Genomic DNA, 57120 nt, shown 5'->3' with positions numbered 1-57120 from the left:
TCGAGGCGCACGTCGCGCCAGCGGCCCTGCGCGACGAGCACCCCGACGTCGGCGCCGCGCACCCCCGCCTCCTCGAGCAGCGCGGGGCGGAGCGTGCGGCCGTCCGGCTCCGTCAGCCGGTACCCGAACGTCTCCACGCGGTGGCGCAGCGGCTCGACGCGCAGACCCGGCGCGACCTCGCCCGCGGCGCCGTGCGGGTGCAGCCGGACGTCCACGCCCGGACGTGCGAGCGCCACGAGCGCGCGCACCACGGGGTCCGCCGACGCCGGGTAGTGCACCGGGACGGGGTCCGCGACACCGTCCAGCGACATGCGCGACAGGATGCCGGGCAGACCGAACGTGTGGTCGCCGTGCGCGTGCGTCAGGCAGATGCGTGTGACCGCCGACGACGCGACCCCCGCCAGGAGCAGCTGGCGCTGCGTCCCCTCGCCCGGGTCGAACAGGATGCCCTGGTCGTCCCACCGCAGCAGGTAGCCGTTGTGGTTGCGCGTGCGCGTCGGCGCCTGCGACGCGGTCCCCAGGACGACGAGCTCGCGCACCGCACCCTCCTTCGAGTCGGGCCCCGCCGCCGGGACGACGAACGGGCCCCGGAAGACCGGGGCCCGTTCGCGTCGCTCCTCGGCACCTGCATGCCGTCGGGCGTGACGTCGCGTGCGTCAGGCGACGCGACCGCCCGGGTTCTCCTCGTCGCCGATCTTGTGCACGACGATCGAGTTCGTCGAGCCGACGACGCCGACCGGCGCACCCGAGACCACGACGACGTAGTCGCCGACCTCGGCGAGGCCGTTCGCCCGCAGCGTCTGGTCGACCTGCGCGACCATGTGGTCCGTGCTCTCGACCGTGGGCACCTGGTACGTCTGCGTGCCCCAGCTCAGGGACAGCACGTTGCGCACCGACTCGACCGGCGTGAAGGCCAGCAGCGGGATCGACGACCGCAGGCGCGACATGCGGCGCGCCGAGTCACCGGACTGCGTGAACGTCACGAGGTACTTCACGCCCAGCGTCTCGCCGATCTCGGCAGCCGCGCGGGTGATCGCGCCACCGCGCGTGTGCGGGGTCGAGCCGAGGGGGGCGATGCGCTCCCGACCGAGCTCCTCGGTCGCCTCGATGATCCGGGCCATCGTGCGGACCGTCTCGATCGGGTAGTCGCCGACGCTCGTCTCGCCCGAGAGCATGACCGCGTCCGCACCGTCGAGCACCGCGTTCGCGCAGTCCGAGGTCTCGGCGCGCGTCGGGCGGGGGTTCGTCGTCATGGACTCGAGGACCTGCGTCGCGACGATGACCGGCTTCGCGTTCCGGCGGGCCAGCTCGACCGCGCGCTTCTGCACGAGCGGCACCTGCTCGAGCGGCAGCTCGACGCCCAGGTCGCCGCGGGCGACCATGATGCCGTCGAACGCGGCGACGATCTCGGCCAGGTTGTCGACGGCCTGCGGCTTCTCGATCTTGGCGACGACCGGGACGACCCGGCCCTCCTCCTCCATGATCCGGCGGACGTCGTCGTAGTCCGCGGCGTTGCGCACGAAGGACAGCGCGATGATGTCGGCGCCGATCTGGATCGCCCAGCGCAGGTCGGCCTCGTCCTTGTCGCTCATCGCGGGGACGGACACCGCGACGCCCGGCAGGTTCAGCCCCTTGTTGTTCGAGACGGGGCCGGGGACCTCGACGCGCGTGATGACGTCGTTGCCCTCGACCGCCGTGACGCGGACGAGCACCTTGCCGTCGTCGATGAGGATCGGGTCGCCGGGCGAGACGTCGCCGACGAGGCCCTTGAACGTCGTCGAGACGCGCTCCTTGGTGCCCTCGATGTCGTCCGTCGTGATCGTGAACACGTCGCCCACGGCGAGGTCGTGGCGACCCTCGACGAACCGGCCGAGGCGGATCTTCGGACCCTGGAGGTCGACGAGGACCGCGACTGAGCGGCCCGACGCCTTCGACGCCGCGCGCACGTTGTCGTAGACCTTCTTGTGCGCCTCGGTGTCGCCGTGGCTGCGGTTGATCCGTGCGACGTCCATCCCGGCGTCGACGAGGGCCTGGATCTGCTCGGCGGACTCCGTCGCAGGTCCGATGGTGCAGACGATCTTTGCTCTACGCATGGCTCGAGCCTATGCCTTCCTGGTGGGCGTGGTCGGACCAACGTCCCGGTGGAGGCACTGGCGCCGACCGGTACAACGTGGCGGTCCTGGTGGGGTCAGGGGCGCAGCGCCACGGTGCTGGCCGTGACCGGGGAGGGCAGCTCGGTGCCGCCCGAGAGGTAGGTGTCGACGGCGGCCGCGGCAGCACGGCCCTCCGCGATCGCCCACACGACGAGAGACTGCCCGCGACCGGCGTCGCCCGCGACGAACACGCCGGGGACGGTCGTGGAGAAGTCGTCCGACCGGGTGACCAGGCCGCGTGCGGTGAGCTCGACGCCCAGCTGCTCGGTGAGCGGCGCGGTCTCCGGGCCGGTGAAGCCCATCGCGACGAGCACGAGGTCGGCCGGGATCTCCCGCTCGGTGCCGGGCGTCGGGACGCGACGACCGTCGGGGAGGTACTCGGTGGTCGCGAGACGCAGGCGTGCGACGCTGCCGTCCTCGCCCGGGAGGAACTCGACGGTCGACGCGAGGTAGTCGCGCTCGCCGCCCTCCTCGTGCGACGACGACACCTCGAAGAGGATCGGGTCGGTCGGCCACGGCTGGTGCGCGGGGCGCTCCTCGGGCGGGCGCTTGCCGATCGCGAGCGTCGTGACGGACGCCGCCCCCTGGCGCAGCGCGGTGCCGAGGCAGTCGGAGCCGGTGTCGCCGCCGCCGATGATGACGACGTGCTTGCCGGTCGCGGTGATCTGGTCGGGCACCTCGCGGCCGGCGGCGACGGCGTTGGCCTGGTGCAGGAAGTCCATCGCGACGTGCACGCCGCCGAGCTCCTTGCCCGGCACCTGCAGCTCGCGCGGGACGGTCGCGCCGGTCGCGATGACGATCGCGTCGTAGCGGGCCTGCAGCTGCTCCCACGTGATGTCGCGGCCGATCTCGACGCCCGGGCGGAACCGGGTGCCCTCGGCCTCCATCTGCGCGAGGCGGCGGTCGATGTGGACCTTCTCGAGCTTGAAGTCGGGCACGCCGTAGCGCAGCAGGCCGCCGACCGCGTCGTCCCGCTCGTACACGGCGACCGTGTGGCCGGCGCGCGTGAGCTGCTGGGCGGCCGCGAGCCCGGCGGGCCCGGAGCCGACGACCGCGACGGTGTGCCCGGTGAGGCGCTGCGGCACCTGCGGCGTCACGTACCCGCGGTCGAACGCCTCGTCGATGATCGAGACCTCGACGTTCTTGATCGTCACCGGCGGCTGGTTGATGCCGAGCACGCAGCTCGACTCGCACGGCGCCGGGCAGATCCGCCCCGTGAACTCGGGGAAGTTGTTCGTCGCGTGCAGCCGGTCGATCGCGTCCGACCACTGCCCGCGCCACACCAGGTCGTTCCACTCGGGGATGAGGTTCCCGAGCGGGCAGCCGTTGTGGCAGAACGGGATGCCGCAGTCCATGCAGCGGCCCGCCTGCTCCTTGAGGTACGGCTGGCCGTCCTGCCGGTGGGCGTGGACGTCCTTCCAGTCGCGCAGACGCACCTCGACCGGACGGTTGGGCGGGAGCTCGCGCTCCCGCACCTTCAGGAAGCCGCGGGGGTCAGCCACGGGCCACCTCCAGGATCTGGTCCCACACGCCGGGCGCCGCGGGGTCGAGGCCGTCGGCCTCGGCCTGCGCGAGCGCACGACGGACGCGGGCGTACTCGGTGGGCAGGAGGCGCGTGAACCGCGCCCGGGTCGCCGTCGGGTCCTCGAGCAGCTGCGCGGCGACCGGCGAGCCGGTCTCCTCCAGGTGGGTGCGCAGCAGGCCCTCGACGAGCGCGGCGTCCTCGTCGTCGAGGGGGTCGAGGGACAGCTCGCCGGAGCGGACCGCCTCGAGGTTGACGAGCGGCACGTCGAGGTCGAGCACGTACGCCGTGCCGCCCGACATGCCGGCGCCGAGGTTGCGGCCGGTGCGGCCGAGGACCACGACGGTGCCGCCGGTCATGTACTCGAGGCCGTGGTCGCCCACGCCCTCGACGACCAGCGTCGCGCCCGAGTTGCGGACGCCGAACCGCTCGCCGACGCGGCCGCGCAGGAAGACCTGCCCGGACGTCGCGCCGTAGCCGATGACGTTGCCCGCGACCACGTCGTGCTGCGAGAGCACCGCGCTGCGGTCGGGGCGCACGACGATCCGGCCGCCCGACAGGCCCTTCGCGACGTAGTCGTTCGCGTCGCCGAACAGCCGCAGCGTGATGCCGCGGGGCAGGAACGCGCCGAACGACTGACCGGCCGAGCCCGTGACGGTCACGTCGATCGTGTCGTCGGGCAGGCCCGCGCCGCCGTACCGCTTGGTGACCTCGTGGCCGAGCATCGTGCCGACCGTGCGGTTGACGTTGCGGATCGGCAGGGCGATGCGCACGGGCTCCTGGCGCTCGAGCGCGTCGGTCGCGAGCGAGATCAGCTGGTTGTCGAGCGCGCGGTCCAGTCCGTGGTCCTGCGTCGCGGAGTTGTGCAGCGTGGAGCCCGGCAGCGGGTCCGGGACCGCGAGCACCGGCGTCAGGTCGAGGCCCTCGGCCTTCCAGTGGTCGATCGCGGCGCGCGTGTCCAGCAGCTCGACGTGGCCCACGGCCTCCTCGATCGAGCGGAACCCGAGCTGCGCGAGCAGCTCGCGCACCTCCTGCGCGATGAACTCGAAGAACGTGACGACGAACTCGGGCTTGCCGGTGAACCGCGACCGCAGCTCCGGGTTCTGCGTCGCGACGCCGACCGGGCACGTGTCGAGGTGGCAGACGCGCATCATGATGCAGCCCGACACGACGAGCGGCGCGGTCGCGAAGCCGAACTCCTCGGCGCCCAGCAGCGCGCCGATCACGACGTCGCGGCCGGTCTTGAGCTGGCCGTCGACCTGCACGACCACGCGGTCGCGCAGGTTGTTGAGGACGAGCGTCTGCTGGGTCTCGGCGAGGCCGATCTCCCACGGCGTGCCGGCGTGCTTGAGCGACGTCAGCGGGCTCGCACCCGTGCCGCCGTCGTGCCCCGAGATCAGCACGACGTCGGAGTGCGCCTTGGCGACACCCGCGGCGATCGTGCCGACCCCGAACTCGGAGACGAGCTTGGTGTGGATCCGCGCCGACGGGTTCGCGTTCTTCGCGTCGTGGATGAGCTGCGCGAGGTCCTCGATCGAGTAGATGTCGTGGTGCGGCGGCGGCGAGATGAGGCCCACGCCGGGCGTCGAGTGCCGCGTCTTCGCCACCCACGGGTAGACCTTGTGACCGGGCAGCTGACCGCCCTCGCCGGGCTTGGCGCCCTGCGCGAGCTTGATCTGGATGTCGTCCGCGTGCGTAAGGTACTCGCTCGTGACGCCGAACCGGCCGGACGCGATCTGCTTGATCGCCGAGCGCCGCTCGGGGTCGTACAGCCGCTCCGGGTCCTCGCCGCCCTCGCCCGTGTTCGACTTGCCGCCGAGGCGGTTCATCGCGATCGCGAGCGTCTCGTGCGCCTCCGCGGAGATCGAGCCGTACGACATCGCGCCCGTGTTGAACCGCTTGACGATCTCGCTGACGGGCTCGACCTCGTCGACCGGCACCGGCTGGCGCACGCCGTCCTTGAACGCGAGCAGGCCGCGCAGCGTCATGAGCCGCGACGACTGCTCGTCGACGCGGTGCGTGTACTCGCGGAACACGTCCATCTGGCGCGTGCGCGTCGAGTGCTGCAGGCGGAACACCGTCTCGGGGTCGAACAGGTGGTCCTCGCCGTCGCGACGCCACTGGTACTCGCCGCCGACGGCGAGCCGCTGGTGCGGCTGGCGGTTGCCGGACGCGGGGTACGCGTCCTCGTGCCGCGCCGCGACCTCGGCCGCGATGACGTCGAGGCCGATGCCGCCCAGCCGGCTCGTGGTGCCGGTGAAGTACCGGTCGACGAGCGGCTGCGACAGGCCGATGGCCTCGAAGACCTGGGCGCCGCGGTACGACGCGATCGTCGAGATGCCCATCTTCGACATGACCTTGAGGACGCCCTTGCCGAGCGCCTTGATGAGGTTCTTGACCGCCTTGTCGGGCGAGACGCCCGGCAGGTAGCCGTTGCGCGCGAGGTCCTCGACGGACTCCATCGCGAGGTACGGGTTGACCGCGGCCGCGCCGTAGCCGATCAGCAGCGCGACGTGGTGCACCTCGCGCACGTCGCCGGCCTCGACCACGAGCGAGATCTGCGTGCGGGTGTGCCGGCGCAGCGTGTGGTGGTGCACCGCGGACAGCAGCAGCAGCGACGGGATCGGCGCGAGCTCGGCGTCGGAGTTCCGGTCGGACAGCACGAGGAAGCTCACGCCGTCGGCGACCGCGCGGTCGACCTCGGCGAAGATCTCCTCGAGGCGCGACTCGAGAGCCGCTCCCCCGCCCGCCGCCCGGTACAGGCCGCGGATCGTCGTCGCGCGGAAGCCGAGCGACGGCTCCTTCTGGACGTGCACGATCTTCGCGAGCTGGTCGTTGTCGAGGACCGGGAACGGCAGCACGAGCTTGCGGGCGTGGCCCGGGCCGTCCTCGAGCAGGTTCGGCTCGGGACCGATCGCCCCGCCGATCGCCGTGACGAGCTCCTCGCGGATCGCGTCGAGCGGCGGGTTCGTCACCTGCGCGAACATCTGCGTGAAGTAGTCGAACAGCATGCGCGGCCGGTTCGACAGCACCGCGACGGGCGTGTCGGAGCCCATGGCGCCCAGCGGCTCCGCACCCGTCGCCGCCATGGGCGAGAGGAGGATCTTGAGCTCCTCCTCGGTGTAGCCGAACGTGCGCTGCCGACGACGCACCGACGCCGCGGAGTGCGCGACGTGCTCGCGCTCGGGCAGCTGCTGGAGGTACACGGAGTGGTCGCGGACCCACTCGGCGTACGGCCGCTGCGCCGCGAGCTGGGCCTTGATCTCGTCGTCCTCGACGATCCGGCCCTTGCCGGTGTCGACGAGGAACATGCGGCCCGGCTCGAGGCGGCCCTTCGCGACGACCGTCGCCGGGTCGAGGTCGAGCACGCCGGCCTCCGACGCGCACACGACCAGGCCGTCCTCGGTGACCCAGTAGCGGCCGGGGCGCAGGCCGTTGCGGTCCTGCACCGAGCCGATGAGCGTGCCGTCCGTGAACGTCATCGCCGCCGGGCCGTCCCACGGCTCCATGAGCGTCGAGTGGTACTCGTAGAACGCGCGGCGGGCGGGGTCCATCTGGGCGTGGTTCTCCCACGCCTCCGGGATCATCATCATGACCGCGTGCGGCAGCGAGCGGCCGGACAGGTGCAGCAGCTCGAGCACCTCGTCGAAGCTGCCCGAGTCCGAGCCCCCGGGGGTGCAGACGGGCAGCAGGGGCGCGAGGTCGCCGAGCGCCTCGCTCGCGAGGGTGCCCTCGCGCGCGGCCATCCAGTTGCGGTTGCCGCGCACCGTGTTGATCTCGCCGTTGTGCGCGACGAGGCGGAACGGCTGCGCGAGCGGCCAGGACGGGAACGTGTTGGTCGAGAACCGCGAGTGCACGAGCGCGATCTCGGACGCGTAGCGCGGGTCGGACAGGTCGGCGAAGAACGGCTCGAGCTGGCCCGTCGTGAGCATGCCCTTGTACGCGAGCGTGCGCGACGACAGCGACGCGAAGTACAGGCCCAGCTCTCGCTCGGCGCGCTTGCGCAGCCGGTAGGCGCGGCGGTCGAGGTCCAGGCCCGCGAGCTCGCGCGAGGGGTCGGCGACGACGAGCTGCCGGAAGACCGGCATCGACGCGCGCGCCGTGGGACCGACGAGGTCGGCCGTGACGACGACCTCGCGCCAGGCCAGGACGTCGAGCTTCTCCTCGGCGGCGATGGCCTCGACCGCGGCGACGACCGTGCGCTGCTCGGCCTCGTCGACCGGGAGGAACGCCATGCCGATCGCGTAGAACCCGGCGGGCGGGAGCTCGGCGTCGACGACGTCGCGCAGGAACGCGTCGGGGATCTGGGTGAGGATCCCCGCACCGTCGCCGCTGTCCTCCTCGGCGCCCACGGCGCCGCGGTGGTCGAGGTTGAGCAGCGCCGTCAGGCCGGCGTCGACGATGTCGCGACCGGGGGTGCCACGCAGGGTGGCGACGAAGGCGAAGCCGCAGGCGTCGTGCTCGGCGGCGGGGTCGTAGAGACCCTGCTGTGCCGCGCCCGACCGCGTGACGAGCGCGTCAGGGCTCACGTGCGACGTCGACATCTGCACCGTCCTCACGATCCCCGGGGGCCGGGGTTTGTCGAACATGGGGGGAACGCGGGACGTCGTCGGCCCAAACGTGGGGTGACGATACAACCCGGAAACATTGCGAGCCGCATCGCCACTTTGTGAGGTGGGTCACACCCCGCTCGCGGTCAGCGAGCGGCGTCGGACGTGCTCTCCTCGTCGTCCTGCACGGTCGGGGGTGCCAGCAGGAGGGTCGTGTCGCGCCCTGGATGACGGCGCCCGACCACCACGAACGCTACCAGCGCGCCGAGGCCCACGATGATGGACGTCCAGACGTTGACCCGGAGCCCCAGGATCGTGTTCGCCGGGTCGATGCGCACGAGCTCGATCCACAGCCGCCCGGTCGTGTAGATCACGACGTAGAGCCAGAACACGCGGCCGTGACCGAGCTTGAACCGGCGGTCCGCCCAGACCAGCACCGCAGCACCCGCGAGGTTCCAGAGGATCTCGTACAGGAACGTCGGGTGGAACAGCGTGCCGGACTCGAACCCCGCCGGCAGGTGCGCGTCGTCGATCTGCAGGCCCCACGGGAGCGTCGTCGGGCCGCCGAACAGCTCCTGGTTGAACCAGTTGCCGAGCCGGCCGATCGCCTGCGCGACGAGCAGACCGGGCGCGAGCGCGTCGGCGAACGGCGCGAGCCGCACCCCCTGACGGCGGCAGCCGATCCACGCGCCGACCGCGCCGAACGCCACCGCGCCCCAGATCCCGAGGCCGCCCTCCCAGATGAACAGCGCGCGCACCGGGTCGCCGCCCTCGCCGAAGTACGCCTGCGGCGACGTGATGACGTGGTAGATCCGCCCGCCGACGATCCCGAACGGCACCGCCCAGAACGAGATCTCCAGGACGGTGTCCGGGTCGCCCCCGCGCTCGGCCCAGCGGCGCCGCGTGAGCCACAGCGCCGCGACGATGCCCAGCAGGATCGCGATCGCGTACGCGCGGACCGGGAACGGCCCGAGGTGCCAGACGCCCTGCGACGGGCTCGGGATCGACGCGAGGACCGCGGCGCTCACCGCGCGCCCCGCACCGCCGAGCGGACGCCGTCGGCGAGGTCGGCGGTGACCCGCGCGAGCGCGTCGATGCCGCCGGTCGGGTCGCCGGACTCGTGCGCGTCGAGGAGCGGCCGGACCAGCGCCGACCCGACGATGACGCCGTCGGCGTACCGCGCGACCTCGGCCGCCTGCTCGCGGCGCGACACGCCCAGCCCCACGCAGACGCGCTGGGCGCCCGCGGCACGCGTGTCCGCGACGAGCTGCTCGGCCCGCGACCCGACGGTCGCGCGCTCCCCCGTCACGCCCATCGTCGACGCCGCGTACACGAAGCCGCGCGATGCGGCGCTGGTCGACGCGAGCCGCTCGGGCGTCGAGCTCGGCGCGACGAGGAACACGCGGTCCAGGCCGTGCGCGTCCGACGCGGCGACCCAGTCCTGCGCCTCGTCGGGGATGAGGTCCGGCGTGATGAGACCGGCACCGCCGGCCGCGGCGAGGTCGCGCGCGTACGCCTCGACGCCGTAGCGCAGGACGAGGTTCCAGTAGCTCATCACCAGCACCGGCGCGCCGCGGCCCGCGACCTGCTCGACCGCGGCGAGCGTGTCCCGCACGCGCGTGCCGCCGCCGAGCGCGACGTCGACCGCACGCTGGATGACGGGCCCGTCCATCACGGGGTCGGTGTACGGGACGCCGAGCTCGACGACGTCGACGCCCGCGTCGACCATCGCCCGCACCGCGTCGACCGACCCGGGAAGCGTCGGGAAGCCGACAGGCAGGTAGCCGACCAGCGCCGCGCGGCCGGTCGCCCCGCCGTCGCCCGCGCGCAGGGCGTCGAGCCGCTCCCCGGTCGCCGACCGGACGTCCACCGTGCTCACTGGCCCTCCTCGTCGCCCGACCGCGTGCGTCCCCGCCGCGTCGTCCTCGTCGTCCCGTCGCCCCGCGGCGACGTCACAGCTGCTCGTTCTCGTCGGCCAGCACGACCGGCTCGTCCTCGATCAGGCCGAACCAGGCGGCCGCCGTCGCGACGTCCTTGTCCCCGCGACCCGACAGGTTGACGAGCAGCACCGGGTCGTGGCCGTCGTCGCCCCGCCACGTCGCGGCCTCGCGACCGAGCTGGATCGCGCCGGCGAGCGCGTGAGCGGACTCGATCGCGGGGATGATCCCCTCGGTCCGGCACAGCAGGCGGAACGCCTCCATCGCCTCGTCGTCCGTCACGGGCCGGTACTGCGCGCGGCCGATGTCGTGCAGCCACGCGTGCTCAGGGCCCACGCTCGGGTAGTCCAGGCCCGCCGAGACGGAGTGGCTCGGGAGCGTCTGGCCGTCCTCGTCCTGCAGGAGGTAGGACTTCGCGCCGTGCAGGACGCCCGGGAGGCCGCCCGAGAAGCGCGCTGCGTGCCGGCCCGACGAGATGCCCGCGCCGCCGGCCTCGAAGCCGAACAGCCGGACGTCGGCGTCGTCGAGGAACGCGTTGAAGATGCCCATCGCGTTCGACCCGCCGCCGACGCACGCCGCGACGGCGTCGGGCAGGCGACCGATCTCCTCGAGGAGCTGCGCGCGCGCCTCCTCGCCGATGATCTTGTGGAAGTCGCGCACCATCTCGGGGAACGGGTGCGGGCCCGTCACCGTGCCGAGCAGGTAGTGCGTCGTCTCGACGTTCGCGACCCAGTCGCGCAGCGCCTCGTTGATCGCGTCCTTGAGCGTCCGCGACCCGATCGTCACGGGCACGACCGTCGCACCGAGGAGCTCCATGCGCGCGACGTTGAGGGCCTGGCGCTGCGTGTCCTCCTCGCCCATGTAGACGACGCACTCGAGGTCGAGGAGCGCCGCCGCGGTCGCCGTCGCGACGCCGTGCTGGCCCGCGCCCGTCTCCGCGATGACGCGCGTCTTGCCCATGCGCTTCACGAGGAGCGCCTGGCCCAGCACGTTGTTGATCTTGTGCGAGCCGGTGTGGTTGAGGTCCTCGCGCTTGAGGAACACCCGCACGCCCTCGCCGACGTGCCGCGCGAACCGCGGGACCTCCGTCAACGGGCTCGGCCGGCCCGTGTACGTGCGGTGCAGTCGCGCGAGCTCACGCCCGAACGCCGGGTCGGTGAGCGCCTTGTGGTACTCGGTGTCGAGCTCGTCGAGCGCCGCGATCAGTGCCTCGGGGACGTACCGCCCGCCGAAGTCGCCGAAGTACGGCCCGGCGTGCGTCGCGAGCGGACCGCCCGCGGTGTCCAGGTGCAGCGGGGTGTCCGACGGCCCGGCGCCGCGACGTGCGGTCACTGGCGCACCGCCCGCAGCGAGGGGTGCGCGCCCGCGGCGACCAGGTCGGCGACCGACTGGCGGGGGGCGTCGTCGGTGACGAGCGCCTCGCCGACGAGGACGGTGTCCGCCCCGGCCCGCGCGTAGTCCATGACGTCGTGCGGCCCGCGCACGCCGGACTCGGCGATCTTGACCACGTCGGACGGGATCGACGGCGCGACGCGGGAGAACGTCGTCCGGTCCACGTCGAGCGTCTTGAGGTTGCGCGCGTTGACCCCGATCACGCGGGCGCCGGCGTCGACCGCTCGCGCGACCTCCTCGGTGTCGTGCACCTCGACGAGGGCCGTCATGCCGAGCGAGTGCACGCGCTCGACGAGGGACTCGAGCACGGTCTGCTCGAGCGCGGCGACGATGAGCAGGACGAGGTCCGCGCCGTGCGCGCGCGCCTCCCACACCTGGTAGGGGCTGACGACGAAGTCCTTGCGCAGGACCGGGATGTCGACGCGCGCGCGGACGGCGTCGAGGTCCGCGAGCGACCCCTTGAACCGGCGCTCCTCGGTGAGCACCGAGATCGCGGTCGCGCCGCCCTTCTCGTACTCCGCGGCGAGCGCGGCGGGGTCGGTGATCGTGGCGAGCGCACCCTTGCTGGGGCTGGACCGCTTGACCTCGGCGATGACCGTGACCGCGTCCTCGACGCGGAGCCGGCCGACGCACTCGATCGCGGACGGCCGCTTCGCGGCGAGCTCCTTGACGGCGGCGAGCGGCGTCGCCGCCTCCCGGACAGCAAGGTCCTCCTTGACGCCTGCGACGATGTCGTCGAGCACGGTCATCGAAGCCTCACCCCTTCCCCCGGTCGGCCCAGTCCGCTCGCGCCGACGTGGCGGGCGGGTCTGACCTGGCCATGGTACGGGGACCGTCGGGTGACCCCGACCACAGGCCGCTCCGTGGAACGGGCGCCTGACCCGGCGGACCGGTCAGGCGGACGCGGTCGTGAGCAGCATGACGACGACGAAGACCAGGTAGCCGACGACGACCAGCCCCGACCATCCCGTGCCGATCCAGCCGAGCACGACGCCAGCGGTCGCCATGCCCGGGTTGTCCGCCTCGCCGTTGGCGGCCGCCTTCTTGGCGTTGTTGCCGACGACGATCGCGGGGATCCCCGTGAAGAAGCCGCACGAGACGAGACCGAGGATGCCGAGCACGAGCGACCAGACCGCATAGCTGTTCTTGGGAAGGTAGCCGCCGTAGGCCGGGTAGCCGTACGCCTGCGCGGGCGGGTAGCCGCCGGGCACGGGGTGCTGCACGGGCGCGCCGTAGGTCGGTGCCGGCGGGTACGCCGCGCCGGACGGGTACGCCGGGCTCGACGGGTACGCCTCACCGGACGGATACGCCGGGCTCGGCGGGTACGTCTCACCGGACGGGTACGCCGGGCTCGACGGGTACGCCTCGCCCGACGGGTACGCCGGGCCGGACGCGTACGGCTGCACCGCGTCGGGCACGGGAGCGGGCGCGGCACCGCTCGTGCTGCCCGTCTCGGGCTTGCGCCACGGGTCGGGCGCCGGCGTCGCGGGGTCCTGCGGGTCGGTGCTGCTCATCGTCGGGCTCCGGAGGGCTGGCCGTGGCAGGGCCCACGGCGGGCACGGTCACGGGGGCGGCGCGGTCAGGGGGCGAGGTACGGCGCGAGCTGCGGGAGGTTGCGCAGGACGGCGAAGGACACGATCACGGCGAGGAAGGACCACGCCCAGGCCGGGTGCCGGGGCGCCTGCGTGCGGCGCCCGTGCACCGCACGCCATGTCCACACGGCCCACCCGGCGACCGCGAGCGGCAGCAGCACGACGAGCAGCGGGTTCATGCCCCACGCCCCCGCGAGGTCGCCGTGCGTGAGGTCGTGCACCGCCCGCATGCCGCCGCAGCCGGGGCACCACAGCCCCGTCAGCAGGTGCAGGGGGCACGCGCCCCAGCTGCCCGCGACGTGCGGGTCGCGGACGGCGACCGCGACCGTGGCGAGCAGCGTCCCCGCACCGACGAGCAGCGGCGTCCGGGCCAGGCCGGACGCCGCCACGACGTCAGTAGCTCGAGGAGTTGTAGCCGTCGACGAACGCGTCACGGAACTCGGCGTTCGAGAACAGGACGGCGAACAGGATGATGCCGAGGATCGACAGCACGGTGGCGATCCAGCCGAGCACGACACCCGCGGTCGCGAGGCCGCCGTTGTTCGCCTCGCCGCGCTGCACGGCCTTCTTCGCGTTGTTGCCGACGATGATGGCCGGGATGCCCGTCACGAGGCCGCACGAGAGCACGAACGACGCGATGCCGAGGACGAGCGCCCACACGCCGAGGCTGTTCTTCGGGTACGGGGTGCCGTAGGCCTGCTGGCCGCCGTACTGCGGGGCGCCGCCGTACTGCGGGGCCGACGGGTACTGCGGGGCCGACGGGTAGCCCTGCGGCTGGGACGGCTGCGGCGGCGGGGCAGCCGGGTAGCCACCCGCGGGCGGCGGCGGTGCCGCGGGGTAGCCGGGCGCGCCACCCTCGGGCTCGGAGCCCTTCTCGAACGGGTTCTGCGGCTCGTTGGGGGTCGACATCCATCCTCCAGGCGGAGTGGCGACCGGGTCACGGCCGGTCGCAGACGGGGCCCGCGTGCGGCCGCGCGCGGGATCGAGCTGCCCGCGGACGGGCCGGGCGTCAGTGCGCCCCGGGTCGTCCGTCCCGGGACTGCGTGTGCACGCCGCCCTGGCCGTAGCCCATGCCCTGCAGGACCTTGCCGAGCACGACGGCGACGAGGGCGACACCGAGGCCGACCCAGAACAGCCACACGAGCGCGAAGACCACCGCGACGGACATGACGACACCGCCGACGAGGACGCCGTACGTGGTCGTCCAGCCGGCGACCGTCTTGCCGTGGTTGACCGGGGGGGTCGCGGGCGGGAGGTGGACCGTCTCGGTCCGGGTGACGTTCTGCGCGCGGTGCGCGAGGGACTGGTCAGACATCAGGTGGTGCCCTTCGTGCTCGGTTCGCGGCCCACCCTATCGGACCGCACGGCCCTCCGACCTGCGCAGGACGTGCTCACGACCCGCGCACGGCGACCGCAGGACACGGTCAGGTCGGGTCGTCGCCGCGGCTCAGCGCGTCCCACGCGCCGCGCTCGTCGACGGGGCCGCCGCCCGCCCCTGGCGACTCGTGCCGACGGGACGGTCCCTGCCAGGTGCGCGAGGCGCGCACGAGCCAGCCCGCCGCGACCACGACGGCGATCCCGACGGCGACGCTCACCCACGGCCACGCCGTGACGCCCACGTCGCCGACGACCCGGCCGACCCCCGTCTCCTGCGTCACGACTGGCACCGCGGCGCCGTGCGGGTCCGCGAGGACGGCGGCGGTCGCGCCGACGACGACCGCACCGCTGAGCACCGTGACGGCCGCGACGAGCCACCGCCCCACCGGCCCGACGAGCGCGACGGCCGCGGCGGTCGCGAGCAGCACGACCGCGGCGCCGAGCACGGCGGGCGCGACCTGGGTGCCGGTCGCCGGGACGTCGACCGTGCCCCGCAGCGCCGTCACACCGGTCGCGGTGAGCCAGGTCGGGACCGCAGCGCCGGCGGACGCGGCGGCCAGCAGGACGAGCACGCCCGCCGCCCGGCCGCGACCCCGCGAGCGCGCGGCCGCAGGGGCCGGCGCGGTCGTCACTCGGCGACCCGGCGGAGCCGGGACGCGACCTGGACCGCGCGGACCGCGGCGGCCGCCTTGTTGCGCGACTCGGCGTACTCGAGCGCGGGGACCGAGTCGGCGACGATGCCGCCGCCCGCCTGCACGCTCGCGCGACCGTCCCGGATGAGCGCCGTGCGGATCGCGATCGCCATGTCCATGTCGCCCGCGAAGTCGAAGTAGCCGACGGTGCCGCCGTAGATGCCGCGGCGGGCCGGCTCGATCTCGTCGATGAGCGCGATCGCACGGGGCTTGGGCGCGCCCGACAGCGTGCCCGCGGGGAACGTCGCGGTGAGCGTCTGGAGGGCCGTCGCGCCCGTGCGCAGCCGCCCGACGACCGTCGAGCAGATGTGCATGATGTGCGAGTACCGCTTGACCGCCATGAACTCGACGACCTCGACGCTCGAGGGCTCGCAGACCTTGACGAGGTCGTTGCGGGACAGGTCGACGAGCATGATGTGCTCGGCGCGCTCCTTGGGGTCGGCGAGCACCTCGTCCTGGAGCGCGCGGTCCTCCTCGGGCGTCGCGCCGCGTGGGCGGGACCCGGCGATCGGGAACGTCACGACGCGCCCGTCGGTCACCTTGACGAGCGTCTCCGGGCTCGAGCCGACGACCGCGAAGTCGTGCCCGTCCGCGTCCTGGAGCTGCAGGTAGTACATGTACGGGCTCGGGTTGATCGTCCGCAGCACGCGGTAGACGTCGATCGGGTCGGCCGGGCAGTCGAGGTCGAGGCGCTGCGAGAGCACGACCTGGAACACCTCGCCGTCGCGGATGGCCTCCTTGCCGATGCCGACCGCCTGCTCGAACTCCGCGCGCGTCGAGCGGAACTCCAGCTCGGGCTCGGGGACGTCGGCGAGCGCCGCGACGCCCGGCTCCGCCGGGTCCAGCAGCGCGCGCTGCATCGCGTCGAGCCGCGCGACGGCGTCGGCGTGCGCCTCGTCGACGCGCTCGTCGGTGTCGTCGAAGTTGATCGCGTTGGCGACCAGCCACACCGAGCCGTCGTGGTGGTCGACGACCGCGAGGTCGGTCGCGAGCAGCAGCGTGAGCTCGGGGACGCCGAGCTCCTCGGGCGCCTTCGCGGGCAGCGTCGGCTCCCAGTGCCGCACGACGTCCCACCCGAGCGCCCCGACCAGCCCACCGGTCAGCGGCGGCAGGCCGTGGATCGCGGGCGTGCGCAGGACGTCGAGCGTGCGGCCGAGCACGTCGAGCGCGTCGCCCTCCGTCGGGACGCCCACGGGCACGTCGCCGACCCACACGGGCGCGCCGTCGCGGACCGTGAGCGTCGCGCGCGAGCGGACGCCGACGAACGACCAGCGGCTCCACGTGCCGTCGGACTCCGCGGACTCGAGCACGAACGTGCCGGGGCGGCCCGCCGCGAGCGTGCGGTACAGGCCGACGGGCGTGACGTCGTCCGCGAGCAGCCGGCGCACGACGGGGATGACGCGCCGGTCCGCCGCGAGCGCCCGGAACGTGTCGACCGACGGCCACGTGCCGCCCCAGGGGACGTCCGCGGTGACGACGTCGACGGGGACGTGGGCGGCGGGCGCGGTCATGCGTCTCCTTCGGGTGCGGCTGCGTCGGCCGGTGCGGGCACGACGGCGTCGGTGGGTGCGACAGCGGCTGCCACGTCGGGTCGGTGACCGGCGACGACCGCGAGCGGTCCCCCGGCCTCGAAGCACGTGCGGGTGCCGGTGTGACAGGCGGCGCCGACCTGGTCGACCTCGACGAGCAGCGCGTCGCCGTCGCAGTCGAGCGACACGGCCTTGACGTACTGCGCGTGCCCGGACGTGTCGCCCTTGCGCCAGTACTCCTGGCGCGAACGGCTCCAGAACGTCACGCGGCCGGTCGTCAGGGTGCGGTGCAGCGCCTCGTCGTCCATCCAGCCGACCATGAGGACCTCGCGCGTGTCGTGCTGCTGCACGACGGCCGCGACGAGGCCGTGCTCGTCGTGGCGCAGCCGCTGCGCGACCTGCGGGTCGAGGAGGGTGGCGGACGGGTTCTCGCGAGGCACGGACCGATCCTGCCACGGTGGCGCGTCCCGCCAGGGCCGGTGTCCGGGACCGACGTCGGCGGGGGCGTGCGCGCGCCTCGGCGCGGCAGCGCGTCCCGGTCTCCCGCGCCCGCGCGTCGACGGGTCCGGACGCCGCGGGCCGCGGGTGTCAGCGGGTCTGCGCGACCCAGGCGGCGTGCATCGCCGCGTAGGTGCCGCCGGTCGCGACGAGCTCGGCGTGGTGCCCCGTCTCGACGACGCGCCCGGCGTCGACGACGACGACGAGGTCGGCGGCCTCGGCGGTGGACAGCCGGTGCGCGATGGTCAGCGTCGTGCGGCCCGTGCTCAGCTCCTCGAGCGCGCGCACGAGGCGGACCTCGGTGGCGGGGTCGACCGCGCTCGTCGCCTCGTCGAGCAGCAGCACGTCGGGGTCGGCGAGGTAGGCGCGTGCGAGCGCGACGAGCTGGCGCTCCCCCGCGGACAGGGACTCGCCGCGCTGGCCCACGTCGGTGTCGAGCCCGGCGGCGAGCTCGTCGACCCAGGGACCGAGCCCGAGCGCCTCGACGGCGTCGCGCACGCGTGCGTCGGCGGGGTCGGGAGCGGTGCCGTCGGGCGTCCGCAGGCCGTACGCGACGTTCTCGGCGACCGTGCCCTCGAACAGGAAGCCCTCCTGCGGGACGAGCACGACGCGGGCGCGCAGGTCCGTCGCGGGGATGTCCCGCAGGTCGGTGCCGTCGAGCAGCACGCGCCCGTGCTCGGGGTCGACGAGGCGCGCGACGAGCCGGGCGATCGTCGTCTTGCCGGAGCCGGTCGCCCCGACGACGGCCACGGACGCGCCCGCGGGCACCTCCAGGTCGACGTCGTGCAGGACGCGGCGACCCTCGGGGTACGCGAAGGCCACGTCGCGCAGCTCGACCGTCGCGGGACCGCGCGCGCTGGGCACGCCGTCGGGGCCCGGGTCCTGCACCGCGACCGGCGTCTCGAGCACGCCGAGCACGCGCCGCCACCCGGCCACCGCGTTCTGGAGCTCGTTGAGGATCTCGGTCGCCATCTGGACGGGACCCGTGAACAGCTGGACGAGGAACAGGAAGGCGAGCAGGCGACCCACCGAGACGTCGCCGCGGACGCCGAGGAACGTGCCGATGACGACGACGAGCGCGAGGACCACGTTCGACACGAGCACGCCGCTCGAGAAGACGACGGACACGAGGTTCTGCGCGCGCACCATCGCGCTGCGCGTCGCGGCGATCGCGGCGTCGAGGCGGCGCTGGGTGCGGTCGGCGGCGCCGTACGCGCGGATCGTCTCGGCGCCCACGACCGACTCCGACACCGTGCCGAGCATCGCGCCGTACCGCTCGCGGACCGCGGAGTACCGCGCGTTGACCCGACGCTGCAGCGGCGGCAGGACGAGCAGCAGGGGGATGAAGCCGAGCCACACGACGAGCGTGAGCTGCCACGAGTACAGCGCCATGAGGACCGAGGCGGCGACGATCTGCAGCACCGAGACGAGCAGCATGATCCCGCCCCACTGCACGAACAGCGAGATGGTGTCGACGTCGGACGTGACGCGGCTGACGAGCGACCCGCGCCGCTCGGTGTGCTGCGTGAGGACGGACAGGTCGTGCACGTGCCGGAACGCGCGCGTGCGCAGCGCGAGCAGCCCGTCCTCGCTCGACCGGAACAGGCGGACGTTGACGTACGCCGAGCACACCGCGGCAGCGAGGAGCCCGACGGCCGCCGCGCCCGTGAGCGTGAGCACGCGCGGGACGTCCGGTCCGCCGGGCGCGAGGATGCCCGTGTCGACGGTCTGCTGGACCACGAGCGGCACGAGCACCTTGCCGAGCGCGGCCAGCACCGCGAGCAGGAGCGTCACGCGCCACCCGCGCAGCATCTGCGGCGACACCTCGAGGCCGCGGCGCAGGGTCGCGAGGATGCCCAGCGTGCTCGCGGACGCCATCCGGTGGTCGGGCGTGCCCGACGTCGTCGCGCTCATCGGGCGTCCTCCCCGGCCGGCACCGGCTGCGGGTCGTCGTCGAGCTCCTCGACGCCGTCGGCGGCCCGGCGCGCCGACTCCTCCTCGTACGCGGTGGCGAGCGCCCGGTAGCCGTCGTCGCGCGCCAGGAGCTCGACGTGCGAGCCGCGGTCGACCACCCGGCCGGACTCGACGTGCACGACCTCGTCGGCCAGCAGCACGGACGACATCCGGTAGGCGACCAGGAGCACCGTGGGCGACCCCGCGCGGTCGTCGCGCAGGCCGCGCAGGATCGCCTGCTCGACGCGGGGGTCCACCGCGGACGTCGCGTCGTCGAGCACGAGCACGCGTGGATCGCGGACCAGCGCCCGGGCCAGCGCGAGGCGCTGCCGCTGCCCGCCCGAGAGGTTCGCGCCGCGCTCGCCGAGCGGCGCGTCGAGCCCGCCGGGCAGCGCGCGCACGACGTCGTCGACGTGCGCGGCACGCAGCGCCTCCCAGACCGCGTCGTCGGAGGGCGCCTGCGGGTCGTCGGCGTCGGCGAGGGTGACGTTGCCGCGGACGGTGTCCTCGAAGACGAAGGTCGACTGCGACACGAACGCGACGTGCCGCGACAGGTCGGCAGGGACGACGTCGCGCAGGTCCGTGCCGTCGACGTGGACGCTGCCGGTCGTCGGGTCGCTCAGGCGGCCGACGAGGGACACGAGGGTCGACTTCCCCGAGCCCGTCGGCCCGACGACCGCGACGACACGACCGGGGGCGACGTCGAGGTCGACGCCGTGCAGCAGCTCGACGGGACCACGCGGACCGGGGACCGCGAGGCTGACGTCACGGAGCTCGACGCGCGCACCGCCGGGCGGCGGGGTCCATCGCGTGGTCCCGGCGGGCAGCGCACCGCGGGCGTCGACGACGCGCGCGATGCGGTCGTAGCCGACCAGCGCGCGCGGCAGCTCGCCGAGCACCCAGCCGAACGCCCGCACGGGCACCGCCAGCAGCGTGAGCAGGTAGGCCGCCGCGACGACGTCGCCCGTGCCGATCCGTCCGGCCGCGACCTGCACGGCGCCGACGACGAGCACCAGCAGCGTGCCGAGGCTCGGCAGCACGTCGATGACGGGGTCGAAGAACGCGCGGACGACGCCGACCCGGACGTTCGCGTCGCGCAGCTCGCGTGCACGGGCCGCGAACCGCGCGGCCTCGCGCTCCTCCGTGCCGAGGGCCTTCACGAGCAGCGCGCCCTCGAAGCTCTCGTGGGCGACGTCGGCGACCCCGGCGCGCAGCTCCTGGGCGTGGCCGACCGCGGGTGCCATCCGCCGCTGGAACACGAAGTTGGCGACGAGGGCGAGCGGCACGACGACGAGCGCGGCGAGCGCGAGCCACACGTCGGTGCCCAGCAGCCCGACGGCCGCCACCGCGAGCATGACGACGACGCCGAGCGCGAACGGCAGGGGGTTGAACACCCCGGTCGACGCCTCGACGTCGGCGCTCGCGTTCGACAGCAGCTGACCCGTGGGGTGCTGCTTGTGCCACGACATCGGCAGGCGCAGGTACTGCCGGGTGACCCGCGTGCGGTGGTCCGCCTGGATCTGGGCGAACCCCATGCCGGCGAAGATCCGTCGTCCCGCGACCGAGACCGCGAGCGTCACGGCGACGGCCAGCAGCGCCAGGCCGGCGAGCCAGATCCGGTCGCCGGCCTGCGCGGAGCCGGCGAGCGCGGGCACGACGACCTCGTCGGTCACCCACCCGAGCACGCGGCTCACGGCCACGACGGAGACGCCGAAGACCGCCGACGTGCCGATCGCGACCGCGTAGGTCCACGGGTGCGCCGCGATGCCGCGGACCACGATCGTCGCGGCCCGGCGGGGTGCCGAGCCGGTGAGCGTCATCGGTCGCGACGAGGGAGCTCGCGAGCGCACGCGCAGGCCTTTCGGGAGGGGGCGGGAAACCGTCATCCTCTCACGCGGTCGCGACGCGTCGCCCGGCGGACACGGCCGCCCGGACCGCCCGCGCGCCCCCGCGCCGCGGGCTGGTCGTCGCCGCCGTCGTGGCCCGTCTCGTGACGCGGACCAGCGCTCCCACGTGCGACGATGCGGGGATGACGTGGCACGAGGTGGAGCGCGCGCAGCTGGCCGAGGCTCTGCGAGCCGTCCCACCCGACGCGCCCACGCTGTGCGAGGGCTGGCAGGCCCGTCACCTCGCGGCGCACGTGGTCCTGCGCGAGCACTCCCCCGTCGTCGGTGCCGGGATCGCGGTGCCCGCGCTCGCAGGCCGAGCAGAGGCCGCGATCGAGCGGCTCGCCGACGACGCCGCGACCGAGGGCGCGTACCGGGACCTCGTCGCGCGCGTCGCGGCGGAGCCGCCGCGCTGGCACCCGATGTCGTGGGCGGGTGAGCTCGCGAACGTCGTCGAGTACTTCGTCCACACCGAGGACGTCCGGCGCGGCTCCGGTCCGACGCCGCCGCGGGACCTCGACCCAACGCTCGTCGAGGTGCTGTGGAAGCACCTGGGTGGCGCGGGGGGTGCCCGGCTGCACCGGCTCCCGATCGGTGTCGTGCTGGTGCGCGAGGACGGCCCGCGCCGGCAGGTGCGGCGCCCGAAGGACGGCTACGGGACGGTCGTCGTGCGGGGTGCGGTCGGCGAGCTCGTGCTGTTCGCGTTCGGGCGCGGCGCGGCCGCCGACGTGACGGTGCAGGGCGACCCGCAGGACGTCGAGATCCTCACGGACCGCCTGCCGGTCTGAGCCGTCCTCACCGACCGCCTGCCGGTCCGAGCCGTCCTCGTCGACCGCCTGCCGGTCTGACTCGCTGCCTCCCGCGCGCGGCCCGTGGGCCGGGCATCAGCGGACGACGACGCCCGCCGCGCGCAGCGCGTCCTTGACGTCGCGCACGGTCAGCTGGCCGAAGTGGAAGACGCTCGCGGCGAGCACCGCGTCGGCGCCGGCCCTCGCCGCGTCGACGAAGTGCTGCACGGTCCCCGCACCGCCGCTCGCGACGAGCGGGATGCGCACCTCGCGGCGCACGTCGCCGATCATCTCGAGGTCGAAACCGGCCTCCGTGCCGTCGGCGTCCATCGAGTTCAGCAGCACCTCGCCCGCGCCGAGCTCGGCGGCCCGCGCCGCCCACGCGACGGCGTCGAGACCCGTGCCGCGCTTGCCGCCGTGCGTCGTGACCTCGTAGCCGGAGTCGGTGCGCACGTCACCCGTCACGCGGCGCGCGTCGATCGAGATCGTGAGGACCTGGCTGCCGAAGCGGTGCGCGATCTCGGAGATCAGCTCGGGCCGCGCGATCGCGGCGGTGTTCACGCCGACCTTGTCCGCGCCCGCACGCAGCAGGCGGTCGACGTCGTCCGTCGACCGCACGCCCCCGCCCACGGTCAGCGGGACGAAGATCTCCTCGGCCGTGCGGCGGACGACCTCGATCGTGGTGTCGCGGCCCCCCGACGACGCGGACACGTCGAGGAACGTCACCTCGTCGGCGCCCTCGGCGTCGTAGCGGCGCGCGAGCTCGACCGGGTCACCGGCGTCGCGGAGGTTCTCGAAGTTCACGCCCTTGACGACGCGACCCGCGTCGACGTCGAGGCACGGGATGACGCGCAGCGCCACGGTCATCAGGAGCCTCCGTCGGGTGAGCCGGTCGCGAGGATGTCGACGACGAACACGACGGTCTGCCCGGCGAGCTCCTGGCTCTCCGTGACGCCGAGCGCGTACGTCGGGGGGACGACGAGCATGACCTGGCTGCCGACGGGCTGGTCGACGAGCCCTTCCGCCCAGGCCTGCACGTCCTGCAGGCCGAACGACACGGGCAGTCCGTGCGTCCACGTCGAGTCGAACGACTCGCCCGTCGTCCACGCGAAGCCCGTGTACTGCACGGTGATGACGTCGGTCGGGGTGACCTGCGCACCCGCACCGCGCAGCACCTGCTGGACGACGAGCTGGTCGGGCGGCTCCGTGCCGGTCGGGGTGATGGACGGCGCCCCCGACGCGTCGAGCGTGACCGCCGGGAGGTCCGGTCTCGGCGGCATGGGCTCGCCGTCGGCACGCGTCGGCAGCACGTCGAGGACGGTCACCGTCGGGTAGTCGACCGCGCCGGAGCCACGGGGCGGGCTCACCTGGAGCAGGCGTGCCCCGACCTTCTGGCCGCGCAGGGTCTCGTACAGGTCGGTGCCGAGGTCCTCCTCCGTGAGGAGCCGCGGCGTGGGCGTCGTGGAGTAGCTCTCGTCGACGAGCGACGCGTCGCTGCCGTTCTCGAGCCAGAAGTCGATGAGCACGGGCCCGCCCTCGACGAGCTCCGCGCCGGTCCCCGGCCAGATCTCCTCGCGGTACGTCGACGTCACCTCGAGCGGCGTGAGGTACGTGAGCGTCGGCGCCTCGCCCGGCTCCCCCGTGACGGTGATCTCGGGATCCGCGGCCTGCGGCGTCGTGCACCCCGCGAGCAGCGCCAGCGCCACGAGCGCGGCGGCCGCCGTCTCCCGCAGTCGTCGCACGTCGGTCCTTCCTCGTGGTGGGCGCCCCCCCGCCTCGGCGTCCGGTCACGCCCGCGAGGCGCCACCGTACCGGGTCGGTCCGGGGCGGGGCTGCGGGCGACCAGGGGCGGCCGCGACGGGACAACCGGTCGAGGGGCCCGCAGGCACGCACACTGTACGGCGCCCGCCTGGGCGCTACATCGACTCGATGAGGCGGTCCACGCGCTCGTCGACGCTGCGGAACGGGTCCTTGCACAGCACCGTGCGCTGCGCCTGGTCGTTGAGCTTGAGGTGCACCCAGTCGACCGTGTAGTCCCGGCGGGCCTCCTGCGCGGCACGCACGAAGTCGCCGCGCAGCTTGGCGCGGGTCGTCTGCGGGGGCACCGCGGTGGCCTCGAAGATCTCCAGGTCGCTCGTCACGCGCTCGACCAGGCCCTTCGCGGCCAGCAGGTTGTACAGCCCCTCGGTGCGGGAGATGTCGTGGTACGCGAGGTCGAGCCGCTGCACGCGCACGTCGGACAGCTCGAGGTCGTGCTTGGCGCGGTACCGCTCGATGAGCTGGTACTTGATGACCCAGTCGAGCTCGCGCTCCACGAGCGACAGGTCACCCGTGCGCAGCGCGCGCAGCCCGCGCTCCCAGAGGTCGAGGACCTGCTTCGTCTCGGGCGTCGGGCCGCCCTCGGTCGACACGAAGTCCACGACGCGCGTGAGGTACTCCTCCTGCAGGTCGAGCGCCGTGACGGTCCGGCCGTTCGCGAGGACCACCGGGTGCTTGCCGGTGAGGTCGTGGCTGATCTCGCGGATCGCGCGGATCGGGTTCTCGAGCGTCATGTCGCGCATCGGGATGCCGGCCTCGACCATGCGCAGGATGAGGTCCGTCGCCCCGACCTTGAGCATGGTCGTCGTCTCGGACATCGACGAGTCGCCCACGATGACGTGCAGCCGGCGGAAGTGCTCCGCGTCGGCGTGCGGCTCGTCGCGCGTGTTGATGATCGGACGCGACCGCGTGGTCGCGCTCGACACGGCCTCCCAGATGTGGTCGGCCCGCTGCGACAGGCAGAACAGCGCGCCGCGCGGCGTGCTCAGCACCTTGCCCGCGCCCGTGAGCACCTGGCGCGTGATGAGGAACGGCACGAGCACGTCCGACAGGCGCGCGAAGTCGCCCTGCCGTCGCACGAGGTAGTTCTCGTGGCAGCCGTACGAGTTGCCCGCGGAGTCCGTGTTGTTCTTGAACAGGTGGATGCGGCCCGGCAGCCCTTCGTGCTCGAGGCGCTGCTGCGCGTCCGCCACGAGACCCTCGAGGATCCGCTCGCCCGCGCGGTCGTGCGCGACGAGCTGGCGCACGTCGTCGCACTCCGCGGTCGCGTACTCGGGGTGCGAGCCGACGTCCAGGTAGAGCCGGGAGCCGTTGCGGAGGAAGACGTTCGACGAGCGTCCCCACGCGACGACCTTGCGGAACAGGTAGCGCGCCACCTCGTCCGCGGACAGCCCGCGGCCGTCCTGCGCGGCGCACGTGACGCCGTACTCGGTCTCGAGCCCGAAGATCCGTCGGTCCATGGCTGCTCCCCTCCTCCGGGCCTCGTGGTCGTCAGTCGTCGTGCGGTGCCGGAGCCGGCGGGTCGCCGGCTCCGTCGGGCGTGAGCAGGTCCTCGAGCAACGCGCCCGTGAGCCGCCGGAACGTGCGACGGGGCCGCGTGCGGTCGAGGACGGCGACCTCGAGCTGCTGCGCCGGGATCGCGCGCGACTCGCCCCCGTCGTCGCCCGACGCGCCGAGCACGTCGACCGCGAGTCGCAGCACCTCGCGCAGCGTCATGCCCGGGCGCCAGCCCGACGCGAGCAGCCCGCCGAGCCGGTCGGCCTGCCCGCCCATGACGACGTAGCCGTGCTCGTCCGCGACGGAGCCGTCGTACGAGAGCCGGTACACCTGGTCGCCCGCCGGCTCACGGCCGACCTCCGCGACGACGAGCTCGACCTCGAGCGGCTTCGACTCGGTCGTGAACACCGTGCCGAGCGTCTGCGCGTACGCGTTCGCCAGGCCGCGCGCCGTGACGTCCTCGCGGTCGTAGGAGTAGCCCCGCAGGTCGGCGTAGCGCACGCCCGCGACGCGCAGGTTCTCGAACTCGTTGTACTTGCCGACCGCCGCGAACGCGATGCGGTCGTAGATCTCCGAGATCTTGTGCAGCGCGCGCGAGGCGTTCTCCGTCGCGAACGCGATCCCGTCGTCGTACTGCAGCACCACGACGGACCGGCCGCGGGCGATGCCCTTGCGCGCGTAGTCCGCCCGGTCCTTCATGAGCTGCTCGGGCGAGACGTAGAACGGCATGCTCATCGCGCACCTCCGCGGTCCGCGTGCGACGCACGCCGCTCGTCCTCGACGAGGGCCACGAGCTCGCCGAGCTCGGCGTCCGGCACGCGCAGGTAGCCCGCCTCCGTCACGGTCGCCACGACGGGCCAGATCCGCCGCGTCGAGTCGGGGCCGCCCGTCGCCGAGTCGTCGTCCGCGGCGTCCACGAGCGCCTCGACCGCGACGCGCACGCCGCCCGCCGGGTCCAGCCCGGGCCGCCACAGCTTCTTGAGGGACCCGCGCGCGAACACCGAGCCCGAGCCGACCGCGTGGTGGTCGTGCTCCTCGTAGCGGCCGCCCGTGACGTCGTAGGAGAAGATCCGGCCGACGCGCCGGTCGAGGTCGAAGCCCGCGAACAGCGGGACGACCGCGAGGCCCTGCATCGCGAGCCCGAGGTTGCCGCGGATCATCGTCGACAGCCGGTTCGCCTTGCCGTCGAGCGACAGCAGGCTGCCCTCGATCTTCTCGTAGTGCTCGAGCTCGAGCTGGAACAGCCGCACGAGCTCCGTGGCGAGGCCCGCCGTGCCGGCGATGCCCACCGCGGAGTACTCGTCCGCCGGGAAGACCTTCTCGATCTCGCGGCTCGCGATCATCGAGCCCATCGTGGCGCGGCGGTCCCCCGCCATCACGACCCCGCCGTCGACCGCGAGCGCGACGATCGTCGTGCCGTGCGGCGCGTGGACCTCGGACGTGGGCAGCGGCCGGTTACCGGGCAGCAGCTCGGGTGCGTGCCCGGCGAGGAAGTCGACGAACGACGACGAGCCGGGGGTGGTGAAGGTGTGCGGGAGCCGCCCCGAGGCGGCGCGGTCGGGCTGCGGTGTCAGTGGGGCCATCGACGCTCACTGACCGCCCTTCTGGACGAACCCGCGGACGAACTGCTCCGCGTTGGACTCCAGGACGTCGTCGATCTCGTCGAGCAGCGCGTCCACCTCGGCGTCGCGCGACTGCGCGGACGGCGCGGCCGGCACCGGCGCGTCGGCGCCGTCGACCGGGTCCTCGTCGTCGCGGCGGGGCCGCACCTGTTCCTGACCAGCCATGGTGACCTCCGTAGGCGTCGCGCTGACCTGCTCGATCCCACCCTAGGCCCATCCTCCGACGCATCCGGGGCGAGCGCCCGCGAGGCGGACACGCCTTTCGCCCACGGCGCAGCGGTCGCGTCAGGCGCCGAGCTCGGCCAGGAGCGCGCGGGCGTCCTCGCAGCGGTCCAGCAGGTCGCCCACGTGCGCGCGTGTGCCGCGCAGCGGGTCGCGCATGGGCACGCGCTGGAGCGTCGCGGCGCCGGGCACGTCGAACACGACCGAGTCCCAGCTCGCGGCGGAGATCTCGGCGCCGTAGCGGGCGACGGCCTCGCCGCGGAAGTAGGCGCGCGTGTCGTGCGGCGGGTGCCACACGGCGTCCTCGACCTGCGCGGGCGTGACGAGCAGGTCGACGGCCCCGGCCGCGACGAGCCGGTGGTAGAGGCCGCGCTCGGGTCGCAGGTCCGACCACTGCAGGTCGACCGCGGCGAGGCGGGGGTGGTCCCACGCGAGGTGGTCGCGGCGGCGCATGCCCTCGAGCAGCCGGAGCTTGGCGAGCCACTCGACCGTGCGCGCGCAGCTCGCGGGGTCGGTCGCGAGGCCGTCGAGCACGGCCTGCCAGCGGTCGAGCACGTCGGTCGTCTGCCCGTCGAGCGGGTCGCCGACGTGCGCGAGCGCGGTGCGCACGGCGTCGAGGTACTCGCGCTGCACCTCGATCGCGGTGAGGCGGCGGCCGTCCGCGAGCTCGACCCGGGTGGTGAGCGTGACGTCGTGGCTCACGAGGTGGACGGCGTGCACGGGGTCGCGCAGGGCCAGCCGGTCGATCGCGGCGAGCGCGCCGCCCGCACCGCCCTCGGCGACGGCCCGCTCGATCAGCCACAGGACGAGCGACGTCGTGCCGAGCCGCAGGTAGGTCGCGACCTCGAGCATCGTGGCGTCGCCGATGATGACGTGCAGGCGCCGCCAGCGGTCGGGGTCGGCGTGCGGCTCGTCGCGCGTGTTGACGATGGGCCGGCGCAGCGTCGTCTCGAGGCCGATCTCGGCCTCGATGTAGTCGGCCCGCTGCGAGAGCTGGAAGCCCGGGGTCTCGCCGCGCTGGCCGACGCCGACGCGACCCGCGCCGGTGAACACCTGGCGCGTCACGAGGAACGGGATGAGCCGGCTCGCGAGGTCCGTGAACGGCACGGCGCGGTCGACGAGGTAGTTCTCGTGCGTGCCGTAGGTCGCGCCCTTGCCGTCGACGTTGTTCTTGTAGAGCGCGACGTCGGGCAGCGCGGGCGTCGACGCGAGCGCGCGCACCGACGCGAGCATGACGAGCTCGCCCGCCCGGTCCCAGCGCACGGCGTCGAGCGGCGAGGTGACCTCGGGCGAGGAGTACTCGGGGTGCGCGTGGTCGACGTAGAGCCGTGCGCCGTTGGTGAGGATGACGTTCGCGGCGCCCGGGTCCTCGTACTCCTCGGTCGTGCCGCGCGGGAGCTCCTGCGGGCCGTCGCCCGTGTCCGCCGGGCCCGCCGGCGCGACGCGGTCAGGGTCGTCGGTGAGGAGCGACGGGTGCGCCGACGCGCGCTGCAGGTGGAACCCGCGGGCGTCGTGCAGCGGGTCCTCGTCGTCGTAGTCCCACCGGGCGCGGGCCCGGCCGCCCTCGCGCGCCGCCGCGTGCACCGCGACGACGTGGCTCGACAGGAGCATCGGGTTCGCGAGGGGGCGACCCGGCTGGAGGATGCCGTACTCGGTCTCGATCCCCATCACGCGGCGCACGGTCACGGCTCCACCCTAGGCGTCCGTCGCAGCACGTCACCGCGGACGTCCGCGCGCCGGGCACCACCGGGACGGCGGGCCCGGCGCGGGTCGGCGTCGGAGGTGGGGTGAGTCGTCAGAGGTACTGGCCGGTGCTCGTGACCGTCTCGATCGTGCGCGACGTGTCCGTGCCCTTCTTGCCCTGGACGATCGTGCGGATGAACACGATGCGCTCCCCCTTCTTGCCGGAGATGCGCGCCCAGTCGTCGGGGTTCGTCGTGTTCGGCAGGTCCTCGTTCTCGCGGAACTCGTCGACGCACGCCGTGAGCAGGTGGTCGACGCGGATGCCGCGCTGGCCGGTCGCGAGGAGGTCCTTGATCGCGGACTTCTTCGCGCGGTCGACGACGTTCTGGATCATCGCGCCCGAGTTGAAGTCCTTGAAGTAGAGGACCTCCTTGTCGCCGCTCGCGTACGTCACCTCGAGGAAGCGGTTCTCCTCGCTCTCGGTGTACATGCGCTCGACGACGCGCGTGATCATCGCCTCGACCGCCGTCGACGCGGAGTCGCCGTGCTCGCGCAGGTCGTCCTCGTGGATCGGCAGGTCGGCCGTGAGGTACTTGCCGAAGATCTCGCGCGCACCCTCGGCGTCGGGCCGCTCGATCTTGATCTTCACGTCCAGGCGGCCGGGACGCAGGATCGCGGGGTCGATCATGTCCTCGCGGTTCGAGGCGCCGATGACGATGACGTTCTCGAGCCGCTCGACACCGTCGATCTCGGAGAGCAGCTGCGGCACGATCGTCGTCTCGACGTCGCTCGACACGCCCGTGCCGCGCGTGCGGAACAGCGACTCCATCTCGTCGAAGAACACGACGACCGGGTGCCCCTGCGACGCCTTCTCCCGGGCGCGGGCGAAGATCAGGCGGATGTGCCGCTCGGTCTCGCCGACGTACTTGTTGAGCAGCTCGGGGCCCTTGACGTTGAGGAAGAACGACCGCGTCTCCGCGCCCTCCTCGCCCCGCGCCGCAGCCGCGGTCGCCGCGAGCGAGTGCGCGACGGCCTTCGCGATGAGCGTCTTGCCGCACCCGGGCGGGCCGTACAGCAGCACGCCCTTCGGCGGCTTCAGGCCGTGCTCGCGGAACAGCTCGGGGTGCAGGAACGGCAGCTCGACGGCGTCGCGGATCGCCTCGATCTGGGGGCCCAGGCCGCCGATATCCTCGTACTGGATGTCCGGCACCTCTTCGAGGACGAGCTCCTCGACCTCGGCGCGCGGGATGACCTCGAACACGAAGCCACTGCGCGAGTCGATCGTCAGCGCGTCGCCGACCCGGACGCGGGCCTGGTCGATGACCTGCCCGGCGAACCGGACCACCCGCTCCTCGTCGCCGCGGCCCACGACCAGCGCGCGCCCCTCGCCGAGCATCTCCTTGACCGTGACGATCTCGCCGACCTTCTCGTAGCCGCCGGCCTCGACCACCGTGAGCGCCTCGTTGAGCATGACCTCCTGGCCCGGGCGCAGGCGGTGCACGTCGATCGACGGGCTCGCGCCCACGTGCATCTTGCGGCCCGACGACACGATGTCGACCGTGCCGTCGTCGCGCGCCGCGAGGAACGTGGCGTACGTGCCGGGGGGCTTCGCGAGGTCGTCCACCTGGCGCTTCAGCTCGACGATCTGCTCGCGCGCGGCGACGAGGGCCTCGCTGAGCCGCTCGTTCTTGGCCGCCAGGATCGCGAGCTCACGGGACAGGTCCCTGCCAGGGGCGTTCGGGTCGGTCATCGTCTCGGCCTCCGTTCCGCGTCGTGCATGGTCGTCACGATCACCACCGTGCACGACGCTGTGCCTGCTGGTCCGACGACCCTAACCATCCCTGTCAACCAGAGACGCCCGCCGCACCGCAGGTGTTCCCGCCGTCTCGCGCAGCGGGACGGTGGACCGCCGGACGGTCAGGCGGGGTCGTCGTCGGACGTCGCGTCGACCTCGCGCGCGGCGTCGGCCAGGCCCTGCGCGTCCCGGCGGGCACGGCGCAGCTTCTTGTCCGAGACCGCGCGCTCCCCCATCGCCTCGGGCGACCACAGGGTCGGGTCCTCCAGGGGCGCGCCGTCCTCGGCGACCGGGTACGAGCCCTTCGCCGGGCGGCGCTTGCGCTGCGGCGCCTCGACGCCGTCCGCGAGCCGGCGCGTCGTCAGGAGGAAACCCGTGTGCCCGATCATGCGGTGCTGCGGGCGGACGGCGAGGCCCTCGAGGTGCCAGCCGCGGACCATCGACTCCCACGCCTGCGGCTCCGTGTACCGGCCGTCCTCGCGCACGTCCTCCGCGAGCCGCGACAGCTGCGTCGTCGTCGCGACGTACGCGATCAGGAGCCCGCCGGGGGCCAGCGCGACGGCGGTCGCGTCGAGGTTCTCCCACGGCGCGAGCATGTCGAGCACCACGCGGTCGACCGTGCCCGGCTCGGCGACGCGCGGCAGGACGTCCGCGAGGTCGCCGATCGACAGGCGCCACGCCGGGTGCGGACCGCCGAAGAAGCCCTCGACGTTGGCGCGGGCGATGTCGGCGAAGTCCTCGCGCCGCTCGATCGAGTGCAGCGCGCCGCCGTCGCCCACGGCCCGCAGCAGCGACATCGTGAGCGCGCCCGAGCCGACGCCCGCCTCGATGACGCGTGCTCCGGGGAAGATGTCGCCCATCGTGACGATCTGGCCCGCGTCCTTCGGGTACACGACGGCCGCGCCGCGCGGCATGGACAGCACGTGGTCCGCGAGCAGGGGCCGCAGGGCGAGGTACTCGATGCCGGACGTGTTCCGCACGACCGTGCCCTCGGGCGCGCCGATGAGCTCGTCGTGCGTGAAGTAGCCGCGGTGCGTGTGGAACGTGCCACCCGGGGCGAGCGTGATGGTGTGCAGCCGGCCGCGCGGGTCGGTCAGCTGGACGCGGTCGCCCGCGCGGAACGGGCCGCGGCGCTGCGCGGCCCCGGTGGGCGTCTGGTCGGTCACGGGCGACGAGTCTACGAGGACGCGGCCGTCGACCGGCGCGGCGGTCAGGTGCGCAGCGCGGCGACGACGTCCGGCACGCGCACCAGGCCCACGACGCGCCCGTCGGCGACCGCGACGACGACCGCGGTGTGGCGGGCGGCGCGCCCGAGCGCGTCCAGCAGGTCCTGGCCGACGAGGTTGCCGTCCACCACGGACCCCACCGGCAGCGCGACGGCGACCGACGTCACGGGCGTGGTGCCCGCGACGTCCGCCGGGACCGCACGGGCCGCCTCGCGGTCCACGTACGCGGCCGGGCGCCCGTCGGGCGACACGACGACCACCTCGCTCGCACCGGCGGCCGCGGCGGCCGCCGCCGCGCGCGCGACCGAGTCGGCGTGCCCGACGACCGCCGCCGGACGGCCCACCGAGGCGAGCGACAGCTGCTCGACCGCGTGCTGCGCGCGCGCACCGCGCATCGCACCCGACGCGCCCGTCCAGAGGAACGCGCCGATGAGCGCACCCCAGACGGCGTCGGTGAGGTCGGGCTGGCCGCCCTGCACGAACGGGAAGACGAACGCCCACGCGAAGACGCCGACCGCGACGACCCGGCCGCACCACGCCGCGACGACGGTCCCCGTGTGCCGGCTGCGCGTCGCCGCCCACACCGCGGACTGCAGGATCGCGCCCCCGTCGAGCGGCAGGCCCGGCAGCAGGTTGAACAGCCCGACGAACCCGTTGGAGAACGCCCCGGCGAACAGCAGCAGCCCGAGCAGCTGCCGCGTGCCGACGGCGTTCGCGGCGCCGAGGAACGCCCCCGCGAGGACGAGGTTCGCGACCGGGCCCGCGAGCGCGACGAGCGCGTTGGTGCCGGGCGTCGGGGCGGCGACGCCGAACGTCGTGTGCCCGCCCCACAGCGTGAGGACGAACTCCCGGGGCTGCTGGCCACGTGCGCGGGCGACGAGGCCGTGCGCGAGCTCGTGCACGAGCACCGACGCGAAGAGCAGCACGACGAAGACGCCTGCGACGACGTACACGCGCCCGCCGAGGTCGGGCGACCACGAGCGCACGGTCGGCGCGAACAGGAACGTGAGGACGACCGCGGCGATCAGCCAGCTGGGCGCGAGGACGATCGGTGCGCCGGCGACGTGGCCGAACACCCAGCCGGAGGTGCGCGGCGCGGCAGGTCGGGGGTCGCTCACCGGGCCAGCCTATGCGGGACCCCTGGGCGTCCCCTGCACGTCGCCCGTGCCGTCGGTCCCGCGGGCGCGCGGCGCGCGGCGCGGTGGGTCGGGAGCGTCGGTGGCGCGGCCTAGGCTCGGTGACGTGAGTGCGCAGGACGTGGTGGCGGTCGACCGGGACGAGGTCGTCGAGGAGCTGGTCGAGCAGTCGGTCGAGCAGGCGGTACGCGTGCGGCCGCCGTCGCGGCCGGGTCTGTCCCCGTCGCGCGCGAACGACTTCCTGCAGTGCCCGCTGCTGTTCCGGTTCCGGGTCGTCGACCGGCTGCCCGAGCCGCCGAGCGCGGCCGCGGCGCGAGGGACGCTCGTGCACGCGGTCCTCGAGCACCTCTTCGACCTGCCCGCGGCGGAGCGCACGATCGACGCCGCGCGCGGCCTCGTCCCCGCACGGTGGGCGCAGCTGCGCGAGGACGCGCCCGACGTCGCGACGCTGTTCGCGGACGACGCGGCGCTCGACGCGTGGCTCGCCTCGGTCGACGGCCTGCTCGCGACCTACTTCTCGCTCGAGGACCCCACGCGCCTGCAGCCCCGGGAGCGCGAGCTCATGGTGAGCGTCGAGCTCGAGGACGGCCCGCAGCTGCGCGGGATCGTCGACCGCGTCGACGTCGCGCCGAACGGGTGGGTGCGCGTCGTCGACTACAAGACGGGGAAGTCGCCGCGGCCAGGGTTCGAGGGCGGCGCGCTGTTCCAGATGCGGTTCTACGCGTACGTCATCTGGCGCTCGCGCGGCGTGCTGCCGAAGCTGCTGCAGCTCGAGTACCTGGGCGACGGCACGGTCCTCAAGCACGAGCCGACCGAGCCCGAGATGCACACGCTCGAGGCGCGCGTGCGGTCGATCTGGGGCGGCATCGAGGACGCGGCCCGCAGCGGCGACTGGCGTCCGCGCACCTCACGGCTGTGCGACTGGTGCTCGTTCAAGGCGCACTGCCCGGCGTTCGGCGGCACCGTCCCGCCCGTCCCGGAGGGCGCGGTCGAGCGGTCGATCGGCGTCGCTCCCCCCGCACCCGCGCCCGTGGCCTGACCGCGCGGGGCCGGGTCACCGACAGCCGCACCCCGGACGTCGCGCCCCGGCCGCCGCTCCGGGCGGTCCCGCGCAGGAGTCAGCCGGCGGGGCGCAGGTCGAGCACGTCGCCGTCCGCGATGCGCGCGAGGTCGTCGAGCGTGAGGTCCGCGAGCGAGCCGACCCGGCTCAGGCCCGGCCGGTCGGCGAGCTCCTGCATGACCTCGACGCCGATGACGCGGGCGCCCGACGCGACGGCCGACGCGACGCCCGAGTGCGAGTCCTCGACCGCGACGCACCGCGCGACCGGGACGCCGAGCAGGCGCGCGGCGAGCAGGTACGGCTCGGGGTCGGGCTTGGGCCGCGAGACGTCGTCGGCCGAGACGACCACGTCGAACAACCCCACCGTCTCCGCGAACGGCTCCGCGAGCACGCGGAACGACGACGTGACGAGCGCCATCGGAACCCCGGCGCCGTGCAGCGCCCGCAGGATCTCGAGCGCACCCGGCTGCCACGGCACCTCCGCCGCGACACCCGCGCGGACGCGGCCGTTCAGGAAGTCCGCGATCTCGTCCGCGGTCAGGTCGACACCGCGTGCCTGCAGCGCGACGACGGCGGCCGACATCGGGTTGCCGACCATCGCGGCGCCGTCCTCGTGCGTCCACACACCGCCGTGCGCCTCGACGAGCTCGGTCTCGGCACCGATCCAGTAGGGCTCGGTGTCGATGAGCGTGCCGTCCATGTCCCACAGGACGGCGGCGGGCAGGGGGCGGGAGGGTCCGGAGGTGAGGGGCACGTCCTCCATGCTACGGACCGCCCGCGGCACGTCCCGCCGCGCGTCCCGTCGGGGTGGTGGGGATCACGCGTCCTAGGCTGAGCAGATGAGTGAGCACGCACCCGCGGACCTCCCGGACGACGAGCCCGTCATGCTCGCCGCGTTCGAGGGCTGGAACGACGCGGGCTCGGCGGCCACCCACGCGCTGCAGCACCTGCACGAGGCGTGGGGCGCGGAGCAGGTCGACGAGCTCGACCCCGAGGAGTACCACGACTTCCAGGTCAACCGTCCCGTCGTGGGCGTCGGCCCGCACGGGCGGCGCGAGATCACCTGGCCGACGACGTCGGTCGCGGTCGTCGAGACCCCGCGCAGCGGCCGTCGCGTCGTGCTGGTGCACGGCATCGAGCCGTCGATGCGCTGGCGGCGCTACTGCGCCGAGCTGCTCGACATCGCGGCGGGTCTCGGTGTGAGGACGGTCGTGACCGTCGGGGCGCTGCTCGCGGACGTGCCGCACACGCGACCCATCCCCGTGAACGCGACCAGCGAGGACGCGGACCTGCGGGACGCCGTGGGCCTCGAGCCGAACACCTACGAGGGCCCGACGGGCATCGTCGGCGTGCTCCAGCACGAGGCCGCGGCCCGCGGCATGCAGGCGCTGTCGCTGTGGGCGGCGGTCCCCCACTACGTCGCGCACCCGCCGTCGCCCAAGGCGACGCTCGCGATCCTGCACCGCATCGAGCAGCTCGTCGGCGAGCCCGTGCCGCTGGGCGAGCTGCCCGACGACGCGGCGGCGTGGCAGGACGGCGTCGACGAGCTCGCGGGCGAGGACAACGAGATCGGCGAGTACGTCCGGCAGCTCGAGGAGGCCAAGGACACGGCCGACCTGCCCGAGGCGAGCGGCGAGGCGATCGCGCGCGAGTTCGAGCGCTACCTGCGTCGGCGCGACAAGGGCACGGGCGGCTGACGGGCCGGACCGGGCCGCGTCGCGACACCGTCAGCGCGGGCTGAGCCGCGGGACCGCCCGCACGACGGGACGCCGGGACGTGCGAGTCAGAGCCGGACGCCCAGCAGCGCGTCGACCGCGCGGGCGACGAGCCCGGGCGCACCCTCGACGGGCTCGTGGTCGCCGTGCAGGGCGGTCTTGACCCACGCGTCGACGACCGCGAGCGCCTGCGGGGTGTCGAGGTCGTCGGCGACCGCGGCGCGCAGGCCCGCGATGGTGGACGCCGCGTCGGGGCCGCCGTTGCCGGACAGGGCGCGCCGCCAGCGCGCGAGACGCTCCTGCGCCTCGACGAGGCCCGCGTCGGTCCAGTCCCAGTCGTCGGAGTACCGGTGCGCGAGGATCGCGAGGCGCACGGCCATCGGGTCGACGCCCGCGGCGCGCAGCGCGGAGACCAGCACGAGGTTGCCGCGGGACTTGCTCATCTTCTCGCCGTCGAGCCCGACCATGCCGGTGTGCACGTGCACGCGTGCGCCGTGGCCGGCGTCGAGGAGCCGGGCGTGCGAGGTGCTCATCTCGTGGTGCGGGAAGCGCAGGTCGGAGCCGCCGCCCTCGACGTCGAACGGCAGGCCGAGCGAGTCGCGCGCGATGACGGCGCACTCGATGTGCCAGCCGGGCCGCCCGCGGCCGAGCGTGCCGCCGTCCCACGCGGGCTCGCCGGGCCGCTCGCGGCGCCACAGCAGCGGGTCGAGGGGGTCGCGCTTGCCCGCGCGCTCCGGGTCGCCGCCGCGCTCGGCGGACAGCGCGAGCATCTCGTCGAGACCCAGCGCGGCGACGGTGCCGAACGCGCCGTCGGCGGAGAGGTCGGCGTAGACGTCGCCCGCACCGCCGTCGACCGCGTCGGGCGTCGGGACCGTGTAGGCCGCACCGCGCTCGACGAGGAGGGTCACCGCGTCGACGACCGCGGGGATGGACTCGACGACGCCGGTCCAGGCGTCGGGCGGCACGACGCCGAGCGCGGTCATGTCCTCGGCGTAGAGCGCGATCTGCTCGTCGGCGAGCTCACGCCAGTGCACGTCCGTGGCGGTCGCACGCTCGAGCAGCGGATCGTCGACGTCGGTGACGTTCGACGCGTAGCGCACGTCCTGCCCCGCGTCGCGCCACGCACGACCGAGCACGTCGAACGCGACGTAGGTCGCGGCGTGGCCGAGGTGGGTCGCGTCGTACGGGGTGATGCCGCACACGTAGAGCGTGGCGGTCGGGCCGGGTGCGGCGACGACGCGCTCGCCGGTCGACGAGTCGCGCACGACGACGGGACCGCCCCGTCCGGGGAGCCGTGGGATCTGCGGGGCCGGCCAGGTGAGCACGGGCGGCAGCCTAACCTTCGGGGCGCACCGCACCGGGCGGAGGACCACAATGCAGCCGTGGACGACCTCGCCGGCGCGACCCCCGGCACGGACCCGGTGCCCGACGTGCGCACGCTCGACGACGGCTCGACGTGGGTGGTCGTGCACGATCTCGCGGACCTGCCGCGGGAGGCGGAGCGGCACGGCCTGGGCGCCGACGCCTGCGCGGTCCTGCGGCTCAAGGTGCCGGACCGTCGCGCGGCGTCCGCGGACCACCCGGTGCGCGCCCACGTCGACCGGACGACGGACGGCACGCTCGTCGTCACGGCCCCGACGCTGTCGTACGACGAGGCGACCCGGCAGGTCAGCACGGGTGCGCTCGTCCTCGTGGTGGGTGCGTCGGTGGTCCTCACGGCGGAGAGCGGGCGGGCGGACGTCATGGGTCGCACCGCCGCGCGGCTGGTGAACGGGCCGCGCGTGCCCGACGAGGGCGTGCTGCAGGTGCTCGCCGCCGCGCTGCTGGCGCTGGTGGCGACCGCGGGTGACGTCGAGGTCGAGCTCGGCGACGCGGTCGTCGCGACGGAGTCGGAGGTGTTCGCGGCCGTCCCGTCCGGGGACCCGGTGCAGCGGATCTACGACCTCAAGCGGGAGATCGCGGAGGCGCGGCGCGCGCTCGGTCCCGTCGCGTCGGTGCTCCCGGAGCTCGTCGCGGACGCCGCGGACAGCCCGGACGGGAGCCGGACCCAGCACTGGCTGCGGCGCGTGCAGTCGACCGCCGACCGCGTGGACGACCACCTCGACGGTCACGACCGGCTGCTGGGCGACATGCTCTCGGCGCACCTGTCGCGCGTGTCGGTGCAGCAGAACGAGGACATGCGCAAGATCTCGGCGTGGGCGGCGATCGCCGCGGTGCCGACGCTGGTCGCGGGCATCTACGGCATGAACTTCCACCACATGCCCGAGCTGTCGTGGACGTACGGCTACCCCGTCGCGCTGCTCGGCATGGGTGCGGTCTGCTGGTGGTTGCACCGGTTGTTCCGGCGCTCCGGGTGGCTCTGAGCGGGCTCGGTCGACGCGTCCGGCGGCGCGGCCTGTGCGGACCGGTCAGGGCGTGACGGCAGGCATCGGGTCGAGCACGCCGGTGAGCAGCAGCAGCGCGACGAGCGCGGCGAGCCCGAGCCGGTAGACCACGAACGGCGTGTAGCTGAAGGTCGAGACGATCTTGAGGAACACGATGATGACGAGGTACCCGACGACGAACGCGACGAGCGTCGCGAGCAGCGTCGCGCCGGCGCCCGCGGTCCCCGGCGACGCGTCCCCGCCGACCGCCTTCGCGAGCTGGTACAGCCCGGAGCCGAAGACCGCGGGGATGGCCAGCAGGAACGAGTACCGGGCGGCGGCCTCGCGCGTGTAGCCCATGAGCAGGCCACCGGTGATCGTGCCGCCCGAGCGCGAGACGCCGGGGACGAGCGCGAGCGCCTGCCAGAGGCCGAACTTCACGGCGTCGCGCGGCGTGAGCTCGTCGAGGGTGCGCCGGTGCGCACCGCGCCGGTCCGCCCAGCCGAGCACGAGGGCGAACCCGGCGAGCGTGAGGACGATGAGCCAGAGGTTCCGGAAGGCGTGCTCGATCGGGTCCTGGAAGAGCAGCCCGAGGATCACGATGGGGACGGACCCGAGCGCGATGAACCACGCCATGAGCGCGTCGTGGTCGGCCTTCTCCCCCACCGGAATGCCCATCCGGGCGCGCAGGTCGGTGCCGCGGTCGCCGCGCACGTGCCGCCACCACGCGGAGCAGATCCGGGCGATGTCGCGGCGGAAGTACAGCAGCACCGCGGACTCGGTGCCGAGCTGGGTGATGGCCGTGAACGTGGCGCCCGGGTCACCGCTGCCGAGCAGGTCCCCGACGATCCGCAGGTGCGCGCTCGACGACACCGGCAGGAACTCCGTCAGACCCTGGACCAGCCCGAGGAAGATCGCCTCACCTGCACCCATCGCGTCAGCCACGAGGCGCAACGATAGCCGCGGAGCCTCCCCCGCCGGGCACGTGCCCGACGTTAGGGTGACGCACCATGGAACAGCTCCACCTCGGCCGCACCGGCCTGCGGGTCTCCCGGCTCGGTCTCGGCACGATGACGTGGAGCCGCGACACGGACGAGCACGAGGCGTCGGAGCAGCTGCGCGACTTCGTCGACGCGGGCGGGACGCTCGTGGACACGTCCGCGTCCTACGCGGACGGCGGCGCCGAGGAGCTCATCGGGACCCTGCTGGGCGACGTCGTCCCGCGGGAGGACGTCGTGCTGTGCACCAAGGCGGGCGTGCGCCGCACGTCGGCGGGCGGTGTCGTCGACGCGTCCCGCGGCGGGCTGCTCGACTCGCTCGACGCGTCGCTGCGGCGCCTGCGCACCGACCACGTCGACCTGTGGCTCGTGCAGACGCCGGACCCGCGCACGCCCCTCGACGAGACCGCGACCGCGCTGCGCCTCGCGGTGAGCAGCGGGCGGGCCCGCTACGTCGGGCTCGCGAACCACGCGGGGTGGCAGGTCGCACGCCTGGCGTCGCTGCTCGAGCGCGACCCCGGCCTGGCCGCGGTCGAGGTCGAGTACTCGCTGCTCCAGCGCGGCGTCGAGCGCGAGGTCGTGCCCGCCGCCGCGGCGCTCGGGCTCGGGGTGATCGCGTGGTCACCGCTCGGGCGCGGCGTGCTCACCGGCAAGTACCGGCGCACGATCCCCGCGGACTCGCGCGCCGCGTCACCGCACCTCGCGGGGTTCGTCGAGCCGTACCTGTCGCGCGAGTCGGCCGCGGTGGTCGAGGCCGTCGCGACCGCGGCGTCGGGGCTGGAGCGGCTCCCGCTCGAGGTCGCGCTCGCGTGGCTCACGGGTCGTCCGGGCGTCAGCTCGGCCGTCGTCGGGGCACGCACGGCCGCGCAGCTGCGCGCGTCGCTCGGTGCGCTGGACCTCGAGCTGCCCGAGGAGCTGCGCCGGGCGCTCGACGAGGTGAGCGCGCCCGAGGTCGGCTACCCCGAGCGCTTCTGACCGGGCGCCGAGCCCGGGACGTCTCCCGGGTGGTGGGACGTGCCGCCCGTGCCCGCGGTGCCCGCGGGGCGCCGCGCGTCAGCGGGTGCCGAGGCCCGTCGGCTCGTCCGCGAGGTCGTCCGCGTCGTAGTCGTCGTCCTCGTCGCCCGACCACTCGTCGTCCTCGTCGTCCTCGTCCTCGTCCTCCTCCTCGGCGAGGTAGAACGGGGTGGCCTCGCCGTGGACCGTGCCGAGCGCGTCGTCGTAGACCTCGAAGGCGTCCGCCAGGACGTCGTACGCGTCGTCGACCGCCGGGTCGTCCTCGCCCTTGCGGGCGACGACGGCGTTGTAGTGGGCCTCGAGGGCTGCGATCAGGCGGTCCAGCGCGGCACGCGGGTCGACGGTCATGCGACGACCGTAGCGCCGCGCGGGGCACAATGGCACCGCGTAGGGTCTTTCGGCACGAGGTCGCGGGGCGCGACCCACCAGCAGGCGAGACGGGGTGGCGGATGGCAGTCGGGCGCACCGGGACGAAGCGTGACGCATGGGTCGCCCAGGGCGGCCAGTACGAGTACCGGGTCCTCACCCTTCCGCGCACGACCAGCCGGAACGACGCACGTCGCCTGCTCACCGAGCAGGCCGAGTACGGCCGCTGGGAGCTCGCCCGCACGGTCCTCTACGCGGGCGGCGAGCGGCGCGTGTGGCTGCGCCGCAAGATCATCCGCGTCCGCAGCACCCTCACGGGCTACGAGGACTGAGCCGCCCCCCGGGACCGCCCGTCGCACGCGACGGCGCCGTCAGCCGGGCCGGTCAGCAGGCAGGCGGCGGGGACGGTCAGCAGGTGCGCAGCAGGCGGTCGAGCACGCGCGTGCCGAACCGCAGCGCGTCCACCGGGACCCGCTCGTCGACGCCGTGGAACATGCCCGAGAAGTCGAGGTCGGCAGGCAGCCGCAGCGGCGCGAACCCGTACCCCGTGATGCCGAGCCGGGACAGCGACTTGTTGTCGGTGCCGCCCGACAGCGTGTACGGCAGGACGGTCGCGCCCGGGTCCTCCGCGAGCAGCGCGTCGACCATCGCGTCGACGAGGTCGCCCGAGAACGGGACCTCGAGCGCGGTGTCGTGGTGGATCCGCTCGATCTGCACGTGCTCGCCCGCGAGCTCGGTGACGGTCGCGACGAACTCGTCCTCGAAGCCCGGCAGGAAGCGGCCGTCGATCGTCGCCTCGGCGCGGCCCGGGATGACGTTCGCCTTGTAGCCGGCCTCGAGCTGCGTCGGGTTGGTCGTGTGGCGCAGCGTCGCGCCGACGAACCGCGACGCGGGGCCCAGGGCGGCCACGAGACGGTCGACGCCCTCGGGGTCCTCCGGGTCGAACGGCAGGCCGGTGAGGTCGGCGACGCCTTCGAGCAGCGCGCGGACGGTCGGCGTCGGCTGCAGCGGCCACGGGTGGCGACCGATGCGGGCGACCGCCTCGGCGAGGTGCGTGACCGCGTTGTCGGCGTTGACCTGGCTGCCGTGCCCCGCGCGCCCGTCGGCGACGAGCCGCAGCCACGACAGACCCTTCTCGGCCGTCTGCAGCAGGTACGCGCGGCGGCCGTCGACGTCGACGGAGAACCCGCCGACCTCGCTGATCGCCTCGGTCGCGCCCGCGAAGAGCTCCGGCCGGTGGTCGACGGCCCAGCGCGCGCCGTAGGTACCGCCGGCCTCCTCGTCGGCGAACATCGCGACCACGACGTCCCGCGCCGGGCGGCGGCCCTCGCGGACCATCTGCCGGACGGTCGCGAGGATCATCGCGTCCATGTCCTTCATGTCGACCGCGCCGCGTCCCCAGACGAGACCGTCGACCTCGACGGCCTCGAACGGGTCGACGGTCCAGTCGGCGGCCCGCGCCGGCACGACGTCGAGGTGGCCGTGCAGCACCAGCGCGGGGCGGGAGGAGTCCTCGCCCTCGAGCCGGACGACGACGTTCGCGCGGCCCGGCGCGCTCTCGAACAGCTCGGGCTCCAGCCCGACCTCGGCCAGCAGGTCGACGACGTGCTCGGCCGCGGCGCGCTCCCCCGGTCCGCTCCCGTCGCCGTAGTTCGACGTGTCGAACCGGATGAGGTCGCGGCAGATCCCGACGACCTCGTCCTGGGCGTCCGGGACGGACGCGGGCGTGCGGGCGTGGTCGGAGGTCGTGTCGGGCATGCGGCCACCGTACCCGGCCGGGTCGGACACCGACCCTGCCGGGCCGACCTGCCCACGGACCGGACACCGCCCCGTGGCGCCGCACGCGCGCGGTGCGACGGTGGACGCGTGACCGACGACACGTCCGCGTCGCTGCACGCGTACCTGAGCTACGCCGACGCCCCGGCGGCGATCGACTGGCTCGTCGCGCTCGGCTTCGCGGTGACCGCGCGGCAGGACGACGAGCACGGGGGCGTGCAGCACGCCGAGGCGCGCCTCGGCGATGCGGTCGTCATGGTCGCGAGCGACGACGCCGCGTACACCGTCCCGCCGCTCGTCGGCGTCTCGACCGGGTCGGGGGTCCACCTGTGCACGCCGGACGTCGACGACCTGCACCGCCGGGCCGTCGCCGCGGGCGGCACGTCCGTGATCGCGCCCGAGGACACCCCGTGGGGCTCCCGACGGGCGCGCGTGCTCGACGTCGGGGGCCGCGAGTGGTCGTTCGGGACGTACGCGCCGGGTCGCGCCTGGTGAGACCCGCGCCCGACCGACGCTCAGGCCGACGCGGACCCGGCGACGCGCGGACGGTGCCGCCGGGTCCGCGCCGAGGCCGTCAGGCGGCGCCGGCCGCGAGCAGGCCGCGGCGCGCGAGCAGCGGTGCGATGTCCGCGTCGCGTCCCCGCAGGTCGCGGAACGACGCGAGCGGGTCGCGCGAGCCGCCGCGCGCCAGCAGCCGCTCGCGGAACACGTCGCCGTTCTCGCGGCGCAGGCCGCCGTTCTCGCGGAACCACTCGACGGTGTCGGCGTCGAGCACCTCCGACCAGATGTAGGAGTAGTACCCGGCCGAGTAGCCGCTCGCGAAGACGTGGTTGAAGTAGGTCGTCCGGTAGCGCGGGGGCACGGGTGCGAAGTCGACGCCCGCCGCCGCGAGCGCGGCCGCCTCGAACGGCTCGACGTCGGCCGGGTCGGTCGGGACGTCCTCGGGGGTGAGCCGGTACCAGGCCTGGTCGAGCAGCGCGGCGGCGAGGTACTCGGTGGTCGCGAAGCCCTCGCCGTCCTGGCGGGCGTCGAGGAGCGTCTGCACCCACGCGGCGGGCATCGGCTCACCGGTCTCGTGGTGGACGGCGTACGACGCGAGGATCCGCGGCTCCCACGCCCACATCTCGTTGACCTGGGAGGGGTACTCGACGAAGTCGCGCGGCACCTCGGTCCCCGACTGCGACGGGAACCGCACCGCGGAGAGCAGGCCGTGCAGCGCGTGGCCGAACTCGTGGAAGAGCGTGATCACCTCGTCCCAGGCGAGGAGCGTCGGCTCGCCCGGCGGCGGCTTGGGGATGTTGAGGTTGTTCACGACGACCGGCGGATGGTCGAGCAGGGTCGACTGGTCGACGAGGTTGTTCATCCAGGCGCCGCCGCGCTTGGAGCCGCGCGTCCAGAAGTCGCCGAGGAACAGGCCCAGGCCGGAGCCGTCGGCGTCGAACACCTCGAACACCCGGACGTCGGGGTGGTAGCCCGTGAGGTCGTGCCGCTCGGCGAACGTGAGCCCGTAGAGCGCGGTCGCGGCGCGGAAGACGCCGTCGGCGAGCACGCGCTCGAGCTCGAGGTAGGGGCGCAGGCGCGAATCGTCGAGCGCACGCCGCTCCTGCCGGACCTGCTCGGCGTAGTAGGCCCAGTCCCACGGCTCGAGCGTCGCGCCGGGGTGGTCGCGCTCGAGGACCTCCTGCAGCGCGGCGGCCTCGTGGCGTGCGTTCGCGACGGCGACGGGTGCGAGACGCGCGAGCAGGTCCGCGACGGCGTCGGCCGAACCGGCGGTCGCGTCCTGCGCGACGTAGTCGGCGTGGTGCTCGAACCCGAGCAGGCGCGCCTTCTCGGCGCGCAGCCGCGCGAGCCCGAGCAGCGCCGGACGCGTGTCGTGGTCACCGCCCGCACCGCGGGTCAGGGACGCGCGCATGACGCGCTCGCGCAGGCCGCGGTCGCGGAGCACCGCGAGCGGCGTCTGCTGGGTCGGGAGCTGCAGCTCGACCAGCCAGGCGCCCTCGTGGCCGCGCTCGGCCGCGGCGTGCGCGGCGGCGGCGCGCGCGTCGTCGGACAGGCCGTCGAGCTCGGCCTCGTCCGTCACCAGCACGGCGGCCTGGTTGGTCGCGGCGAGCAGCTCTCGCCCGAACGTCGCGTCGAGCGCGCTGATCTCGGCGTTGAGATCGCGCAGCCGGGCCTGGGCCGCGTCGTCGAGGCGCACGCCCGCACGGACGAACGCGGTCTGCGTGCGGTGCAGGAGCCAGGCCACGTCCTCGGCGAGGTCGAGCGAGCCGGCCTCGGCCTGCTCCACGAGCGCCTCGACGCGCGCGAACAGGCGCCGGTCGAGGTAGATCGCGTCGCGGTGGGCGGCGAGCAGCGGGGCCACCTCCTCCTCGATCGCGTCGAGGCCCGGGGTCGAGTCGCTGCTGGCCTGGTTGTAGAACGCGACGGCCGCACGGTGCAGCAGCCGGCCCGCGCGCTCGAGGGCCACGAGCGTGTTCTCGACGGTCGGCTCGGCCGGGTCGGTCGCGACCGCCTCGACCTCGGCACGGTGCTCGGCCATCCCGGCGAGCAGCGCGGGACGGTAGTGCTCCTCGCGGATCGCGGTGTAGTCGGGCAGGCCGTAGGGCAGCGTCGAGGGCGACGCGAAGGGGTTGGTCGCGTCGAGGGAGTCGTCGGTCATGCCGGTCATCATGACCGACGGTCCGCCAGGTACGCGTCCTCGGCGGCGTAGTCGAAGAAGTCGCCCATCGCCTCCATCCGCACGAAGCCGGGGAACGCCTCGCGCCAGTCGCGGCGCGCGGCCTCGTCGACGAGCCAGTGGATGCCGTCGGGGGCGGTGTCCGCGTAGCCGCCGCGCGCGACGTGCCCGAGCTCGCGTCCCGCCAGACCCGTGTCGAGGACCAGCGGGTGCGGGACGGCCCACGGAGTGAGGCCGAGATTGCCCTGCGGCGGCCCGGCGAACGTGACGGTGCTCGACTCGGCGCCGAGCGTCGCGTCGACCACGCGGGCGATCTCGGCGACCGTGGGGGCGTCGGGATCGGCGGCGTTGAGGACGCGGTCGGCGGGTTGCGCGGCCGCGAGGCGGACGAGGTCCGCGAGCACCGACGTCGCGACCGTCTGGAACCGGCTGAGGCCGTCGTACGCGAGGACCCGCACGTCGCGCCCGTCGAGCACCCGCCGGACGAACGTCCACTCGCGCGGCTGCACGCACCCCGGCCCGTGGATCGCGGCGGCGCGCAGCGCGGTCGTCGGGACGTCGGAGTCGAGCCACGCCCGCTCGAGCCCGACCTTGCCGGTCGCATAGGTGTCGCGGCCCGCCTCGACCGTCGGCTGCGACTCGTCCAGGGGCACCGGGAACGTGCCGAACGCGTCCGTCTCGAAGCCGTCGCCCGCGCCGTCGACGTAGACGGCAGCGCTGGACACGACGACCGCGGACCCGATGCGGTCGCGGGCCGCGAGCCAGGCCGTGGCGTCGCGATCGTCGTAGCCGACCACGTCGACCACGACGTCGACCCCGCCCGCGAGCGCACGGTCCCGCACGTCGGGGTCGTGACGGTCCCCGACGACGCTCGTCGCGCCCCACCCCTCGACCGTCGCGGCGTCCTGCCGGCTGCCGCGGGACAGCACGCGGACCTGCCACCCGTCCGCGACGAGCGCGGGCACGACCGCCCGTCCGACCTGACCCGTGCCGCCGACGACGAGTGCGGTGCGCATGCGCCGACGCTAGGCCGTGCGCGGCGAGGAGTGCCAGGGGTGCGCTCGGCGGTCCGCTCAGGGCAGACGGACGACCGCCGACGCGTCCTGCGCGGGGTAGCCGTGCGCCTGCGCGACCGCGGCGTTGAGCAGCGCGCCCGCGTGCGTCGTGAGCCCGAGCGCGAGCGCGGGGTCGGCCGCGACGGCCTGCTGCCAGCCGAGCCCCGCGAGCGCGGTGACGTACGGGAGCGTGACGTTGGTGAGCGCGCGCGTCGACGTGACCGGGACCGCGCCCGGCATGTTGGCGACGCAGTAGAAGAGCGTGTCGTGCACGCGGAACGTCGGGTCGTCGTGCGTGGTCGGGCGGGTGTCCTCGAAGCAGCCGCCCTGGTCGACGGCCACGTCGACCAGCACCGCGCCCGCGTGCATGCGAGCCACGAGCTCGTTCGTCACCAGGCGCGGCGCGCGGGCGCCCGGGACGAGCACCGCGCCGACGACGAGGTCCGCGTCGACGAGCTCACGCTCGAGGGTCCACGGCGACGACGCGACCGTGCGGACGCGTCCGCCGAACGCGGCGTCGACCTCGCGCAGCCGCGGCATCGACAGGTCCAGGACGGTGACGTCGGCGCGCATGCCGACGGCGATCTCGGCCGCGTGCGACCCGACGACGCCCGCGCCCAGGATCACGACCTTCGCCGCGTCGACGCCCGGCACCCCGCCGAGCAGGAGCCCGCGGCCGCCCGCGTTCCGCATGAGGTGGTAGGCGCCGACCTGCGTCGCGAGGCGGCCCGCGACCTCCGACATGGGCGCGAGCAGCGGCAGCGAGCCGTCGGCGAGCTGGACGGTCTCGTAGGCGATCGAGGTCGTGCCGGCGGCGAGCAGCGCGTCGGTGCCGGGCCGGTCGGCGGCGAGGTGGAGGTACGTGAACAGGGCGAGCCCGTCGCGCAGGCGGTGGTACTCCTCCTCGACCGGCTCCTTGACCTTGCACACCAGGTCCGCGCCGCCCCAGACGTCGTCGGCGTCGGGCAGCAGCGTCGCGCCCGCGGCCCGGTACTCGTCGTCGGGGATCTGGGAGCCCAGCCCGGCGCCGACCTCGACGAGCACGGTGTGCCCGTCGCGCACCAGCTGGTGCACCCCGGCCGGGGTCATCGCCACCCGGTACTCGCGGTTCTTCACCTCGCGCGGCACCCCGACCCGCATGACCCGTCCCCTCGCCACCGCGCGACCGGTGCCGCGCGCCTGCTGCCAGTCTCGCCGGGGGCGTGCGCGCCGTCGCGGCGAACCGTGCGGCGCACGGCGCGCCGGGGTGCCGTCGCCGTGGCGGTGCGCCAGGGTGGGTGCGCGGGGAGGTGCGCACGTGCGTGAGGGCCTGACGGAGGCGACGTTCCGCAAGCGGCGCGACGACGCGCCCGCGGGGTTCTTCCGGTGCGAGGCGGCGGGTCTGGCGTGGTTGCGGGCCGCCGGCGGTGCGCCGGTCGTGGAGGTGCTCGACGTGGACGAGCGCGGGCTCACGCTGGAGCGGCTCGTGCCCGTGGCGCCGACGCGCGACGCCGCCCGCACCTTCGGCCGCGGGCTCGCGACCGTGCACGACGCGGGCGCCGACGCGTTCGGCGTCGCCCCACCGGGCTGGGACGGCGACGGGTTCTTCGGGCCGCTCGACGCACCGCTGCCGATGCCGACGGGACGGTTCGACCGGTGGGGCGCGTTCCTCGCCGCGTGCCGCGTCGTGCCCGTCACGCGGGCGCTGGTGGACGCGCGGGTCGTCGACGACACCGTCGTACGCGACCTCGACCGCCTCGCCGCGCGGCTCGACGCGGGCGACCTCGACGACGACGACCGGCCCGCGCGGCTGCACGGCGACCTGTGGAGCGGCAACGTCGTGTGGACCGCGGCCGGCGCGACGCTCGTCGACCCTGCCGCCCACGGCGGGCACCGCGAGACCGACCTCGCGATGCTGCGGCTGTTCGGGCTGCGCCACCTCGACGACGTGCTCGACGGGTACGCCGAGGTGCATCCGTTGCGGCCGGGCGCCGCGGGCCGCGCGGGACTGCACCAGGTGTACCCCGTCGCCGTGCACGCCCTGCTCTTCGGGGGCGGCTACGTCGGGCAGCTCGCGACGCTCGTCCGGCGGTGGGGCCGGTGACGGCCGGGCGTGCAGGGCGTTGCGCGGACCGGGTGACGGCGGCGACGCGGTCACCGTCGGCGCGCGCCGCGTGTGCGATCCTCGGCGGACCGGGCGCGCCGACGCGGGACCGGTCGGCCGGGGACGGGGAGGACGGCACGTGAGCGCACGCGACGCCGCCGCGCCCCCGACGTGGGTGTCGGCGCCGACACCGCCGCGCTCGTACGGTCCGCCGCCGCCCGACCTCGACGCCGGGGCGTGGCCCTCGACGGCAGCCGCCCCGGAGACAGCGCACCACGCGTTCGCCCCGCACCCGCTCACGGCTCCTCCGCCCGACCCCCGGACCGCGTGGACCGGCCCGCCGCCGGGCGCCTGGGCGGGCGGCGGTCCCCCGCTGCCGCCCACGCTCGGTCCCGGCCCGGTCGGCGTCCCGCACCGCGGACGCGCCTCGGCGCTCGTCGCTGCGGTCGTCGTCGTCGCGACCCTCGTGAGCGGCGCCACCTGGTGGGTCAACGACCAGGTCGCGCGCCTGTCCCCGCCCGCGGGCCACGAGGAGGCCGCGGTCCCGCTCGGCACTCCCCCTCTGGCGTCCGCGCTCGACGCCGGGCCGCACACGTTCACCGCGATGCAGCCCGACGGCTCCGGTCCCGTCACGTACAGCCCGTGCCGCCCGATCCACTACGTCGTGCGTCCCGACAACGCGCCGCCCGGCGGCGACGTGCTGATCCGCACCGCGGTCCAGCGCGTGGCCGAGGCGACCGGGCTGCAGTTCGTCGACGACGGTGCGACCACCGAGGGACCGACGTCCGACCGCCCCGCGTACCAGCCCGACCGGTACGGCCGCCGCTGGGCCCCGGTCCTCTTCACGTGGTCGACCTCGGTCGAGACGCCGGGCCTGCTGGGCGACGTCGCAGGGACCGGCGGGTCGGCCTCCGTGACCTTCGGAGGGCGCTCCGTGTACGTCACGGGCGAGGTCACGCTCGACACCGAGGAGCTCGCGCCGCTCGTCGCGACCCCCGACGGGACGGCCGTCGCGATCGGCGTCGTCACGCACGAGCTCGCGCACGTCGTCGGGCTCGGGCACGTCGACGACCCGACGCAGCTCATGTACCCCAGCACGAACCTCACCGTGACCTCGTTCGCCGCGGGCGACCGCGCGGGGCTCGCAGCGCTCGGACGTGGGGCATGCGCGCCGGACGTGTGACGCTCCCCGGAGAATCCCAGGAACGCCAGGTACTCTCCCGCGGAGCACACGCCCCGAGGAGCCCGTCATCCGCCCCATCGTCTTCGTCCACGGCACGCGCACGTCGTCCGCGATCTGGCAGCACCAGCTCGACGCGCTGACACGGTCGGGTCACCCGACGCTCGCCCTGGACCTGCCCGGGCACGGCGCCCGCGCGCACGAGCGGTTCACGCTCGAGGGCGCGATCCGCGCGATCGACGACGCCGTCGCGTCCTTCGCGGTCGCCCCGCTGCTCGTCGGCCTCTCGCTCGGCGGCTACGCGAGCCTCGCCTACGCGCGCCGCAACGAGCACAAGCTCGCCGGCGTCGTGCTCGCGGGCTGCTCCACGGAGATCAAGGGCAAGCCGCTGCTCGCGTACCGGTCGGCGTCCGGCGCCGTGACGCGCGCCCTGCGGATCGGCGGCGGGACGTGGCACGTCGTGCAGGACATGCTCTCCGCGATGTCGGGGTACTCCCCGCTCGCCGACCTGCGCCGCGTGCGGCTGCCCGTCTGGGTCGTCAACGGTGCGCGCGACCCGCTACGGCTCGACGAGCGCCGCTACCTCACCGCACGCCCTGGCACGCGCCTGCGGGTCGTCCCGCGCGCGGGCCACGACGTGAACTCCCACGCGCCCGTCGCGTTCAACCGCCTGCTGCTCGACGCGCTGCACGAGCTGCGCGTCCTGGACCGCCCCGCCCTGGCTCCCGCGGTCGTGCTCTGACACCCGCGCTGACGCCCGCTGTCGTGCTCTGACCCCTGCGCAGGTGCCGGTGTCGGTGACCGGCGGCAGGATGCGGACATGCTGCTCGCCGACGTCGCCGCGACGTCCCTCGCCGTCGCCGCCACCCGGTCCCGCCTCGCCAAGCGCGCGCTGCTCGCCGACGTGCTGCGCCGCGCCGAGCCGTCCGACGTGCCCGTCGTCGCCCGCTACCTCGCCGGGGAGCTGCGCCAGCGCCGCACGGGCCTCGGGTGGCGCTCGCTCGCGTCGCTGCCCGCACCCGCCGACGCCCCGACGCTGACGGTCGCCGAGGTCGACGCCGCCTTCGAGACCATGGCCGGGCTGCAGGGCACCGGGTCGTCGACCGAGCGGACGCGCCTCGCGTCCGCGTTGTTCGCCGCCGCGACGGCCGACGAGCAGACGCTCCTGCGCGGGCTGGTGTCGGGCGAGCTGCGGCAGGGGGCGCTCGACGCGCTCCTGCTCGACGCGGTCGCCGAGGCCGCGTCCGTCCCGCCCGAGGCCGTCCGGCGGGCCGCGATGCTCACCGGGTCGACCGAGACGGTGGCGTCGGCGGCGCTCGGTGCCCCCGACCCCGAGGCTGCCCGCGCCGCGCTCGACGCGTTCACGCTCACCGTCGGGACGCCCGTGCGGCCGATGCTCGCGCAGTCCGCGTCCGACGTCGCCGAGGCGATGGCCTCGCTGGGGCCCGACGAGGTCGTCGTCGACACCAAGCTCGACGGCATCCGCATCCAGGTGCACCGCCGCGACGACGACGTGCGCGTGTACACGCGTTCGCTGGACGACCTCACGTCGCGCGTCCCCGAGATCGTCGAGGCCGTGCGCGCCCTGCCCGCGTCCACGCTCGTGCTCGACGGCGAGGCGCTCGTCGTCGACGACGCCGGCCGGCCCGTGCCGTTCCAGGACACCGCGGCGCGCACCGCCACGCGCGACGCCGACGTCGCGGCCGTCACGCGGCTCACCCCGTTCTTCTTCGACGCCCTGCACGTCGACGGGCGCGACCTGCTCGACGCCCCGCTCGTCGACCGGCTCGCCGCGCTCGACGCGCTCGGCGCCACCGGCGTCCCCCGGCTCGTCACCGCGGACGCCGCCGCCGCGCAGGACTGGTTCGCGTCCGTCGTCGCCGCCGGGCAGGAAGGTGTGGTCGTCAAGGCCGCGCAGGCCCCCTACGAGGCCGGGCGGCGCGGCGCCGCCTGGGTCAAGGTCAAGCCGCGCCACACCCTCGACCTCGTCGTGCTCGCCGTCGAACGCGGGTCCGGGCGGCGGCAGGGCACGCTGTCGAACATCCACCTCGGCGCGCGCGACGGGCACGGCGGGTTCGTCATGCTCGGCAAGACGTTCAAGGGCATGACCGACGAGACGCTCGCCTGGCAGACGCGACGCTTCCGCGAGCTCGAGGTGGCCGACGACGGCTGGACCGTGACCGTCCGCCCCGAGCAGGTCGTCGAGATCGCGTTCGACGGCGTCCAGCGCTCGACCCGCTACCCCGGCGGCGTCGCGCTCCGGTTCGCGCGCGTGCTCCGCTACCGCGACGACAAGCCCGCCGCCGAGGCCGACACGATCGAGACCGTCCGCGCACTCGCCGCGGGCTCCTGACGGCGGCACCGGGTCAGTCGGGCAGGTGCTCGCGAGCCCAGAGGGCGGCGCTCGTGCGGTCGCCGACGCCGATCTGGCGGAAGACGTTGCCGACGTGGACCTTGACCGTGCGCTCCGAGATGCCCAGCGCGCGGGCGACCTGCTTGTTCGCCATGCCCTGCGCCACGAGGCGCAGCACCTGACGCTCGCGCGCGCTCAGCCGGTCGGCGGGTGACGCCGCGGCCGCGGGGCCGCCGGGCAGGAGCGTGCGGGCGACCCGCGGGTCGAGCGGCGCGAAGCCCTGCGCGGCGGAGCGGACGGCGGCGACGAGGTCGCGCGGCTCGCAGTCCTTGAGCAGGTAGCCCACCGCGCCGGCGGCGAGCGCGTCGCCGACCCGAGCCGCGTCGGAGAACGACGTGAGGACGACGACGTGCACGTCGGGCTGGGCGGCCGCGATACGACGGGTGGCCTCGACGCCGTCGACGACCGGCATCGAGAGGTCCATCAGCACGACGCGCGGGGCGAGGTCGCGCGCGAGGGCGACGGCCTCCTCGCCGTCGGCGGCCTGGCCGACGACGCGCAGCCCGTCGGCGGCGTCGACGAGCGTCGCGAGGCCGGACCGCACGAGGTGGTGGTCGTCGACGAGGAGGACGGTCACGTCGTCGTCGGTCATGCGTCCTTGCTCCTGTCGGTGCCCGCAACGGACGTGCCGGTCGGCGCGGCGGCGACACCGTCCGCGTTCCCGCTGTCGGCGTCCCAGCCGTCCGCGCCGAGCCCGTCCGTGCGGGCCGTCAGGCGCCAGCGGCAGCCCGCGCCCGGCGCCGACGCGACCTCGAGGCGGGCACCGGCGGACGACGCGAGGTCGGCGAGCAGGCGCAGGCCGAGGTGCCCCTCGGGCGGGCGCGCGAGGGTCGCGGCGACGTCGAACCCGACGCCGTCGTCGGCGACCTCGAGCACCACGGTGTCGTCGCCGCTGCGCAGCACGACGTCGACGTGCCGGGCGCCGGCGTGCGCGACCGCGTTGCGCAGCGTCTCCTGCGCGACGCGGTGCACGAGCCGCTCGACGGGTGCGGGCAGGCCCTCGGCGACGCCGTCGGGTGCGTCGAGCCGCACGTCCACACCGCGCACGGCGAGCCCACCGACGAGGTCGGCGAGCGCGGTGCGCAGCCCCGCGGTGCGCAGGCTCGCGGGGTAGATGTCGACGAGCAGCGAGCGCAGGCCCTGGATGCTCGCGCGCACGGTCGCGGCGGCCTCGCGCACGGGGCCGGCGACGTCGGGGGCGCCCGCGCGGTCGGCCCGGTCGGCCGCGCCGGCGAGCGCGAAGGACGCGGCGGCGAGCTCCTGGACGACGCCGTCGTGCAGCGTGCCGGCGATCCGGCGGCGTTCCTCGTCGGAGGCCTCGACCGCGTGCTGGAGGAGGACCTCGCGGTGCTGCTGGGAGCGGCGGAGCCGGTCGAGGAGCGTCCAGAGCACGGGCAGCATGAGGACGACGAGCACGAGGAGGCTCGTGAGGGTGATGCCTGCGAAGCCGCGCCACAGGGCCGTCGAGCGCTCGGTCACGGCGTCGTACCGGGAGTACGTCTCGAAGAGCAGCGGTGTGCCGTCGGGCGTCCACACGGGCCGGTAGACCTCGAGGAGCTTGCCCTGGCCGCGCTCGAACGCGTTCTCGGGCTTGTCCAGGTCGCTCACCTCGGCCTCGGTCGCGGGGTCGGCGAGCACCGCGCGCTCGTCGTCGCCGAGCGGGAACTGCTGCCCCACCAGGCGGCCCTCGTCGGAGTAGACGATGCGGCCGTCGGCGTCCCAGACCTTCACGCGGACGACCTGGTCGTCGAGGACGCCGTCGCGCACGGCCCGGTCGAGCGCCGCGAGGGCGTCGGGGTCGCCCGTGGTCACGCCGTCGCGGAGCACGGGCTGGACGACGGCCTCGGCGAGGAGGTCGGTGCGGCGGGCGGCGTCGTTGACGGACTCCCGCTCGGCGATCTGGCGGCTGGCCGTGAGCCCGAGCACGGCGACCAGCACGAGCACGAGACCCGCGGCGGCGACGACCTGGCCGAACACGCGCCAGGTCCGGACGGGCCGCGGCTCCCCCGCGGCGCCCACACCGCCTCCCGTCGCCAGCGTGGTCCACGCGACGGTCGTCGGGTCGTCGGTGGGGCGCACGGCACTCACCCTAGGTGTCGGTGTGGCGGCGTCGGTCCGCGCCGGGGCGGGGGTCGCCCGTCTGCGCGCCGCGCCGCCCGACGGACCCGTGGAGGTCCGTACGGGCGGCTCGGCCGACCGGTGCGCCGACGCGTGGTCGTCGTGCTCGGTGCCCACGGTCAGTCGTCGCCGCCGTGGTCGTCGCCCGCGTCGTGGCCGGGACCGTCGTCGTGCCCGCCGCGGCCGGAACCGTCGCCGCCCGAGCCGGACCGGTGGCCGGAGTCGTCGCTCCCGGACCGGTGGCCCGAGTCGTCGGTCGCGGCCGTGCCGCCCGTCCCGCTGGTCTGCGAGCCGCCGTTGACGGCGCGGTCGTCGCCGGGCTCGGTCCGCAGGTCGCGGTCGAGCGCGCCGCCGTGGTCGTCGGGGCTGCTGCTCGCCGAGGACGACGCGCTCGGCGACGCCTCGGGCGTGCTCGACGGCGACGCGGAGGGCGTGGCGTCGCGGTCGTCGCCCGGCTCGGTGCGGGAGTCACGGTCGGTCCGGCCGTCGTCGAGGAGGACGGCGTGCGCGGGCGGCTCGACGGCGACGGACGGGGTGAGGCTCGCGTTGCCGACCAGGCCCGCGACGGCGGGGACGGCGGCGACGACGGCGGCTGCGGAGAAGAGGACCGCGCGCTTCATGGTGTGCTCCTGGGGTCGGTGGTCTGACAGCCACCTTTCTCCCGCGTCGGCGTGGGCGCGCACCATCGGACGATGGGACTAGTACCCCGGCGCGGCCCGGTCGTCGCGGTGCGACCGCCGGACCGGCTCAGGAGGGCGGCGTCGTACCGCGCGGGACGACCAGGACGGGCACGGGCGAGTGGCGCACCAGCTTGGTCGCGCGCGTGCCCAGGAACACCGCGCGCAGGGCGCCCGCGCTGGACGAGCCGACGATGAGCAGCTCGTTGGGCTGCCAGTCGAGGCGGTCCATCGCGTCGGCCCAGCTCGTCCCGACGGGCGCGACCGTCTCGACGTCGGGCCCCAGGCCGAGCGCACGCTGCGCGTCGAGCATCTGGTCGCGCCACTGCGCGGACACCTCGGCCTCGACGTCGAACCCGACCTCCGGCGGGAACATCGTCGGCGTGCGGACGCCGAACGACGCGACCCGCAGCTCGACGTCGATCGAGCGCGTGAGGGCGGCCGCCCAGCGCACCGACTCCTCACCCGCCGCTCCGGGCCCGAACGCCGCGGTCAGACGGTGCACGGGCACGTCGAGCGGTCCCGCCCCCGGCACGGCGGCGGCACGGTAGCCGCGGGGCGCGAGCGCGACGGGCACGCGCGACGAGTGCAGCAGGTAGTCCGCGGTGGACCCGACGACGACGTGCCCGAGGCCGCCGTCGGGCGACGAGCCGAGGACGAGCGCGGTCGCGTCGGCCTCGACGGCGACCTGGACGAGGGCGCGGGCGACGGACCGGGCGGGCACGGTGACGAACTCGACCTGCATGCCCGACGCGCGTTCCGCAGCCCACGAACGGGCGGCGTCCTGGGCGCGCGCGAGACGCTCGTCGACCCCGCGGGCGTCGTCGCGCGGCGGGACGACGGTCGCGACGACGAGGACGAACACCCCCGACCGCTCGGGCAGGGTGCGCGCGAGGTTCGCGCCGAGCTCGAGCGCGCCGCGCGCGTCCCCGAACGGCTGCGCGCCGACAACGATCGTCATCGGGGTCGCTCCTCACCGACGGGCAACCCCGCCTCCACGGCACGGTTCAGCAGCGAGTGGTGACGCCCCCACAGGAAGTAGAAGAGGAGGACGACGGAGAGCCAGAGCAGGAACCAGGCGTACGTGTACCAGTGCAGGCCCGCGAGGATGTAGACGCAGGACGCGATCCCCAGCAACGGCGTGAGCGGGTACGCCGGGACGCGGAAGCCGCGCGGCAGGTCAGGCCGGGACCGGCGCAGGACGATGACGCCGACCGACACGACGATGAACGCGACGAGCGTGCCGATCGAGACCAGGTCCCACAGGTCGGAGAGCGGCACGAACCCCGCGAGCAGCCCCACCGCGCACGCGACCATGACGGTGTTCTGGACAGGCGTGTGCGTCCGCGGGTTCACGCGGGCGAACGCGCGCGGCAGCAGCCCGTCGCGGCCGACCGCGAACAGGATGCGCGTCTGCCCGTAGAGGGTCACGAGCGTGACGGAGAAGATCGACACGACCGCACCCGCGGACAGCACCGTGCCCGGCCACGTCGAGCCGGTGACGTCCTGCAGCAGCCGCGCGAGGCCGGCCTCCGCCTGCTCCCGGTCGCCGAAGTCCTGCCAGGGCTGCGCGCCGATCGCCGACACGGCGACCAGCAGGTAGATCGTCGTGACGATCGCGAGCGCGCCGAGGATCGCGCGCGGCATGGCGCGCTGCGGGTCGCGCACCTCGTCCCCGGCCGTCGACACCGCGTCGAGGCCGATGAACGTGAAGAAGATCGTGCCGGCAGCCATCGTGACGCCGGCGGCGCCGTGCGGGGAGAAGTCGGCGAAGTGGTCGGCGTCGAACGCGGTGAACGCGACCGCGACGAACAGGCCGAGCACCGCCAGCTTGATGACGACCATGACCGTGTTCACCCGGGCCGACTCGCTCGCTCCGCGCACCAGCAGCAGCGCGCACAGCGCGACGAGGACGAGCGCCGGCAGGTTGACGATCCCCGGGTCGTCGTCGAGCGGGCCCGCCGACAGCCACGCGGGCACGGTGAACCCGAAGAGGTTGTCGAGGAGCTGGTTGAGGTAGCCGCTCCAGCCGACCGAGACGGCGGCGGTCGACACCGCGTACTCGAGCACGAGGCACGCGGCGACGCCCATCGCGACGACCTCGCCGAGCGTGGCGTACGCGTACGAGTAGGTCGACCCCGACACGGGCACGGCGGACGCCATCTCGGCGTAGGACAGCGCGGACAGCCCGGCCGCGACCCCGGCGAGCACGAACGCCACGACGACGGCGGGCCCGGCGTCCGGCACCGCCTCGTGCATGACGAAGAAGACGCCGGTCCCGACCGTGGAACCGACGCCGAACATCATGAGGCTGAACGTGCTGAGGGACCGTCGCAGCCCTTCAGAGGACTCGCGGGTCGCGGCCGTGACGGGCTTGCGCCGCCAGAGCTGTGCCCGCAGCGAGTGCTGCTGGGTCGTCGTCATGCGCGTCTCCCCCGGTCCGAGGACTGCCACGCTACGGAGCGCCGACCGTGGCGGCAACGAGGGCGGGGCGGCGCGACGTGAGCGCGGCCCGGCCCGGCGCGCAACCGCTGCGGCGCGTGCGCGCCCGTCAGACGCTCGCGTCCCGCAGCGTGCCCGAGTGCAGCTCGACCAGCCGGTCCGCGCGCGCGGCCATGAGCGGGTCGTGCGTCGTGACGACCGCCGCGACGCCGTGCCCGTGCACGAGGTCGACGAGCAGGTCCATGACGACCGCGGCCGTCCCGCTGTCGAGCTGGCCGGTCGGCTCGTCGGCCAGGAGCACCGCGGGACGGTGCA

51 protein-coding genes and 1 pseudogene (1 of these 52 only partly in view) are annotated in these 57120 nt (G+C 74.7%); 11 read left to right on the top strand and 41 right to left on the bottom strand.

Features of this window, described 5'->3' with window-relative positions:
- The 17 genes from KOV94_RS15470 to KOV94_RS15390 all read right to left on the bottom strand — a co-directional run.
- Positions 1-539, bottom strand: the 5' portion of a protein-coding gene (locus KOV94_RS15470) for a ribonuclease Z (RefSeq protein ID WP_218052519.1). It extends 367 nt beyond the left edge of the window; the window shows 539 of its 906 coding nt (coding positions 1-539); the start codon lies at positions 537-539; its stop codon lies off the left edge, out of view.
- A gap of 117 nt (positions 540-656) precedes the next feature.
- The gene (pyk, locus tag KOV94_RS15465; protein WP_124342525.1) at positions 657-2093 is read right to left on the bottom strand and encodes a pyruvate kinase; all 1437 of its coding nucleotides are present in this window, start codon (positions 2091-2093) and stop codon (positions 657-659) included.
- 95 nt (positions 2094-2188) lie between these two features.
- Entirely contained in the window at positions 2189-3655 is a 1467-nt protein-coding gene (locus KOV94_RS15460; RefSeq protein ID WP_218052518.1) for a glutamate synthase subunit beta, read from the bottom strand.
- Positions 3648-8219 (bottom strand): glutamate synthase large subunit, encoded by a 4572-nt coding sequence (gltB, locus tag KOV94_RS15455; protein WP_124342523.1) that lies wholly within the window; start codon positions 8217-8219, stop codon positions 3648-3650. The genes KOV94_RS15460 and gltB overlap by 8 nt, the downstream gene beginning before the upstream one ends.
- Positions 8220-8371: 152 nt before the next feature.
- Positions 8372-9253: a prolipoprotein diacylglyceryl transferase gene (gene lgt, locus KOV94_RS15450; RefSeq protein ID WP_218052517.1), complete on the bottom strand. Its 882-nt coding sequence runs from the start codon at positions 9251-9253 to the stop codon at positions 8372-8374.
- On the bottom strand, positions 9250-10104 hold the full coding sequence (trpA, locus tag KOV94_RS15445; RefSeq protein WP_124342521.1) for a tryptophan synthase subunit alpha: 855 nt from the start codon (positions 10102-10104) through the stop codon (positions 9250-9252). The genes lgt and trpA overlap by 4 nt, the downstream gene beginning before the upstream one ends.
- A 73-nt stretch (positions 10105-10177) precedes the next feature.
- Positions 10178-11449, bottom strand: coding sequence for a tryptophan synthase subunit beta (gene trpB / locus KOV94_RS15440; protein WP_168678603.1), 1272 nt, complete (start codon positions 11447-11449; stop codon positions 10178-10180).
- Positions 11450-11490: 41 nt separating this feature from the next.
- On the bottom strand, positions 11491-12303 hold the full coding sequence (gene trpC, locus KOV94_RS15435; RefSeq protein ID WP_124342520.1) for an indole-3-glycerol phosphate synthase TrpC: 813 nt from the start codon (positions 12301-12303) through the stop codon (positions 11491-11493).
- Between the two features lie 144 nt (positions 12304-12447).
- Positions 12448-13068, bottom strand: a complete 621-nt coding sequence (locus KOV94_RS15430) for a DUF4190 domain-containing protein (RefSeq protein WP_218052516.1) — start codon at positions 13066-13068, stop codon at positions 12448-12450.
- 65 nt (positions 13069-13133) lie between these two features.
- On the bottom strand, positions 13134-13535 hold the full coding sequence (locus tag KOV94_RS15425; protein ID WP_124342518.1) for a DUF2752 domain-containing protein: 402 nt from the start codon (positions 13533-13535) through the stop codon (positions 13134-13136).
- Between the two features lie 4 nt (positions 13536-13539).
- The gene (locus KOV94_RS15420) at positions 13540-14055 is read right to left on the bottom strand and encodes a DUF4190 domain-containing protein (RefSeq protein ID WP_124342517.1); all 516 of its coding nucleotides are present in this window, start codon (positions 14053-14055) and stop codon (positions 13540-13542) included.
- 100 nt (positions 14056-14155) lie between these two features.
- Positions 14156-14461, bottom strand: a complete 306-nt coding sequence (locus KOV94_RS15415; protein ID WP_218052515.1) for an HGxxPAAW family protein — start codon at positions 14459-14461, stop codon at positions 14156-14158.
- A 109-nt stretch (positions 14462-14570) separates the two neighbouring features.
- Positions 14571-15155 carry a Trp biosynthesis-associated membrane protein gene (locus KOV94_RS15410; protein ID WP_218052514.1) on the bottom strand — a complete coding sequence of 195 codons (585 nt, stop codon included), beginning with the start codon at positions 15153-15155 and terminating at the stop codon, positions 14571-14573.
- Positions 15152-16726, bottom strand: coding sequence for an anthranilate synthase component I (locus tag KOV94_RS15405; protein ID WP_218052513.1), 1575 nt, complete (start codon positions 16724-16726; stop codon positions 15152-15154). Before KOV94_RS15405 ends, KOV94_RS15410 begins: the two co-directional genes overlap by 4 nt.
- Positions 16723-17184: a phosphoribosyl-AMP cyclohydrolase gene (gene hisI / locus KOV94_RS15400; RefSeq protein ID WP_308160582.1), complete on the bottom strand. Its 462-nt coding sequence runs from the start codon at positions 17182-17184 to the stop codon at positions 16723-16725. The genes KOV94_RS15405 and hisI overlap by 4 nt, the downstream gene beginning before the upstream one ends.
- Before the next feature lie 148 nt (positions 17185-17332).
- Positions 17333-19156: an ABC transporter ATP-binding protein gene (locus KOV94_RS15395; protein ID WP_218052512.1), complete on the bottom strand. Its 1824-nt coding sequence runs from the start codon at positions 19154-19156 to the stop codon at positions 17333-17335.
- Entirely contained in the window at positions 19153-21015 is a 1863-nt protein-coding gene (locus KOV94_RS15390) for an ABC transporter ATP-binding protein (protein ID WP_218052511.1), read from the bottom strand. The genes KOV94_RS15395 and KOV94_RS15390 overlap by 4 nt, the downstream gene beginning before the upstream one ends.
- A gap of 209 nt (positions 21016-21224) precedes the next feature.
- Between KOV94_RS15390 and KOV94_RS15385 the strand changes: the two genes are divergently transcribed.
- The gene (locus KOV94_RS15385) at positions 21225-21869 is read left to right on the top strand and encodes a TIGR03085 family metal-binding protein (RefSeq protein WP_218052510.1); all 645 of its coding nucleotides are present in this window, start codon (positions 21225-21227) and stop codon (positions 21867-21869) included.
- A 96-nt stretch (positions 21870-21965) separates the two neighbouring features.
- Here KOV94_RS15385 and hisF read toward each other — a convergent pair whose 3' ends face one another.
- The 10 genes from hisF to KOV94_RS21340 all read right to left on the bottom strand — a co-directional run bounded on the left by hisF (position 21966) and on the right by KOV94_RS21340 (position 32850).
- Positions 21966-22736, bottom strand: coding sequence for an imidazole glycerol phosphate synthase subunit HisF (hisF, locus tag KOV94_RS15380; RefSeq protein ID WP_124341141.1), 771 nt, complete (start codon positions 22734-22736; stop codon positions 21966-21968).
- Positions 22736-23611: an FKBP-type peptidyl-prolyl cis-trans isomerase gene (locus tag KOV94_RS15375; protein ID WP_124341142.1), complete on the bottom strand. Its 876-nt coding sequence runs from the start codon at positions 23609-23611 to the stop codon at positions 22736-22738. The genes hisF and KOV94_RS15375 overlap by 1 nt, the downstream gene beginning before the upstream one ends.
- Positions 23612-23785: 174 nt before the next feature.
- Entirely contained in the window at positions 23786-25147 is a 1362-nt protein-coding gene (gene pafA, locus KOV94_RS15370) for a Pup--protein ligase (protein ID WP_124341143.1), read from the bottom strand.
- 31 nt (positions 25148-25178) lie between these two features.
- Positions 25179-25919 (bottom strand): proteasome subunit alpha, encoded by a 741-nt coding sequence (gene prcA, locus KOV94_RS15365; RefSeq protein ID WP_124341144.1) that lies wholly within the window; start codon positions 25917-25919, stop codon positions 25179-25181.
- Positions 25916-26767, bottom strand: a complete 852-nt coding sequence (prcB, locus tag KOV94_RS15360) for a proteasome subunit beta (protein WP_124341145.1) — start codon at positions 26765-26767, stop codon at positions 25916-25918. The genes prcA and prcB overlap by 4 nt, the downstream gene beginning before the upstream one ends.
- Positions 26768-26773: 6 nt before the next feature.
- The gene (locus tag KOV94_RS15355) at positions 26774-26971 is read right to left on the bottom strand and encodes a ubiquitin-like protein Pup (RefSeq protein ID WP_013770948.1); all 198 of its coding nucleotides are present in this window, start codon (positions 26969-26971) and stop codon (positions 26774-26776) included.
- 120 nt (positions 26972-27091) lie between these two features.
- Positions 27092-28714 carry a depupylase/deamidase Dop gene (dop, locus tag KOV94_RS15350; RefSeq protein ID WP_124341146.1) on the bottom strand — a complete coding sequence of 541 codons (1623 nt, stop codon included), beginning with the start codon at positions 28712-28714 and terminating at the stop codon, positions 27092-27094.
- A 109-nt stretch (positions 28715-28823) separates the two neighbouring features.
- Entirely contained in the window at positions 28824-30461 is a 1638-nt protein-coding gene (arc, locus tag KOV94_RS15345) for a proteasome ATPase (RefSeq protein ID WP_124341147.1), read from the bottom strand.
- A 167-nt stretch (positions 30462-30628) separates the two neighbouring features.
- Positions 30629-31672 (bottom strand): tRNA (adenine-N1)-methyltransferase, encoded by a 1044-nt coding sequence (locus KOV94_RS15340; RefSeq protein WP_124341148.1) that lies wholly within the window; start codon positions 31670-31672, stop codon positions 30629-30631.
- Positions 31673-31716: 44 nt separating this feature from the next.
- Entirely contained in the window at positions 31717-32850 is a 1134-nt protein-coding gene (locus tag KOV94_RS21340; RefSeq protein ID WP_218052509.1) for a site-2 protease family protein, read from the bottom strand.
- A 175-nt stretch (positions 32851-33025) separates the two neighbouring features.
- Between KOV94_RS21340 and KOV94_RS15330 the strand changes: the two genes are divergently transcribed.
- Positions 33026-33907 carry a RecB family exonuclease gene (locus KOV94_RS15330; protein ID WP_218052533.1) on the top strand — a complete coding sequence of 294 codons (882 nt, stop codon included), beginning with the start codon at positions 33026-33028 and terminating at the stop codon, positions 33905-33907.
- 79 nt (positions 33908-33986) lie between these two features.
- Here KOV94_RS15330 and KOV94_RS15325 read toward each other — a convergent pair whose 3' ends face one another.
- Positions 33987-34691 carry an HAD family hydrolase gene (locus tag KOV94_RS15325; protein ID WP_372449478.1) on the bottom strand — a complete coding sequence of 235 codons (705 nt, stop codon included), beginning with the start codon at positions 34689-34691 and terminating at the stop codon, positions 33987-33989.
- 76 nt (positions 34692-34767) lie between these two features.
- Between KOV94_RS15325 and KOV94_RS15320 the strand changes: the two genes are divergently transcribed.
- Positions 34768-35625: a PAC2 family protein gene (locus KOV94_RS15320; protein ID WP_124343820.1), complete on the top strand. Its 858-nt coding sequence runs from the start codon at positions 34768-34770 to the stop codon at positions 35623-35625.
- Positions 35626-35711: 86 nt separating this feature from the next.
- On the opposite strand, the gene mshC is transcribed toward KOV94_RS15320, so the two are convergent.
- Complete coding sequence (gene mshC / locus KOV94_RS15315) at positions 35712-36968, bottom strand: cysteine--1-D-myo-inosityl 2-amino-2-deoxy-alpha-D-glucopyranoside ligase (RefSeq protein ID WP_124343819.1); 1257 nt, start codon at positions 36966-36968, stop codon at positions 35712-35714.
- A gap of 57 nt (positions 36969-37025) precedes the next feature.
- Between mshC and KOV94_RS15310 the strand changes: the two genes are divergently transcribed.
- Complete coding sequence (locus KOV94_RS15310; RefSeq protein WP_235843512.1) at positions 37026-38006, top strand: magnesium and cobalt transport protein CorA; 981 nt, start codon at positions 37026-37028, stop codon at positions 38004-38006.
- A 45-nt stretch (positions 38007-38051) separates the two neighbouring features.
- Here KOV94_RS15310 and KOV94_RS15305 read toward each other — a convergent pair whose 3' ends face one another.
- The gene (locus KOV94_RS15305) at positions 38052-38939 is read right to left on the bottom strand and encodes an undecaprenyl-diphosphate phosphatase (RefSeq protein WP_218052532.1); all 888 of its coding nucleotides are present in this window, start codon (positions 38937-38939) and stop codon (positions 38052-38054) included.
- 77 nt (positions 38940-39016) lie between these two features.
- Here KOV94_RS15305 and KOV94_RS15300 point away from each other — a divergent pair, with 77 nt between their 5' ends.
- Positions 39017-39979, top strand: coding sequence for an aldo/keto reductase (locus KOV94_RS15300; protein ID WP_124343818.1), 963 nt, complete (start codon positions 39017-39019; stop codon positions 39977-39979).
- A gap of 78 nt (positions 39980-40057) precedes the next feature.
- Here KOV94_RS15300 and KOV94_RS15295 read toward each other — a convergent pair whose 3' ends face one another.
- The gene (locus KOV94_RS15295; protein ID WP_124343817.1) at positions 40058-40366 is read right to left on the bottom strand and encodes a primosomal protein; all 309 of its coding nucleotides are present in this window, start codon (positions 40364-40366) and stop codon (positions 40058-40060) included.
- Between the two features lie 101 nt (positions 40367-40467).
- Here KOV94_RS15295 and KOV94_RS15290 point away from each other — a divergent pair, with 101 nt between their 5' ends.
- Positions 40468-40716 (top strand): DUF5703 family protein, encoded by a 249-nt coding sequence (locus KOV94_RS15290; protein WP_124343816.1) that lies wholly within the window; start codon positions 40468-40470, stop codon positions 40714-40716.
- A gap of 76 nt (positions 40717-40792) precedes the next feature.
- On the opposite strand, the gene KOV94_RS15285 is transcribed toward KOV94_RS15290, so the two are convergent.
- Positions 40793-42142, bottom strand: coding sequence for a M20/M25/M40 family metallo-hydrolase (locus KOV94_RS15285; RefSeq protein ID WP_124343815.1), 1350 nt, complete (start codon positions 42140-42142; stop codon positions 40793-40795).
- A 108-nt stretch (positions 42143-42250) separates the two neighbouring features.
- Between KOV94_RS15285 and KOV94_RS15280 the strand changes: the two genes are divergently transcribed.
- Complete coding sequence (locus KOV94_RS15280) at positions 42251-42655, top strand: VOC family protein (protein ID WP_200829776.1); 405 nt, start codon at positions 42251-42253, stop codon at positions 42653-42655.
- A 79-nt stretch (positions 42656-42734) separates the two neighbouring features.
- On the opposite strand, the gene KOV94_RS15275 is transcribed toward KOV94_RS15280, so the two are convergent.
- Genes KOV94_RS15275 through ald form a run of 3 tightly spaced genes read right to left on the bottom strand, consistent with a single transcriptional unit; the run spans position 42735 to position 47032 of the window.
- Positions 42735-44819 carry a M3 family metallopeptidase gene (locus tag KOV94_RS15275; RefSeq protein WP_218052508.1) on the bottom strand — a complete coding sequence of 695 codons (2085 nt, stop codon included), beginning with the start codon at positions 44817-44819 and terminating at the stop codon, positions 42735-42737.
- An 8-nt stretch (positions 44820-44827) separates the two neighbouring features.
- A complete protein-coding gene (locus KOV94_RS15270; protein WP_124342925.1) occupies positions 44828-45853 on the bottom strand; it encodes an NAD-dependent epimerase/dehydratase family protein in 1026 nt (341 codons plus the stop codon).
- Positions 45854-45910: 57 nt separating this feature from the next.
- On the bottom strand, positions 45911-47032 hold the full coding sequence (gene ald / locus KOV94_RS15265) for an alanine dehydrogenase (protein WP_218052507.1): 1122 nt from the start codon (positions 47030-47032) through the stop codon (positions 45911-45913).
- A 157-nt stretch (positions 47033-47189) separates the two neighbouring features.
- Here ald and KOV94_RS15260 point away from each other — a divergent pair, with 157 nt between their 5' ends.
- The 4 genes from KOV94_RS15260 to KOV94_RS15245 all read left to right on the top strand — a co-directional run bounded on the left by KOV94_RS15260 (position 47190) and on the right by KOV94_RS15245 (position 51508).
- Positions 47190-47975, top strand: coding sequence for a fructosamine kinase family protein (locus KOV94_RS15260; RefSeq protein ID WP_308160578.1), 786 nt, complete (start codon positions 47190-47192; stop codon positions 47973-47975).
- Positions 47976-48114: 139 nt separating this feature from the next.
- Positions 48115-49158: a matrixin family metalloprotease gene (locus KOV94_RS21335; protein WP_218052505.1), complete on the top strand. Its 1044-nt coding sequence runs from the start codon at positions 48115-48117 to the stop codon at positions 49156-49158.
- Positions 49133-49897 (top strand): alpha/beta fold hydrolase, encoded by a 765-nt coding sequence (locus tag KOV94_RS15250; protein ID WP_308160576.1) that lies wholly within the window; start codon positions 49133-49135, stop codon positions 49895-49897. The genes KOV94_RS21335 and KOV94_RS15250 overlap by 26 nt, the downstream gene beginning before the upstream one ends.
- 78 nt (positions 49898-49975) lie before the next feature.
- Positions 49976-51508: an ATP-dependent DNA ligase gene (locus tag KOV94_RS15245; protein ID WP_124344665.1), complete on the top strand. Its 1533-nt coding sequence runs from the start codon at positions 49976-49978 to the stop codon at positions 51506-51508.
- Between the two features lie 13 nt (positions 51509-51521).
- Here the strand turns inward: KOV94_RS15245 and KOV94_RS15240 are convergent, their stop codons facing one another.
- The 6 genes and pseudogenes from KOV94_RS15240 to KOV94_RS15215 form a co-directional block, all read right to left on the bottom strand.
- Positions 51522-52160: a response regulator gene (locus KOV94_RS15240; protein WP_218052504.1), complete on the bottom strand. Its 639-nt coding sequence runs from the start codon at positions 52158-52160 to the stop codon at positions 51522-51524.
- Positions 52157-53647: a sensor histidine kinase gene (locus KOV94_RS21330; protein WP_218052503.1), complete on the bottom strand. Its 1491-nt coding sequence runs from the start codon at positions 53645-53647 to the stop codon at positions 52157-52159. The genes KOV94_RS15240 and KOV94_RS21330 overlap by 4 nt, the downstream gene beginning before the upstream one ends.
- A gap of 158 nt (positions 53648-53805) precedes the next feature.
- Positions 53806-54306, bottom strand: coding sequence for a hypothetical protein (locus KOV94_RS15230; protein ID WP_124344662.1), 501 nt, complete (start codon positions 54304-54306; stop codon positions 53806-53808).
- Between the two features lie 127 nt (positions 54307-54433).
- Positions 54434-55324 (bottom strand): universal stress protein, encoded by an 891-nt coding sequence (locus tag KOV94_RS15225; protein WP_218052502.1) that lies wholly within the window; start codon positions 55322-55324, stop codon positions 54434-54436.
- The gene (locus KOV94_RS15220; protein ID WP_218052501.1) at positions 55321-56787 is read right to left on the bottom strand and encodes an APC family permease; all 1467 of its coding nucleotides are present in this window, start codon (positions 56785-56787) and stop codon (positions 55321-55323) included. The genes KOV94_RS15225 and KOV94_RS15220 overlap by 4 nt, the downstream gene beginning before the upstream one ends.
- A gap of 127 nt (positions 56788-56914) precedes the next feature.
- Positions 56915-57120 (bottom strand): annotated as a pseudogene (locus tag KOV94_RS15215) (ABC transporter ATP-binding protein); the annotation flags it as partial.

The organism is Cellulomonas algicola, assembly GCF_019024305.1.
In the GTDB taxonomy this organism is placed as follows: domain Bacteria; phylum Actinomycetota; class Actinomycetes; order Actinomycetales; family Cellulomonadaceae; genus Cellulomonas; species Cellulomonas algicola.
The sequence above is the reverse complement of the archived record's forward strand: the minus strand, read 5'-3'. Positions and strand labels throughout refer to the sequence as shown.

Bases quoted from the DNA above. Each gene is read 5' to 3' on its own strand.
- pyk (WP_124342525.1), bottom strand. From the start codon at position 2,093: ATGCGTAGAGCAAAGATCGTCTGCACCATCGGACCTGCGACGGAGTCC.
- gltB (WP_124342523.1), bottom strand. From the start codon at position 8,219: ATGTCGACGTCGCACGTGAGCCCTGACGCGCTCGTCACGCGGTCGGGC.
- trpC (WP_124342520.1), bottom strand. From the start codon at position 12,303: ATGACCGTGCTCGACGACATCGTCGCAGGCGTCAAGGAGGACCTTGCT.
- KOV94_RS15430 (WP_218052516.1), bottom strand. From the start codon at position 13,068: ATGAGCAGCACCGACCCGCAGGACCCCGCGACGCCGGCGCCCGACCCG.
- KOV94_RS15420 (WP_124342517.1), bottom strand. From the start codon at position 14,055: ATGTCGACCCCCAACGAGCCGCAGAACCCGTTCGAGAAGGGCTCCGAG.
- KOV94_RS15415 (WP_218052515.1), bottom strand. From the start codon at position 14,461: ATGTCTGACCAGTCCCTCGCGCACCGCGCGCAGAACGTCACCCGGACC.
- KOV94_RS15405 (WP_218052513.1), bottom strand. From the start codon at position 16,726: ATGACCGCGCCCGCCGCCCACGTCCCCGTCGACGTCGTCACCGCGGAC.
- KOV94_RS15395 (WP_218052512.1), bottom strand. From the start codon at position 19,156: ATGAGCGCGACGACGTCGGGCACGCCCGACCACCGGATGGCGTCCGCG.
- KOV94_RS15390 (WP_218052511.1), bottom strand. From the start codon at position 21,015: ATGACGCTCACCGGCTCGGCACCCCGCCGGGCCGCGACGATCGTGGTC.
- KOV94_RS15385 (WP_218052510.1), top strand. From the start codon at position 21,225: ATGACGTGGCACGAGGTGGAGCGCGCGCAGCTGGCCGAGGCTCTGCGA.
- hisF (WP_124341141.1), bottom strand. From the start codon at position 22,736: ATGACCGTGGCGCTGCGCGTCATCCCGTGCCTCGACGTCGACGCGGGT.
- pafA (WP_124341143.1), bottom strand. From the start codon at position 25,147: ATGGACCGACGGATCTTCGGGCTCGAGACCGAGTACGGCGTCACGTGC.
- prcA (WP_124341144.1), bottom strand. From the start codon at position 25,919: ATGAGCATGCCGTTCTACGTCTCGCCCGAGCAGCTCATGAAGGACCGG.
- prcB (WP_124341145.1), bottom strand. From the start codon at position 26,767: ATGGCCCCACTGACACCGCAGCCCGACCGCGCCGCCTCGGGGCGGCTC.
- KOV94_RS15355 (WP_013770948.1), bottom strand. From the start codon at position 26,971: ATGGCTGGTCAGGAACAGGTGCGGCCCCGCCGCGACGACGAGGACCCG.
- arc (WP_124341147.1), bottom strand. From the start codon at position 30,461: ATGACCGACCCGAACGCCCCTGGCAGGGACCTGTCCCGTGAGCTCGCG.
- KOV94_RS15325 (WP_372449478.1), bottom strand. From the start codon at position 34,691: ATGGAGGACGTGCCCCTCACCTCCGGACCCTCCCGCCCCCTGCCCGCC.
- KOV94_RS15320 (WP_124343820.1), top strand. From the start codon at position 34,768: ATGAGTGAGCACGCACCCGCGGACCTCCCGGACGACGAGCCCGTCATG.
- KOV94_RS15305 (WP_218052532.1), bottom strand. From the start codon at position 38,939: ATGGGTGCAGGTGAGGCGATCTTCCTCGGGCTGGTCCAGGGTCTGACG.
- KOV94_RS15300 (WP_124343818.1), top strand. From the start codon at position 39,017: ATGGAACAGCTCCACCTCGGCCGCACCGGCCTGCGGGTCTCCCGGCTC.
- KOV94_RS15295 (WP_124343817.1), bottom strand. From the start codon at position 40,366: ATGACCGTCGACCCGCGTGCCGCGCTGGACCGCCTGATCGCAGCCCTC.
- KOV94_RS15290 (WP_124343816.1), top strand. From the start codon at position 40,468: ATGGCAGTCGGGCGCACCGGGACGAAGCGTGACGCATGGGTCGCCCAG.
- KOV94_RS15285 (WP_124343815.1), bottom strand. From the start codon at position 42,142: ATGCCCGACACGACCTCCGACCACGCCCGCACGCCCGCGTCCGTCCCG.
- KOV94_RS15275 (WP_218052508.1), bottom strand. From the start codon at position 44,819: ATGACCGACGACTCCCTCGACGCGACCAACCCCTTCGCGTCGCCCTCG.
- KOV94_RS15270 (WP_124342925.1), bottom strand. From the start codon at position 45,853: ATGCGCACCGCACTCGTCGTCGGCGGCACGGGTCAGGTCGGACGGGCG.
- ald (WP_218052507.1), bottom strand. From the start codon at position 47,032: ATGCGGGTCGGGGTGCCGCGCGAGGTGAAGAACCGCGAGTACCGGGTG.
- KOV94_RS15245 (WP_124344665.1), top strand. From the start codon at position 49,976: ATGCTGCTCGCCGACGTCGCCGCGACGTCCCTCGCCGTCGCCGCCACC.
- KOV94_RS15240 (WP_218052504.1), bottom strand. From the start codon at position 52,160: ATGACCGACGACGACGTGACCGTCCTCCTCGTCGACGACCACCACCTC.
- KOV94_RS15230 (WP_124344662.1), bottom strand. From the start codon at position 54,306: ATGAAGCGCGCGGTCCTCTTCTCCGCAGCCGCCGTCGTCGCCGCCGTC.
- KOV94_RS15225 (WP_218052502.1), bottom strand. From the start codon at position 55,324: ATGACGATCGTTGTCGGCGCGCAGCCGTTCGGGGACGCGCGCGGCGCG.
- KOV94_RS15220 (WP_218052501.1), bottom strand. From the start codon at position 56,787: ATGACGACGACCCAGCAGCACTCGCTGCGGGCACAGCTCTGGCGGCGC.